Origin of the sequence: Vreelandella neptunia (assembly GCF_022489065.1) — a bacterium.
GTDB classification, from domain to species: Bacteria; Pseudomonadota; Gammaproteobacteria; order Pseudomonadales; family Halomonadaceae; genus Vreelandella; species Vreelandella neptunia_A.
The window spans coordinates 1-57,671 of record NZ_JAKVTW010000006.1 but is presented as its reverse complement, the minus strand read 5'-3'; the positions used below and the strand labels follow the sequence as shown (position 1 = coordinate 57,671).

General features: G+C 54.7%; 53 protein-coding genes (1 of these 53 running past the window's edge). 32 read left to right on the top strand and 21 right to left on the bottom strand.

Going from position 1 to position 57,671, the window contains the following annotated elements:
* From MLE19_RS10360 to fhuF, 3 genes are all read left to right on the top strand, one after another.
* Positions 1–503, top strand: the 3' portion of a protein-coding gene (locus MLE19_RS10360; RefSeq protein ID WP_240718107.1) for a cytochrome b. Its footprint begins 85 nt before the window's first position; the window shows 503 of its 588 coding nt (coding positions 86–588); the start codon falls outside the window, past its left edge; the stop codon is at positions 501–503.
* A 107-nt stretch (positions 504–610) separates the two neighbouring features.
* Entirely contained in the window at positions 611–1,378 is a 768-nt protein-coding gene (locus tag MLE19_RS10355; RefSeq protein WP_240718106.1) for an ABC transporter ATP-binding protein, read from the top strand.
* Positions 1,379–1,512: 134 nt separating this feature from the next.
* Positions 1,513–2,301, top strand: a complete 789-nt coding sequence (fhuF, locus tag MLE19_RS10350; protein ID WP_240718105.1) for a siderophore-iron reductase FhuF — start codon at positions 1,513–1,515, stop codon at positions 2,299–2,301.
* A 6-nt stretch (positions 2,302–2,307) separates the two neighbouring features.
* Here the strand turns inward: fhuF and MLE19_RS10345 are convergent, their stop codons facing one another.
* The gene (locus tag MLE19_RS10345) at positions 2,308–3,960 is read right to left on the bottom strand and encodes a multidrug ABC transporter permease/ATP-binding protein (RefSeq protein ID WP_240718104.1); all 1,653 of its coding nucleotides are present in this window, start codon (positions 3,958–3,960) and stop codon (positions 2,308–2,310) included.
* A gap of 153 nt (positions 3,961–4,113) precedes the next feature.
* Between MLE19_RS10345 and MLE19_RS10340 the strand changes: the two genes are divergently transcribed.
* Positions 4,114–4,980, top strand: a complete 867-nt coding sequence (locus MLE19_RS10340) for a LysR family transcriptional regulator ArgP (RefSeq protein ID WP_240718103.1) — start codon at positions 4,114–4,116, stop codon at positions 4,978–4,980.
* 227 nt (positions 4,981–5,207) lie between these two features.
* Positions 5,208–7,007, top strand: coding sequence for a diguanylate cyclase (locus MLE19_RS10335; protein ID WP_240718102.1), 1,800 nt, complete (start codon positions 5,208–5,210; stop codon positions 7,005–7,007).
* 9 nt (positions 7,008–7,016) lie between these two features.
* Here the strand turns inward: MLE19_RS10335 and MLE19_RS10330 are convergent, their stop codons facing one another.
* Positions 7,017–7,574 (bottom strand): cytochrome b, encoded by a 558-nt coding sequence (locus MLE19_RS10330; RefSeq protein WP_240718101.1) that lies wholly within the window; start codon positions 7,572–7,574, stop codon positions 7,017–7,019.
* Between the two features lie 151 nt (positions 7,575–7,725).
* On the bottom strand, positions 7,726–8,598 hold the full coding sequence (locus tag MLE19_RS10325) for a LysR substrate-binding domain-containing protein (protein ID WP_240718100.1): 873 nt from the start codon (positions 8,596–8,598) through the stop codon (positions 7,726–7,728).
* Between the two features lie 101 nt (positions 8,599–8,699).
* Between MLE19_RS10325 and MLE19_RS10320 the strand changes: the two genes are divergently transcribed.
* Entirely contained in the window at positions 8,700–9,578 is an 879-nt protein-coding gene (locus tag MLE19_RS10320) for a DMT family transporter (RefSeq protein ID WP_240718099.1), read from the top strand.
* A gap of 151 nt (positions 9,579–9,729) precedes the next feature.
* Here MLE19_RS10320 and MLE19_RS10315 read toward each other — a convergent pair whose 3' ends face one another.
* Positions 9,730–11,175, bottom strand: a complete 1,446-nt coding sequence (locus MLE19_RS10315) for a hypothetical protein (protein WP_240718098.1) — start codon at positions 11,173–11,175, stop codon at positions 9,730–9,732.
* 326 nt (positions 11,176–11,501) lie between these two features.
* Here MLE19_RS10315 and MLE19_RS10310 point away from each other — a divergent pair, with 326 nt between their 5' ends.
* From MLE19_RS10310 to MLE19_RS10300, 3 genes are all read left to right on the top strand, one after another.
* Complete coding sequence (locus MLE19_RS10310; protein WP_240718097.1) at positions 11,502–11,882, top strand: septal ring lytic transglycosylase RlpA family protein; 381 nt, start codon at positions 11,502–11,504, stop codon at positions 11,880–11,882.
* A 246-nt stretch (positions 11,883–12,128) separates the two neighbouring features.
* Positions 12,129–13,127 carry an NADP-dependent oxidoreductase gene (locus tag MLE19_RS10305; RefSeq protein ID WP_240718096.1) on the top strand — a complete coding sequence of 333 codons (999 nt, stop codon included), beginning with the start codon at positions 12,129–12,131 and terminating at the stop codon, positions 13,125–13,127.
* Between the two features lie 217 nt (positions 13,128–13,344).
* Positions 13,345–15,882, top strand: coding sequence for a glucose/quinate/shikimate family membrane-bound PQQ-dependent dehydrogenase (locus tag MLE19_RS10300; protein ID WP_240718095.1), 2,538 nt, complete (start codon positions 13,345–13,347; stop codon positions 15,880–15,882).
* Between the two features lie 93 nt (positions 15,883–15,975).
* Here the strand turns inward: MLE19_RS10300 and MLE19_RS10295 are convergent, their stop codons facing one another.
* Positions 15,976–18,036, bottom strand: a complete 2,061-nt coding sequence (locus MLE19_RS10295; RefSeq protein ID WP_240718094.1) for a TonB-dependent receptor family protein — start codon at positions 18,034–18,036, stop codon at positions 15,976–15,978.
* A gap of 154 nt (positions 18,037–18,190) precedes the next feature.
* Between MLE19_RS10295 and MLE19_RS10290 the strand changes: the two genes are divergently transcribed.
* Positions 18,191–18,364, top strand: a complete 174-nt coding sequence (locus tag MLE19_RS10290; RefSeq protein WP_035538925.1) for a YqaE/Pmp3 family membrane protein — start codon at positions 18,191–18,193, stop codon at positions 18,362–18,364.
* A gap of 129 nt (positions 18,365–18,493) precedes the next feature.
* Here the strand turns inward: MLE19_RS10290 and MLE19_RS10285 are convergent, their stop codons facing one another.
* The gene (locus MLE19_RS10285; RefSeq protein ID WP_240718093.1) at positions 18,494–19,756 is read right to left on the bottom strand and encodes a dicarboxylate/amino acid:cation symporter; all 1,263 of its coding nucleotides are present in this window, start codon (positions 19,754–19,756) and stop codon (positions 18,494–18,496) included.
* Between the two features lie 171 nt (positions 19,757–19,927).
* Between MLE19_RS10285 and MLE19_RS10280 the strand changes: the two genes are divergently transcribed.
* From MLE19_RS10280 to MLE19_RS10260, 5 genes are all read left to right on the top strand, one after another.
* A complete protein-coding gene (locus tag MLE19_RS10280) occupies positions 19,928–20,683 on the top strand; it encodes an SDR family oxidoreductase (RefSeq protein ID WP_240718092.1) in 756 nt (251 codons plus the stop codon).
* 62 nt (positions 20,684–20,745) lie between these two features.
* A complete protein-coding gene (locus tag MLE19_RS10275) occupies positions 20,746–21,102 on the top strand; it encodes an Atu4866 domain-containing protein (RefSeq protein WP_240718091.1) in 357 nt (118 codons plus the stop codon).
* A gap of 249 nt (positions 21,103–21,351) precedes the next feature.
* Positions 21,352–21,840 carry a DUF6438 domain-containing protein gene (locus MLE19_RS10270; RefSeq protein WP_240718090.1) on the top strand — a complete coding sequence of 163 codons (489 nt, stop codon included), beginning with the start codon at positions 21,352–21,354 and terminating at the stop codon, positions 21,838–21,840.
* Positions 21,841–21,893: 53 nt separating this feature from the next.
* Entirely contained in the window at positions 21,894–22,109 is a 216-nt protein-coding gene (locus tag MLE19_RS10265) for a TIGR02450 family Trp-rich protein (protein WP_240718089.1), read from the top strand.
* A 254-nt stretch (positions 22,110–22,363) separates the two neighbouring features.
* Positions 22,364–22,570: a cold-shock protein gene (locus tag MLE19_RS10260; protein WP_007111402.1), complete on the top strand. Its 207-nt coding sequence runs from the start codon at positions 22,364–22,366 to the stop codon at positions 22,568–22,570.
* A 149-nt stretch (positions 22,571–22,719) separates the two neighbouring features.
* Here MLE19_RS10260 and MLE19_RS10255 read toward each other — a convergent pair whose 3' ends face one another.
* Together MLE19_RS10255 and MLE19_RS10250 are read right to left on the bottom strand one after the other, a co-directional pair.
* Positions 22,720–23,595 carry a putative RNA methyltransferase gene (locus tag MLE19_RS10255; protein ID WP_240718088.1) on the bottom strand — a complete coding sequence of 292 codons (876 nt, stop codon included), beginning with the start codon at positions 23,593–23,595 and terminating at the stop codon, positions 22,720–22,722.
* A gap of 55 nt (positions 23,596–23,650) precedes the next feature.
* The gene (locus MLE19_RS10250) at positions 23,651–24,565 is read right to left on the bottom strand and encodes a DMT family transporter (RefSeq protein ID WP_240718087.1); all 915 of its coding nucleotides are present in this window, start codon (positions 24,563–24,565) and stop codon (positions 23,651–23,653) included.
* Positions 24,566–24,662: 97 nt separating this feature from the next.
* Between MLE19_RS10250 and MLE19_RS10245 the strand changes: the two genes are divergently transcribed.
* Together MLE19_RS10245 and MLE19_RS10240 are read left to right on the top strand one after the other, a co-directional pair.
* A complete protein-coding gene (locus MLE19_RS10245; protein WP_240718086.1) occupies positions 24,663–25,598 on the top strand; it encodes a LysR substrate-binding domain-containing protein in 936 nt (311 codons plus the stop codon).
* Positions 25,599–25,712: 114 nt separating this feature from the next.
* Positions 25,713–29,180, top strand: coding sequence for an acyl-[ACP]--phospholipid O-acyltransferase (locus MLE19_RS10240; RefSeq protein WP_240718085.1), 3,468 nt, complete (start codon positions 25,713–25,715; stop codon positions 29,178–29,180).
* Positions 29,181–29,294: 114 nt separating this feature from the next.
* Here the strand turns inward: MLE19_RS10240 and MLE19_RS10235 are convergent, their stop codons facing one another.
* From MLE19_RS10235 to MLE19_RS10205, 7 genes are all read right to left on the bottom strand, one after another.
* Entirely contained in the window at positions 29,295–30,050 is a 756-nt protein-coding gene (locus MLE19_RS10235; RefSeq protein WP_240718084.1) for an alpha/beta hydrolase family protein, read from the bottom strand.
* Positions 30,051–30,184: 134 nt separating this feature from the next.
* The gene (locus MLE19_RS10230) at positions 30,185–30,616 is read right to left on the bottom strand and encodes a helix-turn-helix domain-containing protein (protein WP_240718083.1); all 432 of its coding nucleotides are present in this window, start codon (positions 30,614–30,616) and stop codon (positions 30,185–30,187) included.
* Positions 30,617–30,618: 2 nt separating this feature from the next.
* Entirely contained in the window at positions 30,619–30,909 is a 291-nt protein-coding gene (locus MLE19_RS10225; RefSeq protein ID WP_240718082.1) for a type II toxin-antitoxin system HigB family toxin, read from the bottom strand.
* 93 nt (positions 30,910–31,002) lie between these two features.
* Positions 31,003–32,730: a mechanosensitive ion channel family protein gene (locus tag MLE19_RS10220; protein WP_240718081.1), complete on the bottom strand. Its 1,728-nt coding sequence runs from the start codon at positions 32,728–32,730 to the stop codon at positions 31,003–31,005.
* Positions 32,731–32,920: 190 nt separating this feature from the next.
* Entirely contained in the window at positions 32,921–33,460 is a 540-nt protein-coding gene (locus MLE19_RS10215; RefSeq protein ID WP_240718080.1) for a GDYXXLXY domain-containing protein, read from the bottom strand.
* Positions 33,450–34,520 (bottom strand): DUF4401 domain-containing protein, encoded by a 1,071-nt coding sequence (locus MLE19_RS10210; RefSeq protein WP_240718079.1) that lies wholly within the window; start codon positions 34,518–34,520, stop codon positions 33,450–33,452. The genes MLE19_RS10215 and MLE19_RS10210 overlap by 11 nt, the downstream gene beginning before the upstream one ends.
* Before the next feature lie 2 nt (positions 34,521–34,522).
* Positions 34,523–35,491, bottom strand: a complete 969-nt coding sequence (locus tag MLE19_RS10205; RefSeq protein WP_240718078.1) for a DUF2157 domain-containing protein — start codon at positions 35,489–35,491, stop codon at positions 34,523–34,525.
* Between the two features lie 250 nt (positions 35,492–35,741).
* Between MLE19_RS10205 and msrP the strand changes: the two genes are divergently transcribed.
* From msrP to MLE19_RS10190, 3 genes are all read left to right on the top strand, one after another.
* The gene (gene msrP, locus MLE19_RS10200) at positions 35,742–36,758 is read left to right on the top strand and encodes a protein-methionine-sulfoxide reductase catalytic subunit MsrP (protein ID WP_240718077.1); all 1,017 of its coding nucleotides are present in this window, start codon (positions 35,742–35,744) and stop codon (positions 36,756–36,758) included.
* On the top strand, positions 36,758–37,375 hold the full coding sequence (gene msrQ / locus MLE19_RS10195) for a protein-methionine-sulfoxide reductase heme-binding subunit MsrQ (RefSeq protein WP_240718076.1): 618 nt from the start codon (positions 36,758–36,760) through the stop codon (positions 37,373–37,375). Before msrP ends, msrQ begins: the two co-directional genes overlap by 1 nt.
* Before the next feature lie 99 nt (positions 37,376–37,474).
* Complete coding sequence (locus tag MLE19_RS10190) at positions 37,475–39,250, top strand: S8/S53 family peptidase (protein ID WP_240718075.1); 1,776 nt, start codon at positions 37,475–37,477, stop codon at positions 39,248–39,250.
* 86 nt (positions 39,251–39,336) lie between these two features.
* On the opposite strand, the gene MLE19_RS10185 is transcribed toward MLE19_RS10190, so the two are convergent.
* Positions 39,337–39,915: an NAD(P)H-dependent oxidoreductase gene (locus MLE19_RS10185; RefSeq protein WP_240718074.1), complete on the bottom strand. Its 579-nt coding sequence runs from the start codon at positions 39,913–39,915 to the stop codon at positions 39,337–39,339.
* A gap of 198 nt (positions 39,916–40,113) precedes the next feature.
* Here MLE19_RS10185 and MLE19_RS10180 point away from each other — a divergent pair, with 198 nt between their 5' ends.
* Entirely contained in the window at positions 40,114–41,016 is a 903-nt protein-coding gene (locus MLE19_RS10180) for a LysR substrate-binding domain-containing protein (RefSeq protein ID WP_240718073.1), read from the top strand.
* Positions 41,017–41,169: 153 nt separating this feature from the next.
* Here MLE19_RS10180 and MLE19_RS10175 read toward each other — a convergent pair whose 3' ends face one another.
* Positions 41,170–41,859 carry a YoaK family protein gene (locus MLE19_RS10175; protein ID WP_240718072.1) on the bottom strand — a complete coding sequence of 230 codons (690 nt, stop codon included), beginning with the start codon at positions 41,857–41,859 and terminating at the stop codon, positions 41,170–41,172.
* A gap of 338 nt (positions 41,860–42,197) precedes the next feature.
* On the opposite strand from MLE19_RS10175, the gene MLE19_RS10170 reads away from it, so the two are divergent.
* From MLE19_RS10170 to MLE19_RS10160, 3 genes are read left to right on the top strand one after another with little or no spacing between them, the layout of a single operon-like run.
* On the top strand, positions 42,198–42,416 hold the full coding sequence (locus tag MLE19_RS10170) for a DUF1656 domain-containing protein (RefSeq protein WP_240718071.1): 219 nt from the start codon (positions 42,198–42,200) through the stop codon (positions 42,414–42,416).
* A 23-nt stretch (positions 42,417–42,439) separates the two neighbouring features.
* Complete coding sequence (locus tag MLE19_RS10165; protein ID WP_240718070.1) at positions 42,440–43,336, top strand: efflux RND transporter periplasmic adaptor subunit; 897 nt, start codon at positions 42,440–42,442, stop codon at positions 43,334–43,336.
* A 3-nt stretch (positions 43,337–43,339) separates the two neighbouring features.
* Complete coding sequence (locus tag MLE19_RS10160) at positions 43,340–45,403, top strand: FUSC family protein (protein WP_240718069.1); 2,064 nt, start codon at positions 43,340–43,342, stop codon at positions 45,401–45,403.
* Here MLE19_RS10160 and MLE19_RS10155 read toward each other — a convergent pair.
* Positions 45,384–46,304, bottom strand: coding sequence for a LysR family transcriptional regulator (locus MLE19_RS10155; RefSeq protein ID WP_240718068.1), 921 nt, complete (start codon positions 46,302–46,304; stop codon positions 45,384–45,386). The genes MLE19_RS10160 and MLE19_RS10155 overlap by 20 nt on opposite strands.
* 141 nt (positions 46,305–46,445) lie before the next feature.
* On the opposite strand from MLE19_RS10155, the gene MLE19_RS10150 reads away from it, so the two are divergent.
* Positions 46,446–46,838 carry a RidA family protein gene (locus MLE19_RS10150; protein ID WP_240718067.1) on the top strand — a complete coding sequence of 131 codons (393 nt, stop codon included), beginning with the start codon at positions 46,446–46,448 and terminating at the stop codon, positions 46,836–46,838.
* 14 nt (positions 46,839–46,852) lie between these two features.
* Here MLE19_RS10150 and MLE19_RS10145 read toward each other — a convergent pair whose 3' ends face one another.
* The gene (locus MLE19_RS10145; RefSeq protein WP_240718066.1) at positions 46,853–47,785 is read right to left on the bottom strand and encodes an AraC family transcriptional regulator; all 933 of its coding nucleotides are present in this window, start codon (positions 47,783–47,785) and stop codon (positions 46,853–46,855) included.
* Positions 47,786–47,951: 166 nt separating this feature from the next.
* Here MLE19_RS10145 and MLE19_RS10140 point away from each other — a divergent pair, with 166 nt between their 5' ends.
* Entirely contained in the window at positions 47,952–48,695 is a 744-nt protein-coding gene (locus MLE19_RS10140; protein ID WP_240718065.1) for an SDR family oxidoreductase, read from the top strand.
* Between the two features lie 99 nt (positions 48,696–48,794).
* On the opposite strand, the gene MLE19_RS10135 is transcribed toward MLE19_RS10140, so the two are convergent.
* Positions 48,795–51,854 carry an efflux RND transporter permease subunit gene (locus tag MLE19_RS10135; protein WP_240718064.1) on the bottom strand — a complete coding sequence of 1,020 codons (3,060 nt, stop codon included), beginning with the start codon at positions 51,852–51,854 and terminating at the stop codon, positions 48,795–48,797.
* On the bottom strand, positions 51,851–52,969 hold the full coding sequence (locus MLE19_RS10130) for an efflux RND transporter periplasmic adaptor subunit (protein ID WP_240718063.1): 1,119 nt from the start codon (positions 52,967–52,969) through the stop codon (positions 51,851–51,853). The genes MLE19_RS10135 and MLE19_RS10130 overlap by 4 nt, the downstream gene beginning before the upstream one ends.
* Positions 52,970–53,234: 265 nt before the next feature.
* On the opposite strand from MLE19_RS10130, the gene MLE19_RS10125 reads away from it, so the two are divergent.
* The 6 genes from MLE19_RS10125 to MLE19_RS10105 all read left to right on the top strand — a co-directional run.
* Positions 53,235–54,050, top strand: coding sequence for a MipA/OmpV family protein (locus tag MLE19_RS10125; RefSeq protein WP_240718062.1), 816 nt, complete (start codon positions 53,235–53,237; stop codon positions 54,048–54,050).
* Positions 54,050–54,736 carry a response regulator transcription factor gene (locus tag MLE19_RS10120; protein ID WP_240718061.1) on the top strand — a complete coding sequence of 229 codons (687 nt, stop codon included), beginning with the start codon at positions 54,050–54,052 and terminating at the stop codon, positions 54,734–54,736. The genes MLE19_RS10125 and MLE19_RS10120 overlap by 1 nt, the downstream gene beginning before the upstream one ends.
* Positions 54,705–56,153: an ATP-binding protein gene (locus MLE19_RS10115; RefSeq protein ID WP_240718060.1), complete on the top strand. Its 1,449-nt coding sequence runs from the start codon at positions 54,705–54,707 to the stop codon at positions 56,151–56,153. The genes MLE19_RS10120 and MLE19_RS10115 overlap by 32 nt, the downstream gene beginning before the upstream one ends.
* Positions 56,154–56,165: 12 nt before the next feature.
* The gene (locus MLE19_RS23220; RefSeq protein WP_425356807.1) at positions 56,166–56,279 is read left to right on the top strand and encodes a LuxR C-terminal-related transcriptional regulator; all 114 of its coding nucleotides are present in this window, start codon (positions 56,166–56,168) and stop codon (positions 56,277–56,279) included.
* Between the two features lie 262 nt (positions 56,280–56,541).
* Positions 56,542–56,967: a Rid family hydrolase gene (locus tag MLE19_RS10110; RefSeq protein WP_240718059.1), complete on the top strand. Its 426-nt coding sequence runs from the start codon at positions 56,542–56,544 to the stop codon at positions 56,965–56,967.
* 130 nt (positions 56,968–57,097) lie between these two features.
* Positions 57,098–57,671: alpha/beta hydrolase (locus MLE19_RS10105; protein WP_240718058.1), on the top strand; the 574-nt coding region annotated here is incomplete at its 3' end.

Genomic DNA, 57,671 nt, shown 5'->3' with positions numbered 1-57,671 from the left:
GCCGGGCTCTGCACTGGCTAACGGCCGCCCTGGTCACGTTTCAATTTCTCGTCGTGTTGGCTTGGCGAGTCATGGGCGAAAATACCATGACGCTGCTCTTAGCCAAAGTAGGCCCCCACGGCTCGTTAGGCATTCTGATATTGATAGTCACCTTGGCACGCATCAGTTGGGCTTGGGTCAACCGAAAACAGCGCCCGCCGAGCTCGCCAGGGCTGGGTGGGCGACTTGCTAGCGTCGTACATGTCTCCTTCTATGTACTGCTCCTCTGGCTACCCGCCTTTGCCCTACTGCGCCAATATGGTCGCGGCGGAGCCATACAGCTCTATAGCATTGAGCTACTGCCCGAAGCAGAGCGCGAAATCGCCTGGATGATGGCCCCCGCAGGTGTGCTACACAGCCCTCTTTCCTGGCTTCTTTTGGGACTAATTCTCGGCCATGTAGCGATGGCACTGGCTCACCGCTTTTGGTTCAAGAACCCAATACTGGCGCGCATGGTGGGTTGATAGCGCGGAGGTAGTGACATTTTTTTATTGTTGCTACTAGGTTAAAAATGAGAACCATTAGCACTAGAATAGAGCCATTACTTCTATCCCTTCGCCAGGAGTCATTCATGTTCGAGGTCAAAGGCGCCACCTTTGCAATCAATGGTAAGCCGATTCTAAATCCCATTGACCACAGCTTTCATGAAGGCAAGGTTTACGGCCTGATTGGCCACAATGGGTCGGGCAAGTCGACCTTGATAAAACTCATGGCCCAGCAGCAGCCCACTAGCCAGGGTGAAATCCACTTTGACCAGCGCCCGCTAAGTGATTGGGGCAACCGCGAATTTGCCCGCCAGGTAGCTTACCTACCCCAGCATTTGCCAAGCGCTGAAAGCCTGACCGGGCGCGAGCTGGTGGCTTTTGGGCGCTACCCTTGGCACGGTCTGCTGGGTCGCCATAACCAGAAAGATAAAGACGCCATTGATCGCGCCATTGCCCTTACCCATACCGAGGAATTTGCCGACCGTTTGGTCGATACGCTCTCCGGTGGTGAGCGCCAGCGGGTGTGGCTCGCCATGCTGCTGGCCCAAGGCAGCCGTTTTTTGCTGCTCGATGAGCCACTAGCCGCGCTGGATATCGCCCACCAGATGGAAGTGTTGGCACTCATCCGCAAACTGTGCGACGAGCTCAACCTCGGGGTTATTATTGTGCTGCACGATATCAATATGGCGTCGCGTTACTGCGACGAGTTGATGGCACTGCACAGCGGTCGCTTACTGGCCCATGGCAGCCCGGGTGATTTGATGTGCTGCAGTACCTTAGAGGCGATTTATGGCCTGCCGATGCAAGTCATGAAGCACCCCAACGGAGAGCACAATATCGCCGTTGCACAATGACATTCCTCAACGTCGTCGAACGCTTTTAAAAGGTCTCATTCGCAACTAAATACTTCAACTGATACTCATTATCAATTAAGCTGACCACCTTATTTCCCAGCGCCTGCATTAAAGCCCTGCGATGGAGCCCTGAAATGCCTTCTGCCCTGCGTCAGCCACAACTGTTCGAGCCCTCGTTGGCCGCCTGCTACACAGGGCCGTTGGCGAACTTTACGCCGCCCTTGATTGGCGAAACGCCGCCACTGGAAGCGTTCAAAACAGCCCGCTGGCGGAATGCCCATTGGCTTAAAGAGGATCTCACGCGTTTCGCAGGCCAGTATCCGGATGGCGACCAGCGTGCAGTGGTATCGATTTGGTCGAAGTGGCACTTCAGCGCCCTGACCGTCCCTACGCTGACCGCTAACCTGCTGCTTAATCGCAACCTGCCGGTAGGCCTGGACGACATGCAGGTTATCTTCAACGAAAAAGGCGCTACGTCACGGCTATGGCTGCCCCATGAAGGCACACCGATAACCACTCAGGATCCGTTTGAGCGCTTTACGACCCTAATTGATCAGCATTGGGCGCCGCTCATTGAGCAGCTTGCGGCCATATCAGGTGCTGCACAGCGGGTATTCTGGAGCAATGCGGGTGGTTACGTGGATTACTACGTGCATGCGCTGGCAGAGCATCCGCTTATCAATGAAGCGGCGCTTGCAGCTGCTAAAGCGCTGTTAGAAACGCGTACGCTACCTAACGGCAAGCGCAACCCGCTATTTCAGCCGATGCGTTACTTTACGCCCAAGGGCAGTGAGGAAGTTAAGCGGGTGCGCAAGCTCTGCTGCCTGCGCTATTTACTGGAAGAGTTTGATACCTGTGGCACTTGCCCGTTAGAGGGTTGCGACCTGGAGGCGCGCAAGCGCGCCAAACAAGCCAACCGATAACGCTTTCTAGTTATTAATTTGAGCAACAGCATCTTCACTCGCCAGCGCACGCTGCTCGCCTTTAAGCTCGCTTAATTGCCCCTTCGACATCTCCAGCAACCGATCAGCGTGGACGAAGTAGCTGTCGTCATGGCTGATGGCAAACACGGTTTTACCCATCGCTTTTAAGTGCGGTAACAGCTCGCGGTAGAACAGCCGCCGGAACTGCGGGTCTTGATCCGCGGCCCACTCGTCAAGCAGTAGAATATCGCGCTTTTCGGCAATCGCCAGCAGCAGCGCAAGGCGCTTACGCTGCCCTTGTGAAAGCTGGGTGTTGATAACGCGATCCCCTTCCCACTGCAGCTTGTGCTGCATCTGCAGTCGCTCAAGCCAGGTATCAACGACCTGTGGGTCAGCGGGCAGCCCTTCAGGCCCCATGGTCTGATCAAACTGATGGAAATCGGTAAACACGCTGGCAAAGCGAGCGCGAAACGACTCCCATTGAGCGGCCGTGACCACCTGACCATCAATCTTAATAGTGCCGCTTTGCGGGCGGTATAATCCCGAAAGCAGTCTAGCCAAGGTCGACTTACCGCTGCCGTTACCGCCGATCAGAAACACCTGCTCACCGCGCTCAAGTGTCATGTTGAGCGGCCCTACCTGAAAGCCTTCAGCTTGGTCAGTATCAGGGTAGTGATAGGTGACCTCCTCAAGCTCCAGGCGCTGCCAATCCGCCAGCGTATCGTCGACCTCGAAGCTGGGCTGATACTCGGCTAATTTCAGGCTGCTCAATTTATCAAAAGCAACTTGAGCGCTAATCAGCGTTGGCCAGGCGCCCACCGCCTGTATCAGCGGTGTGCGAAGGAATAGCAGCGTCAGCGCAAAGGTGGACGCCACAGTGGTATTGGCCCAGCCCAAACCATTGGAGAGGAAAAACACCACCCCGATGGCGCCCAACATCATAATGTTGGACCAGTTGTTAGCGCTTAAATGGTAGGTATCGGCGCGGATAATGTGGTGACGGTAGTCACGGGCATTGGCGGTATAACGCTCATCATAAAAGCGCCGGGCACGGTCGCGGTTCAGCGCCAGTTCTTTGCGCCCTTCAATGGCTGCCTGGAAATCTTTGTATAAGTGGTCTTCGCTTTCACGTACGAGGTGAAAATGGCGATATACCTTAGAGACCAACCACCAGCCCACGCCCATAGTGAACGCAATCCACACCACGGTGATCACCACCATTTGCGGCGAAAGCCATGCCAGATAGGCCACCGACGCGAGCGTTAGCACCACGCCCTGAATCAGCTCCGGCAGGCGCACAAAGCCAATGGTGATGTTGCGCACATCGCTGGACAGGCTAGCAAGCAAGGTGGCGTTGCCCAACTGCTCCAAGCGCTCGATATCGGTATCCAGAATCCGCTTTACCAACCGCGAACGTAGGTCAAACACAAAGTGATGCCCCAGCAAGGTCAGCGCCAGCTGGGTGGCTAACGTCACCGCGAGAAGTACCGCCAAAAGGCCGAGAAATTGCGGCAGAGCAGCCAGGCTACCTACCTCGATTAACCGTTGGTTGATGAACGCAATAACGCCCACCCCCAGGCCAGCGCTCACTAGGCTGAGACCAATTGCACCCAAAAAAGGCCAGCGATAGTGATGAAATACTAAGCGCAGCAGTTCCATTATTGCCTTCCACCATTGCTATATAAGCCGCGAATTGTGCCGCACTGATGCACTAAGTCAATAAAGAAGTGATTTTCATTTGCCTTAATACATATTTGTTTAATCATCCCTTTTTGATTAACGTCACTACTCTTCTGTACTGGGAACACCGCCATGCTTGATTACAAACTGCTTCATGCCTTGGCGACCGTTGTAGAGTGCGGTGGTTTCGAGCGTGCGGGCGATGAATTGGGGCTTTCGCAATCAGCAGTATCACAACGCATAAAAGCACTGGAGATTCGCCTCGGCCAGCCGGTGCTGGTGCGTCATCCCCATTTAGCACCTACCCCCGCCGGCCAACGGCTGTTAACGCATTATCAGCAGGTACAGCTTTTAGAGCGTGACCTGCGGGGCTCCCTGCCCACGCTGGATGATCAGTCACCGCGACTGCGCATCGCCATCAACGCGGATAGCCTAGTCACCTGGTGGGCCGAAGCCGTCGCCAGTATCTGCCAGGCGGAGGGTGTACTGCTGGACCTTGTGATTGAAGACCAGGATGTCGGGCTCAAGCGCATGCGTGACGGTGATGTAGCGGCTTGCCTATGCGCCACACCTCAGCCTATCGCAGGGGCGCGCTGCGTAGCGCTGGGAGAAATGCGCTATCACCCTCTGGCAACCCCCGCTTATATCAAACGCTACTTTCCTGAAGGTCCCACGGCAGAAAGCTTTCAACGCGCACCGGCCATCGTTTTCGGCCCTCACGACCAACTGCAGCACCGCTTCCTGGCGCTATTTGATTTCCATGGCCACTTCCCGTATCACCTCTGCCCATCATCAGAGGGCTTTGTACGCTTAGCCGCCGCAGGGATTGGTTACGGCATGATGCCGCAGTTGCAGGCAGGTGAATTGATGAAAAGTGGTCAACTGGCCAGCGTTGCCCCAGGCAACTATTTATCGGTGCCTCTTTACTGGCATTTTTGGCGACATAGCGGCGATTTAATACAACGGCTTACGAACGATTTAAGCCGTATCATTTGTTAAGTATGAGGGTTTTAAACATTACGATTTTAAAAGCCGTCTACACTAAAAGAGCTTATCGCGCGGCACAGGATCGTTTGTTTAAGGCATTGCCTTTACCGCGTTAGCGCCCAGGCGGCTAGTTGGTGATCAACCCGCCCAGACGCTTTAAGATTGGCGGCCCCCTGCACGGGCAAGGGAACCTAGGGGAAATAGTGCGGGGTTAAAAAAACTAAAAAAAGCGATGTGCTATGCATGCTCGACGTTTAACGGCGGGTGTTTACACCTGTCTGCTGCTGTTAGCGGTGAGTTGGATACCAGGGGCATATGCAAATACTCTCCTTTCCGTATCGCCCAATCAGGCGAGTTATTCGCTTGCTCCTTATAGTGAATTTTGGCATGCAGCCGACAGCCCAGCATCGCTCGATGAGTTACTGGCCCTCTCACCTGCTTTCGAGCGGTCGCATAACGTTCAGGATTTAAACTTCGGTTATACCCGGCGTGATGTCTGGCTGAGAACCCAGGTGCGAAATGAATCCCCCGATGCCCAGCGCTGGATAGTGCAGTTTGAATTTCCCTTTTTAGATCACGTGACGCTTTACACGCTACGGCAGCATTTCAGCGGTGTGCAACGCAGCGGCAGCGCAGTCCCCGTTGAGCAGCGCGCGCTGGCTAACCGCCAAGCGGTGTTTCCACTGGAGTTGGCCGCTTTTGAGACCGTCACACTGTATACCCATGTGGCGGCTTCAGGCAGCAAGATGCTTAGCTATAACCTGATGACGCCAGAAGCATTTAATGCTCAGGATGATCGCTACAATTTTTGGCTTGCCACTTACTTCGGCATGATACTGGCATTGGGCTTATATAACTTACTGCTATTTTTTGGTTTAAAAGAACGCGTATTTCTACACTACTCGCTCTTTGTCGGTGGCTTCGGGCTGGCCATACTGGCGTTTAACGGTATTGGAACGCTGATGTTTTGGAGTTTTTTAGGTGACAACACTGCCCGCCTAGTGGCACTAGGTTTCACCTTTGCCTCGACCATGGCGACGCTGTTTGCCCAGAGTTTCCTTAATACAGAAACGTACTGCCCACGCTGGCATCAAGTATTATCTACCTTTCGAAGCTACTGCTGGCTGGCCGTGTTGGCCACGCTGCTTCTGCCCATTTCTTCAGCGCTTCAATTAATGGACGTGACGGTGTTTATAGCAGCGCTACTGCTGTTGGTATGTGGTAGCTACTGCTGCTTACGACGGGTACCAAGTGCTCGACTGTTTGTGTTTGCATGGTCGTTATTTTTACTAGGTGCTGGCGTGTTTGCCCTACGTAATCTGGGCATTCTGCCAGCCAACTTTATTACTCTTCACGGCATTCAAATTGGCTCAGCGCTGCAAATGTTACTGCTCTCGTTTGCCCTAGCAGCGCGCTTTAATAAACTTAAACGGCAAAAAGAGCGGGCTCAATCTGTTATGTTGGCAACGCTTAGAAAACAGGAAGCGGTGTTAGAGCAAAAAGTGGCCGCCCGCACCCGTGCACTGGAGCATTTAGCCAACTGTGATGTCCTCACTGGATTATTAAATCGCCACGGTTTAATGCGCTGCGCTGAAAACGCCCTACTGCGCAACCAACAGCAAGGCGATCAGTTAGCGCTGTTGATGCTCGACCTGGATCGCTTCAAACCCATTAACGATCACTACGGTCATGAAGCTGGCGACTTTGTATTACAAAAAATCGCCAAACGCATCGCCCACTTAGCCCGTACAGGCGACCATTGCGCCCGCTTTGGGGGCGATGAGTTCATTATCATTATGGAGAGTATTGAATCAGCTGATACGCTAGCGACGATTCAGGCACGAATCGAACAAGCCATCCAATCACCGATTATTCTACCCTGTGGCGAGCGTGTCAGCGTTAGCGTCAGTGTTGGCATTAGTACTTGCCAGGGGGCCGATAATGCCACCCTGGAAAGCTTATTGCGTGAGGCCGATAACAATATGTACGCGGTTAAAACACGCCAGGCAGAAACATGCTATCGCTATGGTTCGGCATAGTCTGTCGCGTTAATCAAACAGACTCATACGCTTCATAACGTTGTCGCGCTTGATTTTCCAATGGAACATAGCCCCCGCCACGTGCAGTACCACCAAGCCCAAAATGGCCCACCCCAATCGTTCATGCCACATAAAGAGCTGTTCTGAGAGTTGCTCCCGCTCGCCAATCAAGCTTGGCAAATGCCAATGGAAAAACTCCACCGGAAAGCCGCCGCTGGCTGTGGCTGCCCAGCCCAGTAACGGCATGACGATCAGCGCTAAATAGAGCAAATGATGGACGCTGGTGCTGACAATCCGTTCAAAGGCATTGAGGGGCGGCTCGTGATCGGGTACCACAAAGGCCAAACGGGTAATAATACGTATCGTCATTAGCAACAGTATCAACACTCCCAGCGTCTTATGGCTGGTATACAGCAGGTTCGTGAGCATATTACCGACGAGAGCAACGGTGCGTTCATATCCCAAAAAGCCTAACGTTAAACCGCTGGCCAAGGAGAGCAACACCGCGCCCGCCACCAGCCAATGCAGCACCCGGTGCGGGTAGATATAATGATCCAATTCGTGCATGCAGTACTCCTAACAGCAAATTCATTTGCTTTTCATTCTAGTCAGTAACGCTTCTCTTCGCTGATTAAAGCACTCCGCTGCCATCAACGTTAAGCATTAGTTGTGCAACACCGCCGGTGGTAGCTTGAGCAGAAGACCGCGATGCGTCACTTTATAGCGCTTGTTCAGGTGCTGCTAGCTGCTCACGTATCAACTCTCCCAATCGACGCGCTGGCTCAGAAGGGCGATGTGGTGCCCGGTGCAGCGCCAGCTCAATCATCGGCAGTGCAGGTAGGCCGCTACTCTCATCCAGCGGCCTCAGCGCCGGTGTAAGCATGCTGCGGGTCACTACCACAATGGCGAGCCCGGCGGTGACAATCGGCGCCAGCCCTGCCATGGATTGGCTGGTGTAGGCAACACGCCAACTGCGTCCGGCGGCTTGCAGCGCCTGCTCGGCCACTTCACGGAATACATCTGCCCCCGGTGAGTAGAGCGCCAGTGGCAGCGGGTCGCTAAGCAGTGGCTGCTGATGCATGCCCACGGCCCATAGCAAAGGCTCACGGCGGATCACATCCCCCCCCGGCGAGTTACGCTGCCGGGTGACCAGAGCAAGATCCAGCTCTTTGGCTTTCACTTGTTCAACGAGATGCGAGCTGGTACCACAGATCACCTTGAGCCCTACCGCAGGGTACAGCTGATGAAAGTAGGCAAATACCGAGGGCAGCAGCGAGGCGTAATCTTCTGGGATGCCTAGCGTGAGGTCACCGGTGATTTGGCGTGCCTGCATATCGCTCCACGCTTCGTCGTTGAGGGCTAAGAGCCGTCGTGCATGGCTGAGTAACCGCTCACCTTCAGAGGTAAAGCGTATTCGACGCCCCTCACGCTCGTGCAGCGTCAACGATAACTGCGCCTCAAGCCGCTGTAGCTGCATGCTCACCGTCGACTGAGTGTAAGCCAGCCGTTTTGCGGCCGCCGTCACACTACCGGTATCTGAAATAGCCACCAGCGTACGCAGTAGGGTTAGATCTAGGGTAGGCGCTCGCATATATCACCAACCGTGATGAAATTGATCATAAAAGATCGATATTGTGATGCTTTGATGATGAGTATGCTGCTCGGCACATGCTTTAATCAAGGAGATCTCCCATGCATCGCGCTCACTCCCCCGCTCTTATTCCGCGTTGGTACAGTGTTGGGGCGGCACTCGTGGCCGTGATGCTGTGGAGCTCGGCGCCGCTGCTGGCTGAATTTGCCAAAGCGACACCGCCCTTGCAGCTAACCGCAGTAACACTGCTAGCGGGAGCGTTAGCGACGCTCCCGTTGAGCCGACGCGTTCACGTCGCTGCCTGCGGCGCGGGCTGGCGGTTAAGTATCTGGGTGGGCATTCCACTGCTCATCTTCGGAGCTGTGAGCACTTACTTTATTGGTATGCGGCTTGCGCCCGCCGCTGAGGCGGCGTTGATCACTTACACCTGGCCAGTGCTGTTTGTGCTGCTTAGCCAGTGGAGCCGCTTTGGTCGGCTGCGCATTGCAGGCGTTATCGGTGCGCTGATTGCGTTTTCAGGTGCAGCGCTACTGCTCGTTCCCCAAGCGATCAGCGGCGGCTTAGGCGGCGCCACGACAGGTTACGCATTAGCGCTGTTAGCCGCCTGTTGCTGGGCACTCTATTCATGGCTGAGTCAGACGGCACCGGTGGCATTGACCCCTCTGCTGCCCAGGCTGCTGCTGGTCGCCTGCGCCATCGCTGTGGTAGCCAGCCTGCTGCTTGAAGGACAGCTCCCGTTACCTAGTGGTGACGCCTTATTCGCGGGCATTGCGTTGGGACTCGGCCCTTATGGCGTTGCCATGGTGGCATGGGATAAAGCACTGCGCTGGGGGCATGCAAGCCTTGTCGGCAGCTTAGCGTATGGCGTACCGATTCTGGCCGCCCTGCTACTGGTACTCGCCGGAATGAGCGTACTTGACTGGCGCTTGCCCGCCGCCGCAGTGCTGGTAGTGGTGGGATGCCTCAAAGCCGGCCGTTAACTTCTCTCTATAAAGGTGTCTACTTTTTCAGGGCCACTCCACACTCCATCCCCTCACGCCTCACCATTTACTCCTCACTCCCGGCCAGTAGACCAACGCCCTATCACGATAAGCGACCGGGGCGTTGGGCATCATCGATTCACGCTAATAATTATAGCTCTGGGGGAATATTCGTCGGCTCCATTTCAAGGCTTAGTTCAAACATACCGCTAGCGGTCGTGCTAAAACCGCTCGCACTGACGGTATAGGTACCGGGCAGCAGCTGCTCTTGTAGACGTGAGTCGGTTCCGCCCGCGCTATCATCATCACTGACGGCAACGCCTTGACCGCTAATTTCGATAAAAGTATCGAAGTCTGCAGAGCGCATTTCCAGCGTGACTAACGAGCTCTCTTCTACTTCTAACTGATAGGTCAGCGGTTCGCTGCTATACCAACCGTTAAGCGACTCCCCAGGTGTGAGCGTGCCTTCATTGCGCAGCTCCACATCGGGCATATCCCGCGCCTCCATAGAGAGAGAGAACATCCCGCTGCTATCGCCGTAAGCGGTGCGGGCCGTTAGCTCATAGACACCTGGGGCAAGGAAATCAGCAATACGCGCATCCAGATTACCGGCACTGTCATCATCTTCGCGGTAGTAACCGTTCGGCCCCTGAAGCACCAGATAAGCGTCGATATCGTTGCCGCGCATTTCGATGTGGTACATACCCGCTTCTTCTACTTCAACCTGGTAGCTAAGCTCTTGACCACTGTACCAACCGTTTAGGGTGTCATCGGGAGTGAGCGCTCCATCATTACGTAGCTCGCCATCACCGGGAAGCTCGTGGGGCGCGACTGAAAGCGTATACACACCGTTGCCATCGCCGTAGGCACTGCGTGCGGTCAAGGTATATTCACCGGGCTCCAAAAAGTCGGCAATCCGTGCGTCTAAATCGCCTGCACTGTCATCATCTTCACGGACATAGCCATTCGGCCCTGCTACCTCCAAGTAAGGGTCGAAATCGTCAGAGCGCATCTCCAGTTGATAAAGCCCTGCCTCCTCTATGGTCAGGGTAATTTCGCGGGACTCACCTTGTAGCCAACTATCGATCGGCTCGCCCACCGACACAGTGTCGGCATCCGTTAGCTCAACGCTACGGCTATCGACGGCAAATGGGCCGTAGCTGTGGGCATCGGCACCACTGACCACCACCACATAGTCTCCGCTCTCTTCAACGCGGTGCCGCACAACAGGCGCATTATCAAGTAACTGTAACTGATCATCATAGAGAGCCACGACGCCTTGCAGCGCCCCACTCAGCGAAATCTCAACGATCTCATCTTCATCCAGGGAGATCGCATAGCGCATAAAGCGGCTGCCATCATTGCCGTTAAGTTCGCTCGCTGACGTTATTTCTCCTCGCAAGCGCTCCGCAAGGGTGATTCTTTGCAAACCTTCCACCGCTTCAGCAACTGCTGGCTGATCTGTAGCTTCAGCGTTTTCGACAGATGCCTCTTCGGCGGTTTGGCCCGGCAATGGAAGTGCCTGAGCGACGATAAAGCCTACAGCAGCGCCGCCAACAGCCACCAATACGAACGCTAGAGAAGAAGATTTAGCCATGAGCGGTTCCTTGTTCAGTCGCAATGACAATCATTAATTAGTTAAGCAAACATGATTATAAGATGCTTAACGAATTCAAGTGAGCGTTTCATAAAAAATACTGCATTGCACAAATTTCATTCTTTACGAACGTCATGCCTAAACCAATAAGTAACTGAAACTCAAGGCTCCAAGCATTGCGTTTATAAAAATCTTGAAACTGAACCTAATTGCGTCGATCTTCTCAAAGCTTGCTGACTCGCAACGTCCAAGGTAGTATCGCAGGGCCTAATCGGCACCTCATCAAAGAATGCGGGATCCGTAATACGCAAAACTGAGGTACTCCCATGGGAGCCCAAAAACGACTAATCCGAACGATTTGCTTGGCAGCCGTTGTAGTTTGTAGTGCTGCCAACAGTGCCTTCGCACACGAAACAGAAACACAGGAAGGCGTCGCCTCCTTTTACAGTGACCGCTTTCAAGGAGCGACCACTGCCAGTGGCGAACCCTTTGACCAGCAGGCGCTGACAGCCGCCCACCCAAGTCTGCCATTTGGCACCAAGGTGTTGGTGACGCGCCCGGACACGGGGCAAGAAGTAGAAGTATTGATCAATGACCGCGGCCCTTTCGTTCAAGGGCGCATTATTGATTTATCCAAACGCGCGGCTGTGAAGCTTGGCATGCTCCGCCGCGGTACAGCACCGGTTATGGTAACGCTGTTGGATTAACGGATAACACATTCTTGGTTGGTGTGTGATACCCCTTAGCCTAATTAATGCGACAGTAAACCAGTCAAAATAGTGCCAGCACGTAAATACAGGGCGACCAGCAATGGTTCGCCCTGTTTCTTTATGGGCTCATTTCTTTGTCGGGACGAACTTGCAAGCAGGCTAATGGTCTCTATGCTGCAAGGAGTTCAACGCGCGTAGCTGACACAGATAGCTCAGAACGCCAAGTATTCGCAGGAGGCACTTATGCAGTCACAATTTTATACGCTGACCGATTACCCCAACGGCCTACCCGATAGCGCTCTGTTCAAACTGGAGGCGCAGACACTTCCTGATCTAGCCGAAGGCGAAGTGCGTATTCGTAACCGCTGGCTCTCCGTGGATCCTTATATGCGCGGCCGCATGAGTGGTGTTCGCACGTATGTCGAACCCTTTGAAATCGGCAAACCCATGGAAGGCGGCGCCATTGGCGAGATTATTGAGACCAACGACGCACGCTTTAAAGTGGGCGACAAGGTAAGCCATATGGGCGGTTGGCGAGACATTGCCCAGCTGCCTGCCCAGGGCGTCACGCCCCTACCGGATCACGATGTACCAGAGCAGGCCTATCTGGGCGTTTTAGGCATGCCCGGCATGACTGCCTGGACGGGCCTAAACATCATCGCTGAATGTAAGCCGGGCGATAACGTTTTGGTCAGTGCGGCCAGTGGCGCCGTTGGCTCACTCGCCGTTCAACTGGCCAAAGCGAAAGGCTGCCATGTGATGGGTATCGCTGGCGCTGCCCATAAGCTTGCTTGGCTTGAGTCGCTAGGGGTTGAACCGGTTAGCTATCGTGACCGTACTGCTCAGGAGCTAAGCGATGCCATTAAGCTTGCAAGCCCCAATGGCATTGATGTGTATTACGAAAATGTCGGCGGCATTTGCCTTGAGGCCGCACTTAGCCAGCTAAATGAAGGGGCTCGCATCGCCGTGTGCGGCATGATCGATAGTTACAACGCTGCAGAGCCCACGCCAGGCCCTAGTAACCTTTCGCAACTGGTCATACGTAAAGCCAAAATGCAGGGCTTTATCGTGGCAGATCACTGGTCGAGCTACCCCTATTTCCTGAACGAAGTGGCGCCCCAAGTCGCCGCTGGCAAGCTGGTTTATAAAGAAACCGTGAAAGAGGGCTTAGAGAGCACTCCAGAGGCTTTCTTAGCCCTGTTTGAGGGCGGTAATACCGGCAAGATGCTGATTAAGCTGTAACGCTCCGGCCTTCTCTCTACTCCCATTCCATCTTGCCTCCCCGCCCGCAGCACGTTTTCGCTAAGGGCGGGCCTCCATCTAAGAAAAAATTGTCAAAACGTTAGACCAATGGCGAATTGATAATTAAAATCATTTTCTAGAAATGTGTGTTTTAACCCATCGGCGCTGTCGATGGGTTAAAGCGCGTTGTGGGTACGCTGTTATAAGGGGATGTCTCATGGAAGAAAACACGCGCGATCACAGCAAATGGCCAGCGGTTATCGTTGGCTTGCTGCTACTCATCGTTGGCTTGGTGCTCGCCATAGGCGGCGGCAAACTGCTTAGCGTGGGTGGCAGTGCTTACTACTTAATTGCCGGGGTCGGTATCATTGCCTGCGGCATTTTATTCGCCATGCGCCGAGGCGCCGCTCTGTGGCTCTACGCACTTATTCTTTTTGCTACGCTTGTATGGGCACTCTGGGAAGTTGGACTCGACTGGTGGCAACTGGTGCCCCGGGTCGCCATCCTCTGCTTGATCGGCATTCTGCTGCTACTGCCCTGGTGGCGAAAGCCGCTGCATTCGCGCGGTGGTAGTTTGGCCGTTATCGGGAGCATTGCCGCTGCGATCATTATCGCTATTGCCAGCCAGTTTAGTGACCCCGGCACTATCGAGGGGGCGCTGGCCAGTAATAGCCAAACCACTTCCGATAGCGTCAACCCTGCTCAAGTGGCTGGCGATGACTGGCCTGCTTATGGCGGCACCAACGCGGGCACCCACTACTCTTCACTGGATCAAATTACCCCGGACAACATCGGCGAGCTTGAAGAGGTATGGCGCATCCAAACCGGTGACGAGGCAGGCCCTAATGCTCCCCCTGAGATCACCAATCAGAATACACCACTGAAAGTGAACGACAGTCTGTATATTTGTACCTCTCACAGCCGGGCGATGGCGCTCTCCCCGGAAACGGGAGAAACGCTTTGGGCGTTCGACCCTGAGATCAGCACCATGGGCGCAGATGATTTCTCAGGCTGGGCGCATATGACTTGCCGTGGTCTGGCTTACTACGATGCGGCCAGCTACTCAGCTACTGAGAGCGAACCTAACGATGCAGCGGCCAGCGACGCTGCCCCACGTAGTGCGACAGCGCTCTCATTTGATATCTTTGATGACAGCGACATTTTCACCCTGGACCTCTCCTTCTTGTCGCTGCTGTTTGGTGTTGAAGAAGATAGCAATTCACCACCTATGCTCAGCGAAACTGACGTCATGTGCCCCCGCAGGCTCTACCTGCCCACGGCGGATGCGCGCCTAATCGCGCTGAATGCTGACACCGGCGAGCGGTGTACCAATTTTGGCGAGAACGGTGAAATCGATCTCACCAACAATATCGGCGACTTCTCCCCAGGCGGCTACTACTCAACCTCGCCAGCTACCGTGACTGAGAACCTGATCATTTTAGGCGGTCACGTTACCGACAACAGCTCCACCGACGAGCCTTCCGGCGTTATTCGTGCCTTTGATGTGCATACCGGCGAGCTGGTTTGGAACTGGGACAGTGGTAACCCGGATGACACCGAACCGCTAGCAGAGGGCGAAACTTACACGCGTAACTCGCCTAACGTGTGGGCACCCATCAGCGTCGATGAAGAACTCGGCATGGTTTACCTGCCCATGGGTAACGCCACACCGGATCAGTATGGCGCCGACCGCACGGAGAACGATGAAACCTACAGTGCGGGCCTGGTAGCACTCAACCTGGAAGATGGCCAAGTGGAGTGGGTTTACCAGTTCGTTCATCACGACCTGTGGGATATGGACACCCCCGCGCAGCCGGTACTGATTGATTTAGCCACTGATGAAGGCACCCAGCCTGCGGTTATTCAGCCAACAAAGCAGGGTAGCCTGTATGTATTGAACCGTGAAACCGGCGAGCCGATTGTGCCCATCGAAGAGGTGCCGGTTCCTCAGGGCGCCGTGGACGGTGACTGGACGGCCGAGACTCAGCCGCGTTCAGCACTGAACCTTCTGCCACCGCCGCTCACCGAGCGCGACATGTGGGGCGCCTCTCCGTTTGACCAGATGATGTGTCGCATTCAGTTCAACTCTTTGCGCTACGAAGGCCAGTACACGCCACCTTCACTGGAAGGCAGTATTGTTTATCCAGGTAATGTCGGTGTAATGAACTGGGGTGGAGTGGCCGTTGATTCTGAGCGCCAAGCGCTGTTCACCGGTGCTAAATACTTGGCGTTCGTATCCACGCTCGTGCCCCGCGAAGAGGTTGAAGAGGGCCAAGGCTCTGCCAGTGAGCAAGGGTTACAAGTTAATGAAGGCGCGCCCTATGCCGTTGAACTCGGCCCACTGCTTTCGGTACTGGGCCTGCCCTGCCAAGCGCCCTCTTGGGGCGATGTGGCAGGTATCGATTTGCAAACCGCCGAAGTAGTGTGGAAACACCGCAATGGCACGACACGGGACAGCATGCCGTTTGGCCTACCCATTGGGTTGAACGTTGGCGTTCCAGCCCTGGGCGGCCCGTTGACGACCGCAGGCGGGGTGTCGTTCTTGAGCGGCACCTTGGATCAGTACCTGCGCGGTTACGACATCACCACTGGCGAGGAGCTTTATAAAGCGCGCCTGCCAGCAGGTGGCCAGGCCACGCCGATGACCTACACCGGCCAGGATGGCCGACAGTATGTGGTCGTCACGGCGGGTGGTCACGGCACCTTTGGTACCAAGATGGGCGATTACGTGATTGGCTACGCACTACCGGAGTAATTGGTTAACTTAGCGTCATCACCAATGATAACGGGCGGCCTCATCAATGAGCGCCGCCCGTTTTTATTTATAACGCTTTTAGTAAAGTACTTCTTAGAAACGTACCTCTAGCCCGCCATAAACACTGCGCCCAGGGGCCGGTTCGTAGAAACGCCCAAAGGTGCCATTTAAGCGCACGTTGGCGTAGTGCTCTTCATCAAGTAGATTGCGCACACCAACGTAAGCATTCAGCCGTGTATCGCTTCCTAACTGCCAGCCATCCCCTACCCGTAGGTTTACCAGCCAATAGCTATCGACCTCTGTTTCATTGGCATTGTCCGCTACCAAGTCGCCCACGTACTGGGTTTCCAGGGTGGCGAAGCGCTCATCAATCCCTTGCCAAGTTAGCTGATTGACCCAGGTTTGTTCAGGCAAGCCAGGAATGCGATTACCGCCAAAGCTTTCCGTCGGTGTGGCAAATTGATCAAACTCATAGCGCGCCAGCGTCAAGGCGCTATCCAGCCGCCACTGACTGGCCACCTGCCACCCCAGCGCCAGCTCGATACCGTCACGATCAGTATCCCCTGCGTTTTGATAGAACGTGCGGCCGCCCTCATCAAACGGCACCAGCTCATCGCGCACGCGTACTGAAAACAGCGTCAGATCGTAATCCATCGCCAGTGGCTCAACATAACCACGCAGCCCCACCTCGCGGTTCCATGCTTTTTGCGGCGATACAGAGGGATTAAAACCACCGCCCGCCGGGTTCGCAAACTCGGAGAACGTCGGTGTCTCGAACGCTGTACCGGTGTTGATATACGCCTGGTGCTGGGGGCGATAACGGTAGCTTAACCCCGCCGAGCCGCTCCACTCATTAAAGGTCTGCTCAACACTTTGATCGCCATCGCTCTGAAAGCGGTCATCTACCTCCAATTCAACCCGATCAAAGCGCGCACCCAGCGAGAGCGTGACCTGTTCGGTCAGCGCTAAATCGCCCTGGGCAAATACCCCAGCCGAGGTCGCCGTCTGGGTCTCTTCCGCCAACTGCTCGCCGACAACGCCTTGGCCGTTTACATCATTGCGGAAGCGCTCGTCGTCTTGGCGGGCCACATCAACCCCGGTGATATAGCTCAGCGGCAGGCTGCCCAAGCTCACTTCATGGTGATACTCGGCACTCGCGCCCAGGTAATCACGCTGGTAGCCGATGCGGCTATCGCCCACATAGGGCAGTTGCTGTTCAAAATCGCGTTGGGAAATAAAGCCTTTTAGGTAAAACTTGCCTGAACCTGCAGACAAATCTTCGTACTGTAAGCCAAGAAGCTGTTGATCGACGTTCTGTCCTGCATCCAGCGCCAATGAGTTTGGTGCCGCTTGATCGCGGCCATTTGCCACTTCACGGGCATTAAGCGCGCCGGGGTCTTCAGAGCGAGGGTTATCCAGCAGGTTGATAATGGCGGTTAGCGCCCGGTCACTGCCTAACTCACGGCGCAGCTTGGCGTTCAACAGGTACTTTTCCGTGGAGCTCTGCTCCCGGTAGCCATCCACGTTGAGCGCAGAGAAGCTCACGTGGTGCGACCAATCACCTTGGGCGCCACCGGTTTGCACAACGGCCTTACGGTAGCCGTCACTCCCTACCTCGGTGCGTACGCTTGAACCAGGGTTTTCGCGCCCATCCGCAGTGGTGATATCAATCACCCCACCCGCCGCGTTGCCGTAGAGCACCGAAGAGGGCCCACGAATCACTTCGATACGCTCGGCACTGTCCAGATCAATAGCATCTAACTGCGCCTGGCCATCGGGCAGCGTATAGGGAATGCCATCGACCATCACGGTAATGCCGCGCACGCCAAACGGCGCCCGGGCACCAAAACCGCGTATAGAGATTCGCTGTCCCTGAGCAAAGTTATCGCGGTTTTGCAGAAAAACACCCGGCACGCGCACCAGCGCCTCATCCAAGCGCGTGCGCTGCTGGCCTTGAGCAATCGCCTCCTGATCGAGTGTTGAAACCGCCGCGGGGGTGGCGTATAGCTCACGTGCTAAGCGTGGCGCTGTTACTTCAATCGTTGCCATCGCATTACCACTGGGCGCAGCCTGCTGGGCCCAACTTTGAGCTGAAGCAAGACAGCCCAGTATGCCAATAGACGTAGTGGTCACTTTTAAAGGTACTTTGAACACGGGGTCCCTCCCAAATAGCTGATAGCGAAAATTAATAGCGAAATTGAACGATTTTCTATTTAGCCAGTCTCAGCATGTTAACCAAGGCCTGGATAAATATCCTGATAGTGCCTACACTTGTACAAGTTACATACCTGAAAGCAAAGGAGGCTTCATGGCGTTTACAGCGACTGATCCGATTAAGATGATTTTTGCCGTTATACTTCCACCACTCGGCGTATTTTTTGAGGTCGGTTTTAAAGGGCATTTCTGGCTGAACATTATTCTAACGCTATTTGGCTTCATTCCAGGCATCATCCACGCGTTCTATGTGATCCTGAAGCACTAGTCATCGATGAAATAGAAACGATTGAACTATAGGCGGTTGAACCAGAAGCTGCTGAATTAGTTGAATGAGTCTAATGCCGCCTAGGCCAATATCTAGGCGGCTTTTTTTATTCTCAAAAAAACTACTCCCTTAGCTTTTCACCTCTGCAGTTGCCTCCTCAGGAGGGTGATCGCTCAACTGCTCACCTTCGCTGCGAGCGATAACAGAGGTACCGACTAAATCGCCCGTTACGTTGAGTGCCGTAGCCCCCATACCTACCAATGCATCGATAGCGGTGAGCAGCGCGACGGTTTCAATGGGCAGCCCCACTTGAGCAAATACCGTGGCGATCATAATGATCCCTGCCCCTGGCACCCCCGCCGTACCTACCGATACCAATGTGCCAATCAGCACTATCTGTACCATGCTGACAAAGTCCAGCGGTGCGCCAATGACGTTGGCCGCAAAGACCGCCGAAATAGCAATACGAATTGCCGCCCCATCCATATTTAAAGTAGCCCCTAGCGGCAGGCTAAAGCCATAAATGCTTTTGGAAATTCCCAAACGATGAGCAGCATTAATCGTGAGCGGCAGAGTGCCAGAGCTACTTTGCGTCGCAAACGCCGTTGCCATTGGCGTGCGAGCCTCGCTGAAGAAGGTGCGTAACTTCACGCCAAACAGCCGCATGATGCCGCAATAAATCAGTAAATGGGTTGCCAACGCGATATACAGCACGACCACCATATCGCCCAATGAGAGCAGCGTTTCCAACCCCTGCTGACTTACCGTTTCAGCAACAATCGCAAACACCCCGATAGGCACATAGTGCAGCACCCCCGACATCACTTTTAAAGTGACCTCGTTTAGCGTTTCAATCACGCCATATAGTCGCTCCCCCATGGCATGCTGGTGTTCCGACTGGCGCATTTTCAGCAGAGCAATGCCAAACACCAGCGCTGTAAAAATAATGCCCAGCATATTGAGCTCGGCAAACGCACCGATAATGTTATTGGGCACGATATTAAGCAGTGTATCGACAACGCCGGGATTATCGGGCACCGAAAAACTGGCTTGCTCATCCAGCACCATCCCACTACCGGGGCTAAACAGGGTCGCCACGCTTAATCCCACCATGATCGCCAGCGCCGACGAAACCAGGTAATAGCCAAACACCTTGCCGCCCACACGGCCGGCGCTCCCCTCACGAGACTGATTCACCCCCACCATCAGGGTAAACAGCACGATGGGGACAATCAGGAAAGTAAGCAGACGAAGCAACAAATCGCCTAATGGCGCCAGCCATATGGTGACCGACTCACCTCCGACTAGCCCCACCACCACCCCTAGCACCAGCGCGATGGTGACGCGCAAAATCAGTGACGCCTTAAAATAGGCTTTCCATATACGTGTCATTTGAGCCCCTGCAGATTTAAATTGATGATTTTATACCCGGGCACACCACGCGATTAGTGTGACACAGCGTTATCAATAGGATTAGGCAAACATCCAATAGAATCGACTCTATTGCCATGAGCTACCGCTAGCTAATCTTCTCCAGGCACTTATCAACGAGAGGATGATCACATGACAGTTTCAACTAATCACTCATCAACCAACCCTTCATCAAAAGTGATCTTACTAACCGGTGCCAGCAGCGGTATTGGCGAAGCCACTGCCCGCTGGTTAGCGGGCCAAGGGCACCGTCTGGTCATTGGCGCACGGCGAACCGATAAATTAGAAGCGTTGACCAAAACCATTCGTGCTGAAGGTGGCACGGTGGATTACCGGACACTGGATGTCACCAGCCTGGAAGATATGCAGGCCTTCGCAGATTACGCACTTACGTTGCATGGCCGCATCGATGTCATCGTCAATAACGCTGGCATTATGCCGCTCTCGCCGCTGGCATCGCTCAAAGTCGATGAGTGGAACCAGATGATCGACGTCAATATTCGTGGCGTACTCAATGGCATTGCCGCCACCTTGCCTACCCTGCAAGCCCAGGAAGGCGGCCAAGTCATCAACGTCTCTTCCATTGGCGGATTCACGGTCGCCCCAACCGCCGCGGTCTACTGCGCCACCAAATACGCGGTTCGCGCTATTTCTGATGGGTTACGCCAGGAAACCGACAACATCCGCGTTACCTGCGTTTACCCCGGTGTGGTGGAATCGGAACTGGCGAATACTATTACCGATCCTGATGCCGCTAAAGCCATGGTGACTTACCGTCAGATTGCGCTTAAACCCGAAGCCATTGCCTCGGCGATCGCCCACGCGATCAATCAACCGGACGATATCGACACCAGCGATATCGTGGTGCGGCCCACCGCCAGCCAATAACACTGTATGCGTCGAGCCCTAGCTGTTTCCCCACGCTTGGCGCTTAGAGCGAGCGATTTCACATGCAAGACACCAAGCTTCCCATCTACGCGAAACGCGCCTTGGTCGTCGCTGGCATCATCACGATTATGCCAGCACTGACATCGGCACAAACACCCCCGGATACAGGAGACAACACCATGGCAGACCACCCCTATGTTGGTATGTGGGTAACCGGTGATGGCCGAATTCGGCATGAGCTGCTAATCAACAATCGTTATGATGAAGCTCGGGGCGAACGCGAAAGCGCTTACCAAGGCCGCTATCAAGTAACGGATAACTACATAGAGTACTGGGATGACACAGGCTTCACCGCTGATGGTGAGTTCATTGATGATGTGCTCTACCACGGTGGCATGGTGCTATATCGGCAAGAGTAACCGCTAGAAGCCACCGGGCCTCTATCAGGGATGAAGGCCCGGTAGTGTTGGTAACGCAGACTCCTCAATAACGCACAACTTTGTGCATGCTTGTTAATTTAGCGATTACTTTATGGAAACTGATGACGTTAAACTACACTGCAAAGCTGAATACCCTAATTCAAGCATTGGCGTATTTCTGGCACTCATTAAAACCTTTGCAAATAACGCATCAGGCCAGATTTTCTTTTCAAAAAATGGAGTTTTTACATGCGCTTTCCAACTACCTGCTTCGCGGTATCCACACTGGCATTAATGATGACGGGTTGTGCGCAGCAACACACCACAACCAGCGCCAACGACCTAGCTGAAATCCGTTACGAAGTAGGGCCTTGCTACGGCACATGCCCTGTATACAGCGTGGAAGTTAAAGCGGATGGCACCACCCGCTACATGGGCGAACGCCATACTGCCGTTGAAGGCGAGCGCATGCAGTCAGGCAGTGCTACCGCCTTTCTTTCGCTGCAAGAGCGACTAGCGCCAATCCAGCCCGATATGGGAACAACACAGCAACCTCTTGATTGTGAACCCCGCGCCACCGACCTGCCACACTACACAGTGACCTGGGTTAACCAAAATGGCGAACAAGCGGTGCTTGAACACGATACAGGCTGCCACTCTGAAAGCGGCCGCGAACGGACCGAAATACTCAGAAGCCTAAGCGCTGAACTGGGTATTGAAAATTGGGTACAAGAGTAAACGCATAAAGCAGTATGACAGCTAGCACGCGGCAGCTTTGTCTAGGAGCGTTAATGTATACGATCAACCCGAGCAAACTACATCTCAGCAAATGGACGGCTGTCCAGCCTCGTAATAAAGAGAAGCACTTTATGGTTACCCAACTGCTGCGCGACGAAGATGAGAACGTAGTTGAGGTAGTGATTGAGGCTATTCATTCTCATCGCGAACGCATTGTGCCGTGGCAAAACTTAAAAGATGACAGCGTATGGAAAATGGGCTGGCAATAGCGCCTTTTACTAATCCCATAGGCAAGATAATCCATAAAGGCTTTGACACATCGAACAATCCGTGACACTGTAGCGTCAGTTGGTTAGCAAGCAAGCATGGTTTCAGAAGTGTACGAAAAAGATTTAGATATGTACGAGATAGACGTGTACGAGATCTTTCGGCAAGCCTGTAATTGTATTCCTTGTTTTATCCGCTATTAATCTGGGTGATACCAGGAACTTTACAAATCGCATTGCGCGAAAGGATTTTTACTATGTCTACTGGCACAGTTAAGTGGTTCAACGATACTAAAGGCTTCGGTTTTATTGCTCCTTCTGACGGTGGCGATGACCTATTTGCCCATTTCTCTGAAATTCAAGCAGACGGCTTCAAAACCCTGCAAGAAGGCGCTAACGTTTCTTTTGACGTTACCCAGGGTAAGAAAGGCCTTCAAGCTTCAAACATCAAGCAAATCTCTTAAGTCTAAATTTCTTAAGACTTAGCTCTTAAGATATAGCACTTTAGAATTTGCCCGAATCTTTCGAGATTCGGATAACAAGGCCCGCTTATGCGGGCTTTGTTGCGTTTAGAGATATCACTTCTAGCAGATTCTTTTGAGCGTAGCCCAGGCTAGGTACGCAGCCACTGCTCTACCCGCACATCTACCGTCACTTCCAGACTAACAAGTGCCGCTGCGCGAGCACGCCCCTCAGCGCTGGCCCGGTAAAGATGCGGCGTCATCGCCAACAAATCGGCAATTTCCTCTTTTCCATTTAGCGCTAGCGAGTAGCTTACTCTCTCGCCGCTATGGTGCGTAAAGGCCGCCGGTGTTTCTACCTCGCTTGAACGCTCAGGCTTTAACGTCGGGTAGATAATCTCCCGCAACTCCCGCAAATGATCGGGCCCTGCCTCCACTTGTAGCCATACACCGCCAGTTTTCAATACCCGAGCAAACTCGCTCACTACCGGAAAGCCAAACATACACAGCACGCAATCCAACGTTTCCGACTGCACCGGCAAATGCGCATTGCTACCCACTACCCAACTGCTGAGCGGTGATTGCTTAGCCTCTTGTTTGGCGGCAGCCTGCACCGCCCATTTAGAGATATCCAGCCCTATCAGTGACAGTGAGGAGGAAGCCGCATGAACCAACTGCCGCAGGTAGTAACCTTCACCACAGCCCGCATCCAGGCAGCTAAACAGCGGGCTGCCTGTTGCTTGCCCTTCAGCATGGCTCAATACGACATGACTCACCGCATCCGCAATAGGCTGATAATGCCCCGCCTCAAGAAAGCGCTGGCGAGCAGCTACCATTGCTTTACTATCGCCCGGGTCATGAGAACGCTTCTGCTGCACTGGCAATAAATTAACATAGCCCTGCTTGGCAATATCAAAGCTGTGTTTTGAAGAGCCATGCCCGTCGAGGCAGCTCCATGTGCTACCCGAGCGAATTAGCGGTTCGCCATCTAATGGGCAGGCCAGCGCCTGGAAGGGAGTGATGCTCATAGCTATTTCTGTAACCATTGTGGAAGAGGTGGAAGCGCAACTGAGAGCGAATCATTTAGCGCGTCACCAGGACAATACCCGCTAAAATAACGCCACCACCCAGCACGAAATTGATACTGAGCGGCTCATTTAGCAACAGGGTACCAAAAAGCACGCCGAAAAGCGGGCCTAGAAAAGAGAACACGCCCAACTGGGACGCGCGATAGCGACGTAGTAATGTGAACCACAGCATCAGTGCGGCAAACGAAATAATCAGCGCCTGAAAAGCGAGGCTAGCAACCGCCATGGAAGTAAACTGCGCGCTCATTAACTGCCCCGACAGCGCCGACACTGGCAGCAGCAGCAGCGCTGTCACACTCAGTTGATAGCTCAAAGTGAGCTCTGCGGGCGCTTCGGAAAGCGAGGTTTTGCGGATCACAATAGTCGTGGCTGCCCACGAGAGACCAGCAAGCAAACCCAGCGCATCGCCAATGATAATATCGATGCCATAGGCACCACTTGGCGCCATGGCAATCACCATACCCAGAAACGCCAAACCAACGCCCCACCACTGTCGGCTTGAGAGCTGCTCACCCGGCACCCATAGGTGTAATCCCAAGGCAGCGAAGATAGGTGCCGTGTATAGAAAGACCGACATGTGCGATGCCAGTGTGTAGGTTAGCCCACAGGCGACAAAAGCAAACTCAGCAGCAAACCCAAGGCCAACTAACAACCCAGGCTGCCAGTGGTGGCTGATATCGTCCCAGCGAATGCCCCGCCAATAGGCCAGTAATACCACCAAGCACCCAGCGATAGCAGAGCGCAGCGCTATCTGCACCATGGGTGAGATATCCTCAGCCACGCCTTTGATCGCTACCTGCTGAAATCCCAAAACCAAACAAAACAGCAGCATTAATGATGCTGCCGTGGTATCCACCGACTTACGTTGAGAGGGAGTAGAAATAACTGAGGCCGTCCTTTGATGATTCATTACGCACTCCGGTAAAATCAAGGTGACCATTGCACCAGGAAGCGCTACAGCCCACAAACGATTACTTATCAGACCTAGGCTTAGGAAAACTCACGCTATGAGAATTGAAAGGCTACCGCTGAATGCCTTGCGCGCGTTTGCCGAGGCCGTGCGAGATAACAGCTTCAAAGCCGCAGCTCACCGTATAGGGGTGACGCCTGGCGCGGTTAGTCGTCAAGTTAAACAGCTGGAAGATCATTTGGGGGTGGCGCTCTTTGAAAGGCACGCCAATGGGGTTTGTGTTACCGAAGCAGGCCGATTGCTTGCTGAAGATGTGCAAGCGGGCCTTTTGCGCATCGCCAGCGGCGTACAGAACGTCACCGAGCGTTCAGAACAAGCTTTTCAATTACTACTGAGCGCACCACCCTCGTTCCTACAACTCTGGCTACTCCCCCGCTTACCCGGCTTTGAAACGAATGAGCATCAAATAGAAATCTCTCTGGATGCCGAGGCGCGTTTAATGCCGCCGCTGTGGCTGCCTAATAGAGCACGCTTATCGCTGCGCTATGGCCAAGGGCCATGGTATGGGGTCAACAGCCTACGCTTATTCGAAGACACGCTATTTCCGGTTTGCTCCCCGACCTTATTAACGCAGGAAATGCTACAAACCCCTAGCGATTTATTAGCGCAGACACTGCTTACGGTAGATTGGTGTAGCCATGCTAGCCGCCACATCCCTAACTGGAGCGACTGGTTCAAAAGCACTGGGGTAGCGATGGGGAAGAAACCTAATCAGCGCCACTATTCGCTCTTCAGCTTAGCGCTTGATCAGGCCATTGCCGGCCAAGGCGTCGTACTGGCCAGCTACCCGCTGGTGGCTGATCGGCTCGCTAGCGGTGTTTTGGTGCGCCCTTTTGGAGAACACTACCCTCTTGGCTCACCCTTTGCCTACGATCTGATTTTGCCTAGTGATGGGGAAGCACCCCCGGCAGTGGCTCGCTTTATCGGGTGGCTAACACAAGAAGCCGCTCACTTTCGTGATGCATCGCTTTAGCTTGATAGCTTGCGGTGCCACCTGAGTGCCGACATCCCGCAAGAGCAGATAAGCGCAATGACGGTATACTGCTGGCAGTGCACAATCACCAGGAAACGATAAGGCGATATAACCATGCATCGACTGCTGCGCATACCGGGCGCCTGGCCCTACCTGATCGCCATTTTTCTCAATGCCTTTGTGGATTTGGGGCACAAGATTGTCATTCAAAATACGATCTTCAAAAGTTACGATGGCGAAACACAGGTCGTGCTCACAGCACTGGTGAATGGGTTAATTTTACTGCCGTTTATCTTACTGTTTAGCCCCGCTGGTCACGTTGCCGACAGCTACCCCAAGGTACGCATTCTACGTGCATCTGCCTGGGTCGCCGTGGTGGTTTCTCTGGGCATTACCGCTGCTTACTATCAGGGATGGTTTTGGCTGGCGTTCGCGATGACGCTACTGCTGGCCATTCAATCGGCCTTTTACTCCCCGGCCAAATACGGCTTGGTCAAAGGGCTTTTCGGCAAGCCGCGACTGGCGGAAGCTAACGGGCTGACCCAAGCCGTCACGATTGGCGCCATTCTGGCGGGCACCGTGGCGTTTACTGCACTGTTTGAGACCTGGGTGTCGCCAGAAGATCACACTCCGGCGCAGCTGTTGCGTCAAATTGCGCCGCTGGGCTGGCTACTGGTGCTCAATAGCGCTATCCAGGTGGCAACGCTTTACCATATGCCGCTGGATAACATCACGCGACCGGATACCCCGCTGACCTGGCAGCGCTATATTCAGGGTACTGCGCTGAAAGATAACCTGCAGCTTATCGTCCGCCAGCCCGTTATAAGACTCTCCATTATCGGTCTTGCCACCTTTTGGTCGGTGGGCCAAGTGCTTCTAGCTGCCTTCCCGGCCTATGCCAAAGATGCTCTCAGTATCGATAACACTCTGGTTCTACAAGGCATTCTCGCCGCTAGCGGTATCGGGATTGCGCTGGGCTCCATGCTGGCAAGCAAGCTCTCTCACAACCGTATCGAGACCGGACTGATTCCTGTAGGCGCTGTTGGGGTGGCCGTGGGGTTGTGGTGCCTGCCGATGTTAACCACGCCCGGCAGCCAGGCGCTTAACTTTGTATTTATCGGCATGATGGGTGGGCTGTTTATTGTGCCGCTTAACGCCCTGATCCAGTTTCACGCCGCCGACAACGAGTTAGGCACAGTGCTGGCCGCCAATAACTGGATTCAAAACATTGCCATGCTGGGCTTTTTGGTGCTCACGGCACTGTTCGCCCTGGCAGGTGTAGACAGCCACTACCTGCTGCTACTCATCGCCACCGTGGCGATGGTCGGCGGTGGCTACACGATTGTTAAGCTGCCGCAGAGTTTGGTGCGCTTTCTGTTGAGCTTCCTGCTGACACGCCGCTATCGAGTCGATGTGCATGGCTTGCAGAATCTGCCTGCCCAGGGCGGCGTGCTGTTATTGGGCAACCATATCAGTTGGGTGGACTGGGCCATGGTGCAAATCGCCAGCCCTCGCCCGGTACGCTTTGTCATGCTCAGATCGGTTTACCAGCGCTGGTACCTCAACTGGTTTTTAAAAGCGCTGGGCTGTATTCCCATCGAGCGTGGCAGCGGTGCCGAACAGGCACTGGCCGATGTCGCTGAACAACTCAACGCAGGCGAGGTGGTGTGCCTGTTTCCTGAAGGCGCGATTAGCCGTAATGGCCAGCTAGGCGAATTTCGCCGCGGCTATGAGCGCGCCTGTCAAATGGCCAACCCGGATGTCAAGATCGTACCGTTCTACCTGCGCGGCCTGTGGGGTAGCCAGTTCTCTCGCTCCTCCAGCAAATTAAAAGAGCTGCGCAATGCGCCGTTGCACCGTTCAGTCGTCGTCGCGTTTGGTAAACCGCTGCCTAAAGATACCCCTGCCGATGTACTTAAAAGGCGTATTTTTGAGCAGGCTACCCGCTCTTGGCAGCGGGCAATGGGGGATCTACCCACACTTCCCAATGCCTGGATTCAAAGCGTTAAACGTCGTCCAAGTAACCTTGCCTTGGCGGATACGCTTGGCAAACCGCTCAACGCAAGCCAGGCACTTACCGCCAGCCTGCTACTGGCAAAACGTATTCGCAAACTCAACCCAGGGCAGAACGTAGGCCTGCTACTGCCCACCAGCAGTGCTGGTGTTATTGCCAATATGGCGACGCTTTTGGCCGGTAAAACGGTAGTAAATCTTAACTACACCGCCGATCACGCAGCACTGGAATCGGCCCTTTCCCAGGCGGAAATCACCACTGTTTTCACCTCACAACGCTTTGTGAAGAAGCTTGAGCAGCGCGGGCTCGACGTTAGCCTGTTACTTAGCAAGAAGCAGGCGGTGTATCTGGAAACCCTGCAAACCTCCATTGGCCACGCCGAGCGCTTGTCTACTTGGCTTGCGGTTCGAATATTGCCGACTTGGCTAATACAGCTTGGTTTCTGTCATAGCCATAATGCCAACGCCACCGCTGCCATCCTGTTCTCAAGTGGCAGTGAAGGCGCCCCTAAAGGCGTCATGTTGAGCCACCGCAACCTAATGGCCAATATCAAACAGACCTCTGATGTACTGAATACTCAGAGCAATGACGTCGTGATGGGTTCGCTACCGCTGTTTCACGCCTTTGGCCTCACAGTCACCCAGCTATTGCCTTTAATTGAAGGGTTGCCGCTTATCTGCCACCCCGACCCCACCGATGCCCCAGGCATTGCGGGCGCTATTGCCAAGCACAAAGCCACTATCATGTTCGGCACCTCAAGTTTTCTCCGTCTGTTTGTACGCAGCCAAAAGGTGCATCCGCTGATGCTGCAAAGCTTGAGAATCGTGGTTGCTGGGGCTGAGAAGCTCGATGAAAATGTGCGCACCAGCTTTGCCCTAAAATTTCACAAACCTATTTATGAAGGGTACGGCGCCACCGAAATCGCCCCCGTCGCCTCGGTGAATCTACCCGATGCCATGGGCGTTCATTACCAACAGATCCAACGCGGGAGTAAGCTAGGTTCCGTTGGCATGCCACTGCCCGGCACCAGCTTTAAAATCGTTGACCCGGATAGCTTTGAAGAGCTGCCCACCGGCGAGCCGGGCATGATATTGATCAGCGGCCCGCAAATAATGCAGGGTTACCTTAACAACCCTCGACTTACCGCCCAAGCGCTAAGGGAGATTGATGGCCAATGCTGGTACGTAACTGGCGATAAAGGCTTTGTTGATGAGGATGGTTTTTTAACCCTAATTGACCGCTACGCCCGCTTTGCCAAGATCGGCGGCGAAATGATCAGTCTCAGCGCCGTTGAAGCGGCCGTTAAAGCGGCTCTAGAGGAACCAGAGAATGAGCTAATGGCGGTGAACATTCCAGATAACCGCAAAGGCGAGCGCGTTGTACTGCTCTCAGAAACAGCGCTAAACGCCAACACCATCAAAACCGCCATGCTCGCCAACGGTACGCCAGCCATGATGATCCCCAGCCACTGGTTGACGGTGGAGACAATTCCCCACCTTGGTTCTGGAAAAGCGGATTTTGTAGGGGCGAAACGTTTGGCTGAGGCGCAGTTGGCAGACACGAAATAGGCGCTAAGCTAGAGAGTAGAGATACTATACCATCATGAAGGCTGCCCCTCTTTGCTGCCAGGAGGGGCTTTTTGGGTGGGAAAATGCCGAATCTTTATTCTATGAATTCAAGGTTTAAAGGTGCTTTGAAAAGAAGTCCAGAAGCAGCTCGTGGTGCTTATTCTGCCCAGCGCTGCTAGGTATATGATCTTCACCTTCGTAATAGTGTACTTCCGGGCTGCGGCCATTCTCACGCAGGCGTTTTTCCAAGCGCTTGGTCATTTCAACCGACCACATTCGGTCTTGCGTGCCATGGGAAAGAAACAGCGGCCCAGGGTAGCGCTCAATTTCTATCGGCGTGGTCGGCAGCAAGCCTTCGTGACTATCACGCCATGTCCAGGCGCGTTTGCTGACATCCCAGGCTTGCCAGCCCGGGTCACCCGCATCGCGAAAACTACGTGAATCAAAGGCACCGCACACAGCATCGGGCGGGCTATGCGCGGCAATCGCATCCGGTGCGCCTTCAATCTCATCTCTTGCCATGAGGGAGGCGAGCAATAACGCATGCTCGGCGCCGCGTGAGATGCCATACAGCCCAACTCGTTCATCAGTGAAACGAAATTCTCTTAGGGCTTGAAAAGCTTCCACACTGCGGTCCAGTGGGTAATCAATAATATGCCCCGCATTCCATGCATTACCGCCGCTTGAGTAACCATAAGGGAACGCCAGGAAGCCATGGGCAGCTAATAACATCGCGTCACGATGGCTCCACCCCGCCCATGCGCCTTCAGAACCATGCAGCAACATAATGGCTGGAAAAGGGCCTTCACCCGGTGGGCCATAAGTAACGCCCCAGCCGGGTAGTAAACGCTGCACCATATTTAAACGCATCTAGCCAACCCATCTTTCACCATAAACTTCCCTTTCCTCACCATGATACTTACCAAGCACAGTAAAAAGAGTGAAAGTGATGTAGAAAGCGTTCACTTGTAGTACTTCGGTAGTCTCAGTGCCATAAAGCTTTATCAGGTCAAAACGCGTAGCTTTTCCCTGGGTTCTTTAAACGAGTCGGTTGCGATGCCAAACCGCTCCGAAAGCTCGCAGATTTGGCGCCAGTTCAGCTTGCGGCGCCCACTGAGAACTTCAGACACCACCGATTGAGCGCCAATTTCAGGTAGCTCGCTCTGCGCTATCCCATGCTCTTGCATAAGGTAGCGAAGTACCTCATTTCCAGACACCTCAGGCATCGGGCGATGTGCTTCATCATAGGACTCAATGATATCACCCAAGCGATTCGCCAGGCCGGCAAGTGGGTGTGTCTCATCGTCACCGACAAGATCAAGAATTTCATCAAGCGCCTCGACCCGGGCATCGTATTCAGCTTCGGAATGTGGATCGCTAAGAAGAGGGGCAAGATAAACCCAGTGTTCCGTCGCTTGCTCAACGAGTGCGTGCATAGTCACTCCTTTTTCCACTTACCCTTGTCATACTCTTTGTGATCAAGGATATGGCGGATAAATACTTTTTTAATCTGATAATGAACAACAGCGATTAACCTCAGCTTGTTGCCACCTATGTCAAAAACGTGAAAGTTTCCCACTTTATCAGTGGCTGGGAATAGCGCTTTCATGGCATTGAAATCTTTTGGGTCATTAGACTTCATCAGCCGATACCATGCTTCTAGGGCAGTGGCAGTATTCGGGTTTGCTTCTATAGCTTCCCAAATACGCTTCTGTGTGATGACGTGCACTAGCTAAACCCTCATTTATATAACCATACTATAGCAAAATGCGATAAATAGCAAATTGCTATACACGAGAAAGTAGCGCTGCTTAGCGGCCACCTACTCTGATGGCTTCACCTCAACACTATCCATTTCCCCCGAGCTTTTCCCTTGCGACCCACGGGCGATATCGTTGTGACTGATCACCACAATGTCTCTTGGCCACCACTCTGGGTGGTTATCACGGATAAAGGCCAGCAGTTTCTCGCGCACGTTCATTTCCGCTGTCCAACCGGCTAACGGGTCTGAGGTCATGAGATAACAGGTGACCGTTTGCGCCGTGCCTGTTTGCGCGGTCACGTAACAGAGCAGTTTATGGTGCTCGATAACGCTATCTTCTTCTTTAGCGAATTCGATAAATTTATCTCTTAACAGCCCTATATCAGCACTCAGGTGAAGCGTTAGCTCCAAGAACCGATACATTTTAGTGCTCTTGACCGAGAGGTTCTGGAAAGGCTTGGAGGTAAAGTAAGTGACGGGCACAATCAAACGCCGCTCATCCCAGGACCTAAGCCGGATAAAGGTATAAAAGATACCTTCTACATAGCACCACTCGCCTTCAAAGATCACCAGGTCGCCAATACGTATGGGCTTGGCAAACGATAGCTGAAACGACGAAAGAATATTGCCAAGAACCGTTTGTCCCGCCACACCGACTAAGACGGCTAATACGCTGGCAGAAGCCAGAATGGATAAGCCAAGCGTTTCGAAGAGCTGAACCTGACCCAATATGTAGATTGATACACCGGTCACGGTGATCAGAATAATGGCTCGACGCAACGCGTAGAGTGACGTCAGTAGCCTGCGCTCATCTCTAGGCTTAGTGTCGTCGATTTCGCCCACGATACGCCGCGTCAAACGCAGCATAATAGTATCCACTAAGCGCAGCGCAATCGTGCCCACCCCCCAGGCTAAAATACTGATTAACAACACCCGGAAAGTGGTCGTGGCGACCGCCGAAAAAGACACCACATAATCCAGCAGCATCTGGGTAACCAGCGACATCGCAATCAACGCTGCGGGCATGCCAATTTGGCTGGCAAAAATGCTCGACATCCCAGAAGGCAGCCATTTTGACATTAATCCAATCAAGCGGTGGACACCCCACCCGACCATGACAATGAACAGCAAGAAAACGGGAATGGCAATCCACTCCCAAATCCTCAAGATGCCAAATGAAGACTGCAGGCGCTCAGGGATATAGCTTTCCAGCATTGAGGGGCCGTATTGCTCATACAGCACGGGTATATACGACACGCTGATCGGCATGATCAGCCACACCGGCTCCTGTTCACCTACACGGTATCTACCCAATCGAATATCGTAGGTTTCGCCATCGGCTTTTAGAGAGGAGACTTCAACATTGCGACGGGTCTCGCCAACGCGGGGATTTTGTCCCGCGGGGTCTTCAATCACGGCGTCTTCTCGCCCTGGCAGGTCAGAGACGGTCAGCCACTCGCCGCGTTGAAAAATTTCCGCTAGCTGCCGGGCTAGCTCACTCCCCTGTTCGCGTTGCTCCTCGTCTGAGAATTCGGCGAGATTGAGCATATGAGCAGCGGCTTCATACTCATCCTGATCCGTCAGATCCAGAAAGCTCCTGATCGCTTCCCGTGGTGTTACCCGATTCACCTCTTCAGGGGGGGCACCAAGCCCATTATTTAACGTATCGATGGTAAACCACCGGCTATCTTCGCTCTCTCCTCCTTGAGTTTGCGCCGCGCATAGACTGGAAAAAGTCAGTGTGAGGACTAACACCGCCCATGCGAGCCATGAATCGTTTACTTTCATAAAGACCTTATTCATTTAGGTGGGCTTGTCTGCCTACCACCGACGAACCAATTATTTGGCCAGGCCAGGTGTTATTACCGGGCCATCCTTGTCAGTGGGAGGTCGAATTACAGCTTACCTGCCTGCAGGGCGCAAGGCGCAGTATGGTTTTAAGCAGTAGTGGGAAACCTTAAGGCTTGGTAATAGAACGTCATTTAACCATTTTGCCCAAGGGGTTAAGCTCACCATCATGTAGCGCAACGAGCAGTGGCTCGCCCTTGGTATTTAGCCGAAATCGGCCATAACGGGCAGCCTCGTAGCGCTCAGCATGGCCCTCCTGAAAGAAGAATGCATCGGTGGCGAAGCGCACTTGGCCGCTGCGCAGCCGGTATTTCAGCCGCCGTTCGTCATTGGCTAACGCGCTCCCATCATCCAAGCGCTGAAAGTGTGCGATACGCTGTTCGTCCAAACGTACAACCACATAGCCATTGCTTGCTTTCTGAGGCGCCTCTTGCAGAGCATTGTCTTGTTGAAACAGTGCGCTGTGAGCTTGGTTGGCGAGGGCAAAGTTCAGTGCCATATAGTCGCCCTGCATTAATGAGCGCGGATCGACTGGCGCCAACTCAAGGTACACGATTTCACCCTCGGCTAGGTGACGCTCTTTCTGCCAAATCGAGCCATTAATGACGACCAACACGACAACAGCGGCTAATACTATGATCCAGCGGTTTCGCTTATGGCTATGGCTCATGGGCAACGCCTTTTGCGGTCGGCTTGGCCGCCATTAGCCACCGCCACCATAGCCAACGCAGCGCCAGTAGCAGCCCACCAAGCATCATCAGCGTTAGCGCTTTGGTTAACAGCGTTGCGTCCAGCCAGTAGTAATAACTGCCAATGCCCATCAACAGCGAAAACACGCCAAGCCCCATCACCAGGCGATGCCCCATTGCGAAGCCTAATAGCAAGAGCACCACACCCTCGCCGACCCCCGGCGTATAGAAAGAAATCAGCAGCACTACAACAGAGCTTAGATAGAGCCCCCAATGGGTTTGGGATTGAAACGTTGTACATAGCAGCACTGCCAAAGAGAGCGCGACTAACACGGCGCTCAACCAGGGTGCTGTCCATGCAAAAGCGTTAATGGTATGTGTCTCAAACCAGAAGGCAAGCGGCTGGCCGCTATGCGCTAAGCCCTGCATGACCAATAGCCCTATTAACAGGCCATAACCCCACGCTTGTACGTCCCGAATGCGCCCAGGCCAGCGAAACTCATTTAGCCAGAGCAGTGTCAGCGCCAGTAGAACCATTCCACTCGCCATTGGCGCCATGGCGTGCAATGCCAAGGCCATATAGAGCGCTAAGCTGGCGGCCAACGCTGAAAACGCACGGTGAACGAGGCTCGGCATGATCAATGCCAGTACGCTCTGCAAGCCTAGCAATGACCAGAATAGGTAAGCAGATTCATGCCAAAACGCTACCGCCGCCCAGGCGATTAACAGTTGTCCGGCTAAGCTAACTGCCAGCGCCAAGTGTTCGAGCACATCACTGCGGGCACGACGAAACAGCCCATAAGCCGCGCCGATCATTGCAAGCCCCAGGCCCATTGATGCCGCAGTGCTCTCCACCACAAACACCACGCCCATGGCGATAAAGCCAAGCAGAAACAGCGCCGCCAACCAGCCGGAAAATGCCTGCAGTGCCCGCACAAACCAAGGCGTTTCAAGCGTTGCGGGGGTTGCTGGCTCGTTTAATGTAACGCCCGCTTGGCTGAGCCTGGTTTTTAAATCGTTTAACTCATTAGTGCTACTCATGACTAGGAGATCTCCCGGTGTAGCCGTTTCAGCCAAACCACCGCGCCTGCGCCCATCGCCAGCACCACAATGGCGATCAGCATTAGACTCCCCTCCTGCCACTCTCCCTCCCACAACAACACCCTGGCTAGCAGAAGCGTGGCCACCGTTAACAGCGAAACAGCGCCCCCCGCAATCATAAACAGATCAGGCAGCCAATAGCGGTAAAGGCTATAAAGCACTGCCAACCAGAGTGGATAAATCGCCAGCACCGCCGACCATACGAGACCTACATCGGCTATCAACATCATCGTTAACAGTGTTATCGACACCCCACTGCCCACCGCCAGCAAGCGTACCGCGCACTGCCGTGGCCAGCCCCGGTAACGGGCACCCCATTCCCAGGTTGCCAAGGCCAGGGTATTGAGTCCAAACAGCCCCCACAGTGCAGCATCGCTGCTGGCCAACACGCCAAACGGGTCGCCCCAGGTACGGAAATAGAGCCCGACGGCCAGATTAAGCAGCCCCAGCCACATCACCCAGAGCAGTTCAAAACGGGCCACCCAGACCCAGGGCAACGTCAGCAATGCCCAGGTAAAAAACAGCTGCCAGGGGTCAGCGCCGGTTTGGTACACCTGACCAAACAGCGCCAACAGCACGCCCACCAACAAAGACGCGGCCGTTAACGCAACACGCTCAAGGGTAAGGTTGCGTTTACCCCAAACGGCGATACCTATCGCCAGCACCATCGCCGTTTGTACCACGCCAAAACGCAGCCAGCGCCCCATCTCAGCCCAGTTGTAAGCAATAAAAAATAGCACTGCGAAGGCCAGCGCCAACCCGCCTAGCCACAGCAACAGGCGATCAATAAACAGAGCCCAGTCGCGAGGCGAAGGGCGCAGCCCGGAAGCCTGAACTGCACGCGCCACCTGTTCAGGCGGTATCACGCCTTGGCCGATTAACAACACGAGATCACGTCGTGTAGAAGCCATGGGGTTCCTTGGCATTAGATTAGAGACTTAAAGAAGAGTGTCTGTATTAGGATCATTAAGCCAGCCATACGTGTCATTAATACATTAGCTGTTGTTAGCACGCCAAACAGACCGCCCGCTACTTATTCTTAAACACACTTCGATACAAGTTATGTAGAACCTTTTATTTATTCCAGCGTCTTACGGTCACTTTTTTAGAAAGCGGCTATGCCCGCCCTAAAACTGCCATAGCCTTAACGGGAGACACCCCATGCTAATAAAAATTGCCAAACCGAGTGATTTACACGAATCCGACGTAACGCCGGAATCTATCTACCTCTCCCGGCGGCGTTTTATGGGCGGTATGGCGGGGTTAGGCGCAGGGCTCGCCCTTTCCGGCCACGCCCGCGCCAACGCCGACTACTCGGATGTACCCGAAAGCAGCGCACCCGAGTGGCTAAAGGAGAAAATCAGCGAAACTCAGTGGCGGGCTATCACCCCTAGCAACCCCGAAAAAGATAAAATCGCCCCTTTTGATGACGCCAGCGGCTACAACAACTTTTTCGAATTCGGCACTGATAAGGGTGACCCCGCCCGCCATGCGGGCAGTCTGGAAACCCAACCCTGGAGCGTGGTGGTCGATGGTGAAGTGAACAACGGGGGGCGCTTTGCCCTTGAAGATTTCGCCAAACCAACGCAGTTTGAAGAGCGTATTTATCGCCTGCGCTGTGTTGAAGCCTGGTCGATGGTCATTCCCTGGCTGGGTATTCCCCTTGCCGACGTGATCAAACGCGCCGACCCCACCAGCAAAGCCAAATACGTGCGCTTTGAAACCCTGGTGGATCCAGAGCAAATGCGCGGGCAGCGCTCCTCGTTCTCGATCATCGATTGGCCCTACGTGGAAGGTCTTCGCTTAGATGAAGCAATGAATCCATTAACGCTGTTGGCCATGGGGATGTACGGGCGTGAGCTGCCCAACCAAAACGGCGCGCCACTGCGGCTGGTAGTGCCCTGGAAGTACGGTTTCAAAAGTATCAAGTCGATTGTGCGGATTTCACTGGTGGAAGAGCAGCCGGTTAACTCCTGGCAGCAAATTGCCGCAGAAGAGTACGGCTTTTATGCCAACGTTAACCCAGAGGTAGACCACCCTCGCTGGAGCCAAGCCACCGAGCGGCGCTTGCCTAATAGCCTGTTCAACACCAACACCATAGATACCCAAATGTTTAATGGCTATGCCGACGAAGTCGCCGAGATGTATGCGGGGTTAGATTTGAGGAAGAACTACTGATGGCAACGCAGTACAAATGGCTAGCTTGGCGCGTCGCGGTATTTCTAGCGGCGCTTGCGCCGCTGCTGTTCTGGAGTTGGCAGGTGGCGAATAACGCCGCAGGCCCCGAACCGGGGCGCTACCTACTGCTGAATATCGGTATCGGCGCGCTGTGGTTGCTGCTATTCACCCTTAGCCTTACCCCACTGGCCAAGCTCACCCGCTGGAAAGGCTTTGCGCTGATCCGGCGCCAGCTCGGCCTCTGGACGCTGGCCTACGCCACCCTGCATATGCTCAGCTACGCACTGTTTATTCTGGGGCTTAACTGGGCGCTGCTGAGTAGCGAAATCGTCAAACGCCCCTACATTATTGTCGGCATGATCGCGCTGATTGGCCTTGCCGTGCTGGGGGCTACCTCCAACCGCTGGGCGATGAAGTGCCTAGGCAAGCGCTGGAAGCCGCTACACAAATTCTCCTACGCCATTTTGGGTCTGGTACTGCTGCACTTCTTCTGGGTAGTGCGCGCCGATATGCAGGAGTGGGCCATGTATGCCGCTATTGCCGCGCTGGTCATGTTAACTCGACTTCCGCCAGTGGCTCGCACACTGCCTAAACTTCGTTACCGGTTTAGCCGCTAAAACGTAAACGTTACCCGCTAGCACAGAATGGATTCATGTTCCGTTAAGTTAATGCGTTTATGCTGCGTGCAATTAATCGAATTGTTTGGAGTAGTTGTAATGGCAGTAACGTATTTGAGCACTTTCCGATGGGTTCCGGCACTGATGTTAATGTTGATTGCGACTGTCGCGGCGGCTGAACAACCTTTGCGAGTCGCACAACTGCAGCGCTGCGGCAATCTGCTTCAGATGGATACCCAAGAATTCTGCCTGCGCGTCAGCGGGCTTGATAGCAGCGACTTTCAGGTAAAGTTAAACGGTACGTCGCTACCAGCAGAAGATATCACCCACAACGATGAACGGGTGAGAGTGCGCATCAGCGATTCTGACGCAGAAAGCGGGCCACTCTGGTTTGAGCAGCATGAGCAGCACAGCAACCCGATCTGGGTCAGCCTCAAGGGCAGCCATGTGGTAGCAGCTACGGACCAAGAGGTGGCCAAAAACATGGATGACATCACCACCTACGTGGACTTAATCAGCCTGATTATTGAAGAGAGCCACGATGGCGCCGAAGAAGCCCAGCGTTTAGCAGAAAAGTATGACGCCGAGGTGGTCGGCATGATTCCGCCCCTCAACACCTATCAGCTGCGCCTGCCCGCCAGCAACCTGGATGAGCGCGACGCACTAGTACTCAGGCTCGGCAATGAAGTCAGCGTAGATGCGGTGGTGATTGAAGAGTCGGGGGCAGAAGAGAGTATTGAGAGTGAAGCGGGCAACCCACCCGACGCGGATAATCAAGAGTGGGCCTCCAACCGCTTTCTGGATGCGGTGAATTTTTACCAGCGACGCCTATCATTACAAGGCCAGGGCGGGGATATTGAGACGCAGCCCATTCGCATTGGCGTCATCGAACGAGAGGTTGATTTTGACGCCCCGGATTTTGCCGACTACCTGGGTGACTGCCGCACTGAATCGACGAGAACCTGCGTTTATGCCCGCGATGCTACCGAGCCTGACGGCCACGGCACAACGGTTGCCGGTGTGTTTGCCGCGGCATGGAATGAAGGCGGCAACAGTGGCTTTCTACGTGGGCTGGACGATGTAGGCCCGGGCTTTGATGTGATTGTGGATCGCAATTCGGATGCAGGTATTACCGCTAACATCGCCGCCTCGGTGAACCTGGTGGAAGACGGTGTGCGCGTACTCAACTGGAGCTGGGGCATTCACCGGGTAGGGGCAATCGACATTAACGGGAAGGAGATCGATTCGTTAGTACGTTCCGGTATTGCCATGAGCGGTTACGAGGAACTGCTTGAAGAGTTCTTCTTATGGCTACGACGCGAACACCCCGATGTCGTCGTCGTGAATTCAGCAGGTAACGGGTCATCATTTTCTGGCCGGGACGAGTATCGTCTGCCCTCCTCGTTCGTGACCGAGCAACTGTTTGTTGTAGGTGGGCATGAGCGCAGCGATCAGGATGTACAGGTTACCGACCCCAGGTATGCAATAAAACGCAGTGCATCGAATATCGACATGCGCGTGGATATTACCGCAGCGGCCTGTGTGCGTGGGTCATCTCTGATAGAAGGTGAACGGGGCGAGGCGCATTGCGGTACTTCTTATGCAACGCCCTTGGTGGCCGGGCTGGTGGCGGCCATGATGTCGATAGAACCTGAACTGTCGCCAGCACAGTTACGCATGCTGCTGCGGCGTAGCGCCATGACCATCGGTGAAGAGTACGATTTCGAGCCGACTGACGCAGATGACCTGACCGCCCCGATATTGCCATCGGAACGGGCCAATGATCTTAACCACCCGGATATCGGCCTTTCCGCCCGGTTGGATATGTACAAGGCGCTGGACCTGACAGTGCAAAGTCTGAACCGGGATCGCTAAGTTCACCACAAGCAGATGAAAACGCCCACCTAACGAGGTGGGCGCTTCCTGCACGAGGGCTTCAGCTAATGACTTTAATCAGCACTTTAGCCAAGGACTTTACGCAAATGGTCCCGGTAATCGGCTTTGTTGCGATCTACCTGTGGCACTTTCATCACATCGTTGGCGATAAAGGTCGGCAATGCCTCAAGGCCGATAAACGCCTGCGATTTGTGAAATGGAAAGTAAACACCATCCACACCACGCCCTTCAAAGAAATTGTCCGGCTCGTCGAAGGCTTCCAAAGGGGCATTCCAGGTCAGCGACAGCATGTAGCGGCGCCCTTGCAGCAAGCCGCCACTGCCATACTGTTTAGTGGGGTCTTGCCGCGAGCGGCCATCGCTGGCGTAGAGTGAACCGTGGCCTTCTGTGAACACCTCATCGATGTAGCGCTTAACGATCCAGGGCGTTCCCATCCACCAGCCTGGCATTTGATACACAATGGTGTCCGCCCAAAGGTAGTTCTGCACTTCGGTCTCAAGATTGTAGCCTTGATCAACCACCGTCTCGCGCACCTCATATCCCATTTCCTGCAATGTACTCACTGCCACGCCATGCAGCGTATTGTTGAGTTCACCGCCAGAGTGGGCAAACGCCTTGCCACCGTTAATCAGTAGAATATTCATTTAACTATTTCTCTCCATAGGGTTACCCACCACCTCTAGAAAGAGTAGACATGGTGTTAATGGCGCGTATTGTGGTAGCAACAGCCCGAAAAAAGAAGCACCGTTTCAGCAAGACACTTTTGATATAAAATCAACAATAAGAAACGACGACTGCGGTCTTCGACCACTTAATGACAAGCGCTTTAAGAGAAGCACGCCATGAAAAGCACCCTTGAAGAACAGCAGGCCTTTGTGACGGTGGTCGATAGCGGCTCAATCACCGGCGCTGCCGAGCGGCTTGGTATCACCGTTTCCGGCGTTAGCCGTGCGCTCAATCGCCTAGAGCAGAAACTTGGTGCCACGCTACTGCGTCGAACCACTCGCCGCTTGGAGCTAACCGAGGAAGGCGAGACGTTTCTTGGCCACTGCCGCGCTATTCTTGCCGCCGTGGAGATAGCAGAAGAAGCAATGCTGGATCGCCACAACCAGCCTCAAGGCAGGCTGCGAGTCAACGCCGCTCCCAGTTTTATGCAGTTTGTGATCGTGCCAGTGATTGGCGAGTTCCGCGCCCGCTACCCCGGTATTACGCTGGAGTTGGATACCCACGACCGCTTTGTCGACTTGCTGGAACAGCGGGTCGATTTAGCCATTCGCATCGGCGATTTGGAAGATTCATCCCTTCACGCGAAACCCCTAGGCCACAGCCCGTTGCGACTTCTTGCCAGCCCCAGTTATCTTGAACGATGCGGCACACCACAAAGCGTCGACGATCTTCAGCATCACAGCCTGCTTGGCTTCAGCCAGCTTGAGCATCTCAACCGCTGGCCACTCACCCGCGCCGATGACAAGCCGTTGCATATCATACCAACGCTGGCAGCCTCTAGTGGCAGTACGCTAATTGAACTCGCCATTGCGGGGGAAGGCATTGTTTGCTTGGCCGACTTCATGACCATCGCTCCCCGCCAGAAAGGCACGCTGATAGATGTTCTTCCCGACCATACCGAACGCCAGAATCAGGCCGTTAACGCCGTTTACTACCGCCAAGCAACGCTTTCCCAGCGGGCACGATTGTTTATGGATTTTCTGGCTGAACGGTTGCCGGGGAAGTATTTGCAGGGGTGATTTCTTTATGTGAGCCAATGGCCCATTGATTAAAAAACTGTTGCTCGCCGCCACCCCATGGCGGGCTTGATAAACCAACCGCAGGGGGCCGCTCTTTTTCGTATCTCTCGCTGCATAGAGCGCGAGCACTGGCGCAGACGACGTGCCTCCCCGTCACGCTCTTCTGGCGCTCACCAACTTAGTTGCCGTTCGCACTGTGATAACAATAGCGCTCAAGGGCACAACGATCAAAACACCACCCAGCGCCAGCATTGCTTTGAAACCAAACACATCGAACAGCACTAACCCGACGATACACCCGGTCAGAAATGAAAGAATCGTCGTCAAATGCGTGTAGAGCTGCTTTCTGCAAGAGCGGCGGTCGGTCGCCTCACCACGTGACACTAATGATGATAAGAAAGAGCCTAATGCGATGCCAGCATCCGTCAGTGTGCCGGTCACATGGGTCGATCTCACCCGACCGTTCGAGAGCTGCGTCGAAGTCGAATTGTGCACGCCCATTAAGAAGCCCAGCGCTACCAGCACTTCGGCGTTGAAGCGGGTCGAGTAAAACAGAAGTTCAAATACCGACACTGCGGTCAATGCCATGCCTTCCGCCATCAGAATCAGGCAGAAGATGGTTCTAAGTTTCTGGCCTACGACCACGGCAACGCGTGCGAGCGTACTGCCTATCACAAATGCCAAAAGCAGGGCTGCCAGAAACAGAAAGCCATGGGCATTAGAGCTGGCCACTTCGGTCGACATTTGTGAGGCATTGCCACTCATGTGTGACGGGAGAAAACCAAAAGCACCCAACGCCATAGCATTAAGAATACCGGCAGCCGTCGCCAATACCAGTGCCAAGCAACGATCCTCGGTATGAGATCGAGCCTTCTTCTTTTTGATCAACAAACGCCTTCTCCAACCACTTAAGAGTTGGAAAGTAGGACACCACGACTAAAGTATGGTTCTAATGTATCTAAATTAGTAAAATAGCATTCTCAACTTCAATCCCGGTGCCCAAGAACCATCAAGTTTGTAGACGAAGACGCTCCTCTGTCAGGCAAGATCCGTTTAAGCTTTTTTTAAGTTCTCTTTAAGCTCACTTTAAGTTCTCTATGCTATAACTAGAGCGGAGCATCGCCCCGACCACCCACGCTGCTCTTTTCTCTTTGCAGGACTTCAGATTACGTAAGGATATTATGGGTCTTCAAGAAATTGCCGTGGGCGGCATCTATTTCAGCCCACTGTTGATCTTTGCCCTGATCGCTTTTATCGGCACGCTGGTCATTCGCTCGCTGCTGCACTGGGTGGTCGGCGAATATGCGCTCTGGTATGAAGCCTGGTTCGATATATCGCTTTTTGTCATCTTAATGGCGGCAACTACCTTTCTATTTACCATCTTGCTTGAAAGCCCTTGAGCCAGCCTTTGAGAGAACCGTTGATGCGCCCTTCACTTCGTATACTGCTCACCTTGATCATTGTCGCCATTGCCGTTGCTGCCGGTGCCTGGTTATGGCGCTACTATCTTTATACACCCTGGACCCGCGACGCTCGCGTTCACGCCGAGGTCGTTACCATTGCCCCGGATGTCTCCGGCTGGGTGCGCACCCTGAATGTCGCTGACACCGAACATGTAACCCAGGGCGATACGCTATTTGAGATCGATAACACTCGCTACCAGGCAGCAGCGGACAGCGCCCAGGCGACAGTTGATCACCGCCAGGCAACGCTAGAGTTAAGCCGCGCCGAAGAGAGTCGACGCAACCAGTTGAGCAACAACCGAGCGATCAGCGCAGAAAACCAGCAGATCGCCCAGATCAACTCACGGATTGCCGAAGCCGATTTGCAACAATCACAGGCGGAACTGGCCAGCGCCCAGCTTGATTTGGCGCGCACCCAGATAAGTGCTCCCGTCAGTGGCCACATACTCAATGTGCAGCTCAGCGCGGGGACTTACGTCAATCGCGGCTCCCCGGTCATGGCGCTGATTGCTGAAAACTCCTTCTATGTCGTGGGCTACTTTGAAGAGACTAAAATGCCCTCTATCCAGGTTGGCGCGCCGGTCGAGGTCGTGATGATGAATGGCGATACACACCTGGAAGGACGAGTCGTCGGTATTGGGCGTGGCATTGCCGATAGCAACACAAACCTGAATCAGCAGTTGCTACCGCAAGTAGAGCCTACCTTTAGCTGGGTGCGACTGGCGCAGCGTATTCCCGTACGCATTTCATTAAATGATGTTCCCAACCACACTCTGCTAAGCGTCGGCATGACGGCAACGGTACGCGTTCAAACTGATGACTCCGCTAACGAACACCCTAGCCAACAGCCCGAGTGACCTATGTCACCGTTTATCAGTACCTATCTGACGCCCAACGCCACGGCGGTCAAATTCGCCATCAAGACCACCCTGGCCATGATGCTCGCGCTTTACATCGCGCTGCTGTTTGACCTGGAGCGCCCCTACTGGGCACTGATCTCGGCAGCTTTTCTCCAGATCCGCCCCATGAGCGGGATGGTGGTGGAGAAAGGCATTTGCCAACTTGTCGGCACCTTTATTGGCGCCGTGGCAGGCATCGCGATCATGGCACTCTTTGCCCAGGCCCGAATACCTGCCCTTATCGTGCTGACCGGCTGGATCATGCTGTGCACCTATGTCGGTTCGCTGTGGCGTAATAACTACACCTATGGTTGCCTGATGGCCGCGGTGACAGCGATGCTAATCGTGGTGATCTCCAGCGGCAGTTCGCCCGCCGGAATTTTCGATATCGCCGTGGCGCGCCTGACTGAACTGGGGCTGGGTGCAGTGTGCGCCATGCTGGTCAGCTCACTGCTCTGGCCTTCCCATGTAGGCACCCACCTTGCCACCCAGGCCGACAGCGTGATCAACGAAGCCTTCGAACACGCCGCCCTGCGCTTAGAAGCCAGCGATGATATAGCTGCCATGCAGAAGGCACTGCGCAGTAGTCTCGGGCCGCTAACGCTGCTTGAAACCGATAGCCAGGCCGCCCGTTTTGAAGGCCCGGTAGGCCCCGGCCGAGTGCGCGCAACCCACGTGCTAACGCGGCGCACATTGCGCTTTTTCGCCAACCTGCAGGCGCTTCACCAATTGATGCACGACCACGCCGACCGCCTTGCCCCTGAAAGTATCGAGCTCGCGGGCCAGGTAGCGGATGGTTTTCGCGATGCCGAACATGTCAAAGGAGTGGCTGACGCCCGCAAAGCCCTGCAGGCGTTACGCCATAGGGTTCATGAAAGTGAAGAAGAAGCCAGCTTAGCCCCTCTCGACCGTCGTCTCCGCCTGGGGCTACGTGAATCGATCGGTCACGCCATGATTATGCTCGACGCCCGCGAGGCGATTGCCTCACCGGCGAGCCATAAGCTTCGTTCTTCGCCACTGGCCTGGCACCGTGACCACCTCGCCGCCAGTATCAATGCCCTCCGCTCGGGGCTGCTATTTTCGCTGCTGGCAACCTTCTGGATTGTCACTGCCTGGCAAAGCGCCATGATCGCGATGATGCTGGGCACGCTCTTCTCCGCTTTCTTCGCCAGCCGTGACAATCCGCTGGCAATTACCATGATGTTCTACAAGGGCATGCTGGCGGCAATCCCCAGCGCCTTTCTGTTCGGCCATGTGCTGCTCTCACAGGCCAATGGCTTTCCGATGCTGGCCATGCTGTTTGGCACGCCGCTGTTTCTAGGCCTGCTGGGCGCCACCAATCCGGCGACCATGGGTTACTGCCTGGCATTTACCATTTTCAATATCCTGCTCACCATGCCCGGCAACGGCATGGACTTCTCGTTCGACAGTTTCGCCAACCGAGTGGTGGCGGTGGTGATAGGGCTCAGCTGCGTGGTCATGGCCTTTCGTCTGCTGCCAGGGCTGGGCACGCGCCTTAGACGTCGGCGTCTGATCAACGCTATTTCGAAAGATATTCATGAGTTAACGCGGCGCTCGATTCGCGATGCCGAAACCCGCTTCAGCGGTCACATGGCAGATCGCCTGCTGCAGCTTGCCCAACACGACGACATGCTGCCAGAAGAGCAACGCCATCTATTTATTCTTGGCTTGACCGGGCTTGATCTAGGCACCGCCACGCTGCGCCTGCGTGACCGGCTGGATGACGCCCCGCATCCCATCATCCGCGATGCACATCAGCAACTGCTAAGCACGCTGGCGAGCGGGTTTGAAGAGAGCGCCAACGGGCGCCAGCCACAAGGGATTCGTGAAGCAGATAGACAATTGGAAGCGGCGATAGAGGCTTACGGTAACGTACCCGCCGACCGTCGGGTATTGTTGGAGGGCTTGATCGAGCGGCTCGAACTAGCCCTGGAGCGCCTAGCGCGTATTATGGCGGAGCAGCCGACGCACAAACGCTTAACCATCACTGCCGATCAATCCTAGGCGCATGCTGAGCCATTAACTCTACGACCCAATCGATAAACACGCGCAGCTTGGCGCTAACGTGCCTACTCGGTGGAAAGGCGACGTACATAGGCATGGGATCGAGGTGCCAATCATCAAACAAACGCACCAGCTCGCCACGCGATACGTGCTCTTTGGCCATGTACTCCGGCAACCAAATGACACCGAGCCCCGCTAGACCTGCGGCAAGCCCAGCGTTCCCATCATCGACCGAGATCACATAGCGCCCCTGCACGGTGACACGCTCTTCTTTACGGTGCAGGGCATAGGGAAACACCAAGCCCGTGCGTGCCCACCTGAAACCAACAATGTAGTGAGGCGGGAGCGACAGCTCTTGTGGGTGCAAAGGCAAGCCAGCCCTTTCCAGATAGCTCGGTGCCGCGTAAACACCCAGCGGCAGGTCGCCCACGCGGCGTGCCATCAACGATAAATCGGTAAGCTCTCCACCGCGCACCACGCAGTCAACGCTTTCCCCGATCAGGTCCACCATGCGATCACTCACCCCCATATCGAGTTGAATATCGGGATAGCGGGCGTGGAACGCGGGCAGGGCTGGAATCAGGATCATCCGTGCAAACGGGCTGGGCACGTCCACTCGCAGTCGGCCGCGAGGCAGCACTGACGCATTGGAAAGGCTGGTTTCAGCATCATCCATATCGGCCAGAAGCTTGATAACGCGCTCGTAGTAGGCGGCGCCGTCCGCCGTAACGTTAACCTTGCGTGTGGTGCGGTTGAGCAACTTTACGCGCAGCCGTGCCTCTAGTTGTTGTACTAGCTGCGTCACGCTGGTCTTGCTCATGTGAAGTGTTTCCGCTGCCTTGGTAAAGCTGCCCGTCTCCACGACCCGAGCGAATGCCTGCATTGCGTTAAAACGATCCATAGCTGTGCCAAACACCTTGTGATTGTTTGAAATCTACAAACAATGTTGAACAGAATTCGCCGTTTATCCAGCATAAATGCAGGCTTAAAGTGACTTCATCGTAAACAACGGGTCGGCTTCGACCTACTGAAGGAGATTCACATGGCTAAGCGTGACGTCGTTTTTCCCCAGGGCCATCAGGCACTTTATGAACAGAATACCTATTCCGCCGCTATCCGCTCGGGCGATTTTTTGTTCGTGTCGGGCCAGGTTGGCAGCCGTGAAGACGGCTCGCCCGAGCCAGATTTTGCCGCTCAGGTGCAGCTTGCTTTCGACAACCTACAGAGAGTACTGGAAGCAGCGGGCGCGAGCTTCGATGATATTGTCGATGTGACGAGCTTCCATACCGACCCCGAAGCCCAATTCCCTATCTGGTTGGAAGCCAAGGCACGCGCGTTTCCAGAAAAACCTTACCCGAACTGGACGGCGGTCGGCGTGACATGGCTGGCGGGGTTCGACTTTGAAATCAAGGTCATTGCAAGGCTACCTGAGTAAACAAGCCATGCGGCTCAAGCGCCGATTCGTTGCGACGACACTGCGGGGATATTGGCAGCTTCGCTAGATTTTTGTAAGCGCAACGCGTCGCGTTTGGGCGGTGCCTGGAAAAGGCGGCCGTATTCGCGGGTAAACTGCGATACGCTCTCGTACCCCACCTCGAAGGCGGCATTGCTCGCGGAACACCCTTCATCGAGCATCAGGCGGCGCGCTTCGATCAAACGCAGCCGCTGCTGATATTGCCCCGGCGTTAGCGACGTCATGTGTTTGAAGTGCTTATGAAACGAGCTAAGGCTCATGCCCGCCTCTGTCGCAAGTTGCTCCACCGGCACCCGCGATGTGTACTCAGCCCTTAAGATGGCAATGGCGTCGGCAAGGCGGCTCGCATAGCTATCGGGATCGGCAATCTCCCGCAAAGCGGCGCCATGAGGCCCTGACAGCAGCCAATAATGTAACTCCCGCATGATACCCGGGCGTAGTAGCGGCGCTGAATCGGGGCGATCCAAGAGTTTCATCAGCCTTGATGCGCAGTCCATCACCTCGGCTTCAGTGTCTTCGGCAAATAGCGTCTGCATCTCTGAACTTCGCTGAGCGTGAGCACTCCCCATATGAGCGGCCAGTTCGCGCATGATCACCATGTCCAGCTCGACCGCGACCGCCAGATAAGGCTCGCTATGACTCGCCTGCACAATCCTCCCAACGACCGGCATATCTGCACTCACAATCGCTGACTGCCCGGCAGATAACACCCTCTGCTGGAGCCCCACCGTCATCCGCTTGGCCCCCTGCAATACCAGGCAAACCATTGGCTTGTAGATGGACTGCAAATCACCGGCAGCGGTATCGACGCTCATCATGCTGAGCCCCGTCACCGGCGTTAACACCAAGCCATCGCCATTGGCGTGGCGCTTGGCATACGCTTGAACCGCCTGTTTGAGTGAGTTCATAAGCTTTCCTCCAGCCTTTCGACTCAACGTTAGCATGGTGATGGAGGTTTTTCTTCACGCCTGCAGGATCAGGCAAGTTTTGCGCAGGTGTTGGCAAGACCCGCCGCCACCGAATTGTTAAAACATTAGTGGCATTGAGTCCTAAAAATAGACGGAGAGTGAAACCATGAAAACATCAGGAAATACTATGCTTATCACCGGTGGCGGCTCCGGGATTGGCCGTGAGCTTGCTTTACGCTTTAACGCGCTTGGCAACACCGTGATCGTCGCCGGTCGGCGTATGGAAACGCTGGAGGAAACCATTGCAGGCCAGCACAACATGCACGCGATGGTCGTCGATGTCGAGGATCCAAAAGCCATTACCGCCTTTGCAGAGCGGGTCGTCGCCGAGCATCCCAACCTCAATGTGCTGATCAACAATGCGGGCATTATGCGGCGCGAAGACTTGACCCGCACTCGCGACCTGAGCGATGCCGAGCAGACAGTCGTTGCCAATCTGCTCGGGCCGATCCGGCTAACGAACGCACTGACCGACCATCTGGTAAACCAGCCAGACGCGGCAATCGTGAACGTCTCATCCGGGTTGGCGTTTGTGCCGTTAAGCCGCACGCCCACCTATAACGCCACCAAGGCAGCCATCCACTCCTACACAATCTCCCTGCGCGAACAGCTTAAGGGCAAGGTCGAGCTCATAGAGCTAGCTCCGCCCGCCGTACAGACAGAGCTGACGCCAGGCCAGTCGACCCGTGAAGGCTATATGCCGCTCAATGACTACATCGAAGAAGTCATGATGCTGTTTAGCCAGCAACCGACTCCCAAGGAAATTCTGGTTGAAAAGGTCAATTTCCTGCGCTGGGCGGAGCGCGATGGGCACTTCGATCAGGCGGTGGAGATGCTTAACAAGATGTGAGTTCATCCGTAGCTCATAGTGAGAGGTTGGATTCATTCCAGCATTCACGATTAACGGACTTACCATAGAACTCAACGTCGAGTGTAAGCGCTAACATTATTATGCTTGCCTAATCTCCTGATATGGCTGCCGCTTCCAGCAACAGCGCAGCCAGCTCACAAAATCATCGATACAGCTATAAACAACAGGAATCACCAGCAGGCTCAAAAGCGTCGATGTAATCAGCCCCCCAATGACCACAAAGGCCATGGGTGCCCGGAAGCTGGGGTCACCCGCCCATCCCAAAGCAATGGGCACCATGCCTGCCCCCATGGCAATGGTGGTCATGACAATCGGCCGGACACGTTTCTTGCAGGCATCGAGAATAGCCTCCCCGCGATCCATTCCATGCGTCTGACGGGCCATGATGATGTAGTCGACCAGCAGGATTGAGTTCTTGGTGGCGATGCCCATCAGCATGATCAATCCGATCATGGCCGGCAGCGACACTGGCGTCTGCGTGAGGAACAACGCCAGGAAAGCCCCAGGTACGGAGAGCACTAGCGCCACCAGAATGGTGACCGGCTGCGTGAAATCCTTGAGCAGCAGCACCAGCACCATATAGATACACAGCACGCCGGTCAGCATGGCAATCCCGAAGCTTGAGGCAAGCTCCGCCATTTCCTCTGCATCGCCTTCTGCTGCCTGAAACACACCGCGCGGCAACTGACGTAAACTGGGCAGTGCCTGCACGGCTTGTTCGATTTCTCCCAAAGGTTGCCCTTGCAGGCTTACCTCGAAATTGACGTTGCGCAGACGATCATGCCGGGTGATTTCCGAAGGACCGCTGCTCCACTCAACGTTAGCCACGCTCTCCAGCGGCACTGTTCCGTTCGCACCAGGCACTGGCAGCCGTTTAAGTGTCGCTATATCCTCCCGAGCGGCATCCGCCAGCCGGACCATCACCGGCACCTGACGCGAGCTGAAGTTCAACTTAGGAAGATCCTCAGCGTTATCGCCCACTGTCGCGATGCGCAGCGTATCGGCGATGGCCTGAGCCGAGACCCCAAGGTCGGCGGCGCGGGCAAAATCAGGGCGTACAATGAGTTCAGGCCTGACCAGGCTGGCCGTCGAACTCACCGCGCCGATGCCGGGAATGGCGCGCATCTCGCGCTCGACTTGGCGGGCATGCAGTTCAAGCACCCGGCTATCCTCACCGGCGAGCACCAACTCATAACCATCCCCCTCATCGCCTACGCGAGTTCGCACGCCGGGAAGTGTGGCGAGTGCAACCCGCAACTGCTGCTCTATGTCTTGCTGCGAAATGCCCGCGCGGGTTGCGCGATCCGCCAAACCAACGGTCAGTTCCACAGAGGTCACATCAGAGTCACTGCTGCCGGAGTTCTCACCGATGGCCGCAAAAACGCTGACTACATGGCGTTGCGTCACTAGTCGTGAGCGTGCCTGCTCGGCAAGCGCCGCCGCTTCAGAAAAGGTGCTACCGGGCGGCAAGGTAAGCGTCGCCTGGGTCTGGGAATTATCATCGGGGGGTATGAAGGTACCCGGTAGGGTCGAGGCCAGCCAGATACCTCCTGCAAAGCAGACCGTCGCCGCGATAAGCGTTATCTTTCGGTGGCCCAGGCACCAACGGGCGACGACCAGATAGACGCTAATCCACGTTGGTTCTCGCGAGGGATATTGGGGTTTGCGCAGTAGATACGCAGCCAGCATGGGCGTCAGCAGGCGCGCCACCAGCAGCGAAAACAGCACCGCTACCGAGGCCGTCCAACCGAACTGAACGAAGAATAGCCCGACGGTACCACTCATGAATGCCGTGGGTAGAAAAACGGCAATTAGCGTAAAGGTGGTGGCGACGACGGCCAGGCCAATTTCCGCCGCCGCATCCATAGCAGCCTGGCGCGGGGGCTTGTCCATTAGCAGGTGCCGTTCGATATTCTCAATCTCGACAATGGCATCATCCACCAGCACCCCGATCACCAGCGAGAGCGCCAGCAACGTCACCACATTCAGCGAGAAGCCCATCAGGTGCATAAAAGCGAAGGTGGGGATGATCGACAGCGGAAGCGTAACCGCCGCTATCAGTGTGGCACGCCAATTGCGCAGGAAGCAGAACACCACCAGCACCGCCAACGCCATACCCTCGAATAACATATGCATGGAGCCCTGGTAGTTCTCCAGCACCGGCCCGACGAAATTAAAGGCTTCTTCGACCTCTATATGAGGATATTGCGCCTGCAATTCTGCGAGCGCAGACTGCACGCCCTCGGCCACATCCACCTCACCGTACCCCTCGGAACGCGTCATCTCTAAGCCGACGACGGGCACGCCATTCAAGAGTGCAATTGAGCGCCGCTCGGCAACGGTATCGGTCACCGTTGCCACCTCATCAAGACGAATACGCCGGCCATCGCTGAGTGCCAGCTCCATCGTCGCCAGCTCGGCTGCGGATTCAGCGTTGGCGATGATGCGCACGGCCTGTTCGGCTCCGCCGACATCCACACGGCCACCGGGGGCCTCCAACTGCGCCTGACGCAGCTGCCGTGAGATATCCAACGCTGTCGTGTTCATCGCCAGCAGGCGATCCGGATCCAATGCCACGCGGACTTCGCGATCGACCCCGCCGATACGCCGAACCGAACCAACACCGGGCACCGCTAATACGGTCTTGGTCATTTTGTCATCGACGAACCAGGAGAGTGCCTCTTCGTCTAGAACAGAGGAGGTCACCGCGTAGCGTACAATCGGCTCACTGGAAAACTCCCCCTTCCGAATCACTGGATCGCGCAGGTCGGCGGGTAGCTCCGAGCGGATGCGAGCAACAGCGTCGCGCACGTCCTCAATAGCCTCTTGTAAGGACTTTTCCAACCTGAATTCGATAGCAATATCGGCATTGCCATCCGTCAGCGTTGTAGAGATGTTTTTGACGCCGGGGACGGTAGCGATGGCGTCCTCGATCTTGCGGGCAACCTCGTTCTCCATTAAGGCGGGGGCCGCTCCCGGCAATGAGGCGGAGACCTCCACGAGGGGCAGTTGCACATCAGGTAAATCCTGAATAAACAAGCCTCGGAAGGAGATGAGCCCCCAGAAGGTCAATAGGATGAAGAGCAGAACAACCGGAATAGGATTGCGAATCGCCCAGGATGAGGTATTGAGCGTCATACCCCCTCCTCGGCGTCGGCACCGTCCGTTGGAGGTGAATGAAATGGCTCTTCCTCAATCACCCGCACCTGGTCACCGTCGCCGAGAAAAGCACCGCCAGAGGCGACCACCCGGGCATCGGGTTCAAGCCCGGCGCGAATTTCGATTCGATCCTCCGTGTGTTGGCCCAAGGCAACTTTCTGCTCCGTTATTTGGCCTTCACCGCTAACCCGATGAACGTAGCCAAAGCCATCACGGATCTGCACTGCGGATCGTGGTAGCGTCAATACTTGTCGGATGCCCAGCTCGAATTCACCCCGAGCAAACATTCCCGCCCGGGCAACGTCGCTTAACGGTAGGTCGACATAGACCAGGCCATTACGGGTAGCGGTGTCCACTAGCGGCGCGATGGTACGCAAACGTCCTTCGAGCTCGTAGCCGCCTGACAGGGTGACCCTGGCATCCTGGCCGGGTCGCAGCTTATTCAGATCGGAAGCGGCGACCTCGGCCCGCCACTCCAGCCGACCGTGGCGCGTCAATCGGAACAGCTCCTGATCGGCGCCGGTAACAGCGCCAACAGTGGCCGTGCGGGAGGTAATCAAACCGTCGTCCGGGGCGACTATCTGCGTCTGAGCCAAACGTAGTTCTTGGGCTTCATTCTGCGCTTGCGCAACGCCTAGCCGCGCCCTGGCGGTGAGTTCGGCGGTTTCGTATTGCTGAATCTGCTGTTCTGAAAGCGATCCCGTGGTTTTCAAACCGCGGGCGCGCTGGGCGTTGGCATTCGCTTCCGCAAGCGTTGCTTCGGCTTCCGCCACGGCGGCGCGGCTCCTCGCCAGCTCTGCGCGCACCGTCGTGGCGTTATACACGGCCAGCACCTGCCCTTCCGTGACCTCATCACCCACGCCTACCTTGACCTCTACCAGCCGCAGGCCACCGATTTCGGTACCGATAATGATCTCTTGCCACGCAGCGATATCACCATTGGCCGCAATCGTGGTCGGAAGCGTCTGAGATTCTAATGTCGTCACGTTGACGGATAGTGAGGGCTGCGCCGTCGGTTCGGCGATGGCATCGCTTTCCGATGACACCGCCTGAATACATGCCAACGCGGCGGCGCTAGCGATCACGGCAATCATAATGCCGAAACAACTTTTTCTTTTTGGAAATGGCATAATCCAGGCCTGTTGCAAAGGGTTCAATTCATTGATGAAAAAGAAAATCCAAGAATTTCAGTTGAACCACTATCGGCCTGTCTTCCTTTCTCATTTCTTACTGACGTAACGTTTTAAATAAATCGGCACCAGTAAGAAACGCGTAAGATAGCGCTCCTGATGATGGCACTTTCATACCAATCTCACTTGCACACTACCCTCACTTTCAAACCATGCCAGGAGTGCCACCATGAGTTCTCATCAGTCGCTATTGCTGAACAGCCGCCTCACCACTACAAGATTGACGACAGCCGCGTTTATCGGTGGTCTTGTTATTGCTTCTCCGTTGGCGTTCGCCGACGAAGAGAGTTCAGACGAAACCACTTGGGGATTGGGCGTAGGCGCAATAAGCGAACAGGATCCTTATGCTGGTATCGACAGGGAAAACACCCCCTTCCCCTTGCTCCAGGTCGAAAACCGGTACATTAGTGTTTTCGGTCCAGAAATCGAATTCAAACTGCCGAGTCTTGTCATCAGCGACTCCCAACAACTCAATTTCGGTATCGTCGCCCAGTATGATGGTAGCGGTTACGAGGAAGGCGATGCCCCGATTCTCAACGACATGAGTGAGCGCAAGGGCGGCTTCTGGGCAGGGGCAAAGATGGAGTGGAACACCAACTTCGTTGATGTAGGCGCCGAATGGCTCACCGACGTCTCCGGCAACAGTGACGGGCAGCGCTTCGATCTTGGCCTGGAGAGAACGTGGCAAATCGGCGAACATATAATGCTAACCCCTCACGTGGGGGCATCCTGGCAGGACGACAAGTACGTCGATTACTACTTCGGCGTTCGTGATAGTGAGGTTCGCTTCGATCGCCCTGCCTATTCAGGGGAATCGGCTGTCAATATCGAGGCGGGGGTGCGCGGCATGTACCTGTTTGACCAGCATCACTCTGTGCTGATAGGTGTTGAGGTCACGAGCTTGGCTGACGAAATCAAAGATAGTCCGCTGGTAGATCGCTCGACCCAAAACGCCGTGTTAGTTGGCTATCTTTATACATTCTGATGAGCCGTATACTACTGATCGAGGATCACGACCGACTAGCTCATTTAATGTGCAAAGGGTTAGCGGCCGCAGGCATCGCCGTTGATGTGGTTGATCGCATCGATTCGGCTTGGGCTGCTGTCCAGCAGATGCCCTATCAGGCGCTGGTACTCGATCGTGGCTTACTGGATGGCGATGGGCTGCTATTGCTCAAGAAATTGCGCAACGCGGGCCTTAGCGTCCCCTGCCTGGTGTTAACAGCGCGCGATGCGCTGCATGACCGGGTAGAAGGACTCGAAGCCGGCGCCGACGACTACCTGCCCAAGCCGTTTGCCATGGACGAAATGGTGGCACGGGTTAGGGCCTTGCTGCGTCGCCCTGCGGAGTTCCACCCCATCGACCCCAGTCATGGTGATCTGAGACTACATATTGAAAGCGGCATTCTGTTCAACGGCGACAAGAGCATTACCCTCGCCCCGGCGGAGCTGCACATCATGCAGTCGCTGTTATACAAGCACGATGAGGTCGTTCGCCGCAGCGCGCTGGAAGCAGCGGCATGGGGGCTTAGTGAGGCGGTGACACCGAACGCCCTGGATGTGGCCCTACACCGTTTACGCCGCAAGCTGCTTGCCATCGGCTCGCGCCAGCGGATCGCTAACGTAAGAGGAATGGGGTATGCGCTTCGTCAAGCGGATGACGCTAAATAGCCTGAGGCTGAAAGTGCTGTTGGCCTATGTGGCGGGCATGGTGCTAAGTATCACCCTATTGGTAATTGCCGCAGCAGCGATGCTTCAGAGCGATCTACTGGCTCGTATGGACCTGGCCGACGCGGCGGAGGGGATGGTAGATAATATCCAGTTCGACAGTAGTGGTCAGCCCGTCGGTTTCGACGCCAGTATGAAAGACCGCGCTTGGCTATTCGAAGGCCCACAACGCGAGACGGCGTATCGGATTCTGGATGATGCCGGGAACGTGACGGTGGTCTCGAGTGCCGAAGAAACTTTCTGGCCAGCCAAGGGAGAGGTTCAGCGTTTGGCGCGTGGCAACTTTACCTTTGAGTATGATGACAGAACTTTCTACAGTGCTACGCAGCCCTTTGAGCATGGTGGAAGAACGTGGTATCTGCAGTTCGCCGCCAGCGCAAGATTCTTTGATGTCCTCTATCTCGTTGCCTTTCCACCGGTCGTAGCAGGCGTACTGGTGTTTGGTTTTGTCATGTTCGCTGCCTTCGGTTTATGCGCCTACATTACCTTGCGCTTAACCCTCAAGCCGCTGCGTGATGTTTCCAAATCCGCGGCGGCCATCTCGCCGCGCTCCATCAACGCACGACTGAATACGGACGCGGTGCCCGCGGAGATTGCGCCACTAGTGGATAGCTTCAATCACGCCCTGGAACGCCTTGAGCGGGGTTACCGTCTCCAGCAGGAGTTTCTCGCCCATGCCGCGCACGAGTTAAAAACACCACTGGCGTTGATTCGTGCACAGATTGAACTGATCGCGGATGGTAAGAATGATCGCGAGGCGTTATTGAGCGATGTCGAATACATGACGCGGCAGGTGCAACAACTGCTACTTCTGGCCGAAGCGAGCGAGGCACACAACTACCAGTTTACCGTGGTTCGGATGCACGACATTGCCCACGAAGCTTCCACCTACTTGCAACGCATGGCGGAGTCTGCCGACGTGCATTTAACGGTACTCGCCGCCAACGACAATGTGACATGGCAGGCTGATCGCGGGGCATGTTTCACCCTGCTCAAGAACTTGCTGGAGAACGCTATTCAGCATGCCCCCGAGCAATCTCTAGTCAGCATGGAGATCCAGGAAAATATAATAACTGTGCGTGACCGTGGCCCAGGCGTTGAACCAGAGCAATTAGCCCTGCTGTTCTCACGCTTCTGGCGTGGAGCGCATCGGCGCGACCATGGAGCAGGCTTAGGGCTGGCCATCTGCCAAGAGATTGCCATGGCGCACGGCTGGGAGCTTTCGGCCCATAACGCCCATCCCGGGTTGATAATGACCTTATGCAGAGAAAACGAGGCCAGTGAAAGCGATTCCCGCGAAAATATTACCAGCAAACGAATGTACCATCGTCAAGATGAACGCCCACCTAAGGCCATTTAAAAAGGCAGTGGCATGGGTATCAGCCACAGCACTGTCAGTGCCCATGTTGAGAGCATTTTCCGAAAACTAAACTGTGCCGCACGTGCTGCAGCCACACTCAAGACGCTCACGGCAGTCCTGCTTTAAATGGTTGGTATTACGAATTGCAGTGCGGTTTGGCGAAAACGTAATACCAGTAAGAAACGAGAAAGAAAAGTAGGCCGATAGTGGAACCATAGGCTCGTCGAACATAGACGCTCTTAACCAGAATACAAATTAGCGACGACGTTGACTGCATGTATTGAATACATGCTGACAACCAGAGGCCATTACTCATCCAACAGAGTATCAGGCGCGATTGAATGGTCATCCTTACAAGCGACCCTACGAACTTACTAAGGAGGTGGTCATGCAAATTTTAAGACGCAAACCGTTAAACCCGCCCAACCTGCCCAATACTTTGTCAGAAGGTCATAGCCAAGCGGTAGTCGTTCAGGGAGGCACCCGGGTGCTGATGTCTAGCCAGGCTGGGGTGGATACCAAAGGAGAGCTGGCGGGCCCCGAACTGCCCGAACAAACTGAGGCGGCGTTGGACAATATCGAACGGTTGCTATCAAGCCTTGGTGGAGATCTATTTAGGGTGGTGATGTTGAGAATCTACTTAGCCGAATCCGCACGCTACGACCAGCAAGTAGTGATGGAGGCGCTGAAGCATCGATTCCCCATCGCCCCGCCGGCTGCTACTTGGTTGATTGTGTACGGCCTGGCAGAACCGGAATGGTTAATCGCTATCGAGGCCGAGGCAGTGCTACCGGGGTTTGCCTTAAACAGTTAAATAACCGTAACAGTCAACATAATCACGCTACTCGTTAAACACTACATAACCCGTCTGCCCGACCATGCTAAGTAAGAGGGAGCACATTTGTGACTCTCTGTTAGAGGCAAGCACCTACAGAGAGGGTTCCATGATTAGCCGCCTTAGCGTTCTACTTTTCATACTCTTTCTGCTGACTTCCTGCGCTGTGCCGCCGGATTCCGCGGGTTTTCAACCCTCAGAAAATCTGCCTCGCTATGATCAGGAGAGTTTTGATCAATATGTGCACGATACACGTGCATGGATTGCGAATAACCGCGTTTTCATCAGTGAAGACCGCGACCTTGAAATACAGCTCAATACGCCGTTCGAACTCAGCCCTGATAAACCGGCGAAACGCGGCATCCTGTTAGTTCATGGACTGGGCGCAAGCCCGTGGTATTTCATCGATATCGCCACCGCCATGGCGAATGACGGCTGGCTGGTTCGCTCCATTCTTCTGCCTGGCCACGGCACACGCCCCGCCGACCTGATGCTGCCTGATAATGATGATTGGGAAAAAATCATTGCCCATCACGCCAAACTGCTGGCAGCCGAGGTCGATGAGCTTTGGCTTGGCGGTTTCTCCACCGGCGGTAACCTAGTCACCTCTCATGCGTTCACAGACGACAATGTCGATGGCCTGCTGCTGTTTTCTCCTGGGTTTTACCCCGATACCCACTATC

Coding starts and splice junctions, on each gene's coding strand:
- MLE19_RS10355 (WP_240718106.1), top strand. CDS start 611: ATGTTCGAGGTCAAAGGCGCCACCTTTGCAATCAATGGTAAGCCGATT.
- fhuF (WP_240718105.1), top strand. CDS start 1,513: ATGCCTTCTGCCCTGCGTCAGCCACAACTGTTCGAGCCCTCGTTGGCC.
- MLE19_RS10345 (WP_240718104.1), bottom strand. CDS start 3,960: ATGGAACTGCTGCGCTTAGTATTTCATCACTATCGCTGGCCTTTTTTG.
- MLE19_RS10340 (WP_240718103.1), top strand. CDS start 4,114: ATGCTTGATTACAAACTGCTTCATGCCTTGGCGACCGTTGTAGAGTGC.
- MLE19_RS10335 (WP_240718102.1), top strand. CDS start 5,208: ATGCATGCTCGACGTTTAACGGCGGGTGTTTACACCTGTCTGCTGCTG.
- MLE19_RS10330 (WP_240718101.1), bottom strand. CDS start 7,574: ATGCACGAATTGGATCATTATATCTACCCGCACCGGGTGCTGCATTGG.
- MLE19_RS10325 (WP_240718100.1), bottom strand. CDS start 8,598: ATGCGAGCGCCTACCCTAGATCTAACCCTACTGCGTACGCTGGTGGCT.
- MLE19_RS10320 (WP_240718099.1), top strand. CDS start 8,700: ATGCATCGCGCTCACTCCCCCGCTCTTATTCCGCGTTGGTACAGTGTT.
- MLE19_RS10315 (WP_240718098.1), bottom strand. CDS start 11,175: ATGGCTAAATCTTCTTCTCTAGCGTTCGTATTGGTGGCTGTTGGCGGC.
- MLE19_RS10310 (WP_240718097.1), top strand. CDS start 11,502: ATGGGAGCCCAAAAACGACTAATCCGAACGATTTGCTTGGCAGCCGTT.
- MLE19_RS10305 (WP_240718096.1), top strand. CDS start 12,129: ATGCAGTCACAATTTTATACGCTGACCGATTACCCCAACGGCCTACCC.
- MLE19_RS10300 (WP_240718095.1), top strand. CDS start 13,345: ATGGAAGAAAACACGCGCGATCACAGCAAATGGCCAGCGGTTATCGTT.
- MLE19_RS10290 (WP_035538925.1), top strand. CDS start 18,191: ATGGCGTTTACAGCGACTGATCCGATTAAGATGATTTTTGCCGTTATA.
- MLE19_RS10285 (WP_240718093.1), bottom strand. CDS start 19,756: ATGACACGTATATGGAAAGCCTATTTTAAGGCGTCACTGATTTTGCGC.
- MLE19_RS10280 (WP_240718092.1), top strand. CDS start 19,928: ATGACAGTTTCAACTAATCACTCATCAACCAACCCTTCATCAAAAGTG.
- MLE19_RS10275 (WP_240718091.1), top strand. CDS start 20,746: ATGCAAGACACCAAGCTTCCCATCTACGCGAAACGCGCCTTGGTCGTC.
- MLE19_RS10270 (WP_240718090.1), top strand. CDS start 21,352: ATGCGCTTTCCAACTACCTGCTTCGCGGTATCCACACTGGCATTAATG.
- MLE19_RS10265 (WP_240718089.1), top strand. CDS start 21,894: ATGTATACGATCAACCCGAGCAAACTACATCTCAGCAAATGGACGGCT.
- MLE19_RS10260 (WP_007111402.1), top strand. CDS start 22,364: ATGTCTACTGGCACAGTTAAGTGGTTCAACGATACTAAAGGCTTCGGT.
- MLE19_RS10255 (WP_240718088.1), bottom strand. CDS start 23,595: ATGAGCATCACTCCCTTCCAGGCGCTGGCCTGCCCATTAGATGGCGAA.
- MLE19_RS10250 (WP_240718087.1), bottom strand. CDS start 24,565: ATGAATCATCAAAGGACGGCCTCAGTTATTTCTACTCCCTCTCAACGT.
- MLE19_RS10245 (WP_240718086.1), top strand. CDS start 24,663: ATGAGAATTGAAAGGCTACCGCTGAATGCCTTGCGCGCGTTTGCCGAG.
- MLE19_RS10240 (WP_240718085.1), top strand. CDS start 25,713: ATGCATCGACTGCTGCGCATACCGGGCGCCTGGCCCTACCTGATCGCC.
- MLE19_RS10235 (WP_240718084.1), bottom strand. CDS start 30,050: ATGCGTTTAAATATGGTGCAGCGTTTACTACCCGGCTGGGGCGTTACT.
- MLE19_RS10230 (WP_240718083.1), bottom strand. CDS start 30,616: ATGCACGCACTCGTTGAGCAAGCGACGGAACACTGGGTTTATCTTGCC.
- MLE19_RS10220 (WP_240718081.1), bottom strand. CDS start 32,730: ATGAAAGTAAACGATTCATGGCTCGCATGGGCGGTGTTAGTCCTCACA.
- MLE19_RS10215 (WP_240718080.1), bottom strand. CDS start 33,460: ATGAGCCATAGCCATAAGCGAAACCGCTGGATCATAGTATTAGCCGCT.
- MLE19_RS10210 (WP_240718079.1), bottom strand. CDS start 34,520: ATGAGTAGCACTAATGAGTTAAACGATTTAAAAACCAGGCTCAGCCAA.
- MLE19_RS10205 (WP_240718078.1), bottom strand. CDS start 35,491: ATGGCTTCTACACGACGTGATCTCGTGTTGTTAATCGGCCAAGGCGTG.
- msrP (WP_240718077.1), top strand. CDS start 35,742: ATGCTAATAAAAATTGCCAAACCGAGTGATTTACACGAATCCGACGTA.
- msrQ (WP_240718076.1), top strand. CDS start 36,758: ATGGCAACGCAGTACAAATGGCTAGCTTGGCGCGTCGCGGTATTTCTA.
- MLE19_RS10190 (WP_240718075.1), top strand. CDS start 37,475: ATGGCAGTAACGTATTTGAGCACTTTCCGATGGGTTCCGGCACTGATG.
- MLE19_RS10185 (WP_240718074.1), bottom strand. CDS start 39,915: ATGAATATTCTACTGATTAACGGTGGCAAGGCGTTTGCCCACTCTGGC.
- MLE19_RS10180 (WP_240718073.1), top strand. CDS start 40,114: ATGAAAAGCACCCTTGAAGAACAGCAGGCCTTTGTGACGGTGGTCGAT.
- MLE19_RS10170 (WP_240718071.1), top strand. CDS start 42,198: ATGGGTCTTCAAGAAATTGCCGTGGGCGGCATCTATTTCAGCCCACTG.
- MLE19_RS10165 (WP_240718070.1), top strand. CDS start 42,440: ATGCGCCCTTCACTTCGTATACTGCTCACCTTGATCATTGTCGCCATT.
- MLE19_RS10160 (WP_240718069.1), top strand. CDS start 43,340: ATGTCACCGTTTATCAGTACCTATCTGACGCCCAACGCCACGGCGGTC.
- MLE19_RS10155 (WP_240718068.1), bottom strand. CDS start 46,304: ATGGATCGTTTTAACGCAATGCAGGCATTCGCTCGGGTCGTGGAGACG.
- MLE19_RS10150 (WP_240718067.1), top strand. CDS start 46,446: ATGGCTAAGCGTGACGTCGTTTTTCCCCAGGGCCATCAGGCACTTTAT.
- MLE19_RS10145 (WP_240718066.1), bottom strand. CDS start 47,785: ATGAACTCACTCAAACAGGCGGTTCAAGCGTATGCCAAGCGCCACGCC.
- MLE19_RS10140 (WP_240718065.1), top strand. CDS start 47,952: ATGAAAACATCAGGAAATACTATGCTTATCACCGGTGGCGGCTCCGGG.
- MLE19_RS10135 (WP_240718064.1), bottom strand. CDS start 51,854: ATGACGCTCAATACCTCATCCTGGGCGATTCGCAATCCTATTCCGGTT.
- MLE19_RS10130 (WP_240718063.1), bottom strand. CDS start 52,969: ATGATTGCCGTGATCGCTAGCGCCGCCGCGTTGGCATGTATTCAGGCG.
- MLE19_RS10125 (WP_240718062.1), top strand. CDS start 53,235: ATGAGTTCTCATCAGTCGCTATTGCTGAACAGCCGCCTCACCACTACA.
- MLE19_RS10120 (WP_240718061.1), top strand. CDS start 54,050: ATGAGCCGTATACTACTGATCGAGGATCACGACCGACTAGCTCATTTA.
- MLE19_RS10115 (WP_240718060.1), top strand. CDS start 54,705: ATGCGCTTCGTCAAGCGGATGACGCTAAATAGCCTGAGGCTGAAAGTG.
- MLE19_RS23220 (WP_425356807.1), top strand. CDS start 56,166: ATGGGTATCAGCCACAGCACTGTCAGTGCCCATGTTGAGAGCATTTTC.
- MLE19_RS10110 (WP_240718059.1), top strand. CDS start 56,542: ATGCAAATTTTAAGACGCAAACCGTTAAACCCGCCCAACCTGCCCAAT.